The 57,671-nt window shown below is 55.1% G+C and carries 46 protein-coding genes (1 of these 46 running past the window's edge); 16 read left to right on the top strand and 30 right to left on the bottom strand.

Going from position 1 to position 57,671, the window contains the following annotated elements; all coding sequences use genetic code 11:
• Together sulA and ompA are read left to right on the top strand one after the other, a co-directional pair.
• Positions 1-476: the 3' portion of an SOS-induced cell division inhibitor SulA gene (gene sulA, locus ACNQ0W_RS14715; protein WP_032104231.1), read on the top strand. 34 nt of this gene lie to the left of the window's left edge; the window shows 476 of its 510 coding nt (coding positions 35-510); its start codon lies beyond the left edge, outside the window; it ends in the stop codon at positions 474-476.
• A 356-nt stretch (positions 477-832) separates the two neighbouring features.
• Entirely contained in the window at positions 833-1,885 is a 1,053-nt protein-coding gene (ompA, locus tag ACNQ0W_RS14710) for a porin OmpA (protein WP_003858156.1), read from the top strand.
• Between the two features lie 65 nt (positions 1,886-1,950).
• Here ompA and matP read toward each other — a convergent pair whose 3' ends face one another.
• Entirely contained in the window at positions 1,951-2,403 is a 453-nt protein-coding gene (gene matP / locus ACNQ0W_RS14705) for a macrodomain Ter protein MatP (RefSeq protein ID WP_116329903.1), read from the bottom strand.
• Positions 2,404-2,589: 186 nt separating this feature from the next.
• On the opposite strand from matP, the gene ACNQ0W_RS14700 reads away from it, so the two are divergent.
• On the top strand, positions 2,590-4,350 hold the full coding sequence (locus tag ACNQ0W_RS14700) for an AAA family ATPase (RefSeq protein WP_062932082.1): 1,761 nt from the start codon (positions 2,590-2,592) through the stop codon (positions 4,348-4,350).
• Between the two features lie 68 nt (positions 4,351-4,418).
• Positions 4,419-4,937 carry a bifunctional 3-hydroxydecanoyl-ACP dehydratase/trans-2-decenoyl-ACP isomerase gene (gene fabA, locus ACNQ0W_RS14695; protein WP_000227926.1) on the top strand — a complete coding sequence of 173 codons (519 nt, stop codon included), beginning with the start codon at positions 4,419-4,421 and terminating at the stop codon, positions 4,935-4,937.
• 71 nt (positions 4,938-5,008) lie between these two features.
• Here fabA and rmf read toward each other — a convergent pair whose 3' ends face one another.
• From rmf to rlmKL, 6 genes are all read right to left on the bottom strand, one after another.
• Positions 5,009-5,176 carry a ribosome modulation factor gene (gene rmf, locus ACNQ0W_RS14690; RefSeq protein WP_003858162.1) on the bottom strand — a complete coding sequence of 56 codons (168 nt, stop codon included), beginning with the start codon at positions 5,174-5,176 and terminating at the stop codon, positions 5,009-5,011.
• A 254-nt stretch (positions 5,177-5,430) separates the two neighbouring features.
• Positions 5,431-5,997: a membrane integrity-associated transporter subunit PqiC gene (gene pqiC / locus ACNQ0W_RS14685; protein WP_015570900.1), complete on the bottom strand. Its 567-nt coding sequence runs from the start codon at positions 5,995-5,997 to the stop codon at positions 5,431-5,433.
• Positions 5,994-7,634, bottom strand: coding sequence for an intermembrane transport protein PqiB (gene pqiB / locus ACNQ0W_RS14680; protein ID WP_015570901.1), 1,641 nt, complete (start codon positions 7,632-7,634; stop codon positions 5,994-5,996). The genes pqiC and pqiB overlap by 4 nt, the downstream gene beginning before the upstream one ends.
• A gap of 4 nt (positions 7,635-7,638) precedes the next feature.
• Positions 7,639-8,892, bottom strand: coding sequence for a membrane integrity-associated transporter subunit PqiA (pqiA, locus tag ACNQ0W_RS14675; RefSeq protein WP_017693685.1), 1,254 nt, complete (start codon positions 8,890-8,892; stop codon positions 7,639-7,641).
• 13 nt (positions 8,893-8,905) lie between these two features.
• Positions 8,906-10,813 (bottom strand): ABC transporter ATP-binding protein, encoded by a 1,908-nt coding sequence (locus ACNQ0W_RS14670; protein WP_062932083.1) that lies wholly within the window; start codon positions 10,811-10,813, stop codon positions 8,906-8,908.
• A 12-nt stretch (positions 10,814-10,825) separates the two neighbouring features.
• Positions 10,826-12,934 carry a bifunctional 23S rRNA (guanine(2069)-N(7))-methyltransferase RlmK/23S rRNA (guanine(2445)-N(2))-methyltransferase RlmL gene (gene rlmKL / locus ACNQ0W_RS14665; protein ID WP_045897374.1) on the bottom strand — a complete coding sequence of 703 codons (2,109 nt, stop codon included), beginning with the start codon at positions 12,932-12,934 and terminating at the stop codon, positions 10,826-10,828.
• A gap of 98 nt (positions 12,935-13,032) precedes the next feature.
• Between rlmKL and ACNQ0W_RS14660 the strand changes: the two genes are divergently transcribed.
• Positions 13,033-14,142 (top strand): YcbX family protein, encoded by a 1,110-nt coding sequence (locus tag ACNQ0W_RS14660; protein WP_062932084.1) that lies wholly within the window; start codon positions 13,033-13,035, stop codon positions 14,140-14,142.
• On the opposite strand, the gene zapC is transcribed toward ACNQ0W_RS14660, so the two are convergent.
• Positions 14,139-14,681, bottom strand: coding sequence for a cell division protein ZapC (gene zapC / locus ACNQ0W_RS14655; RefSeq protein WP_022650736.1), 543 nt, complete (start codon positions 14,679-14,681; stop codon positions 14,139-14,141). The two genes, ACNQ0W_RS14660 and zapC, sit on opposite strands and share 4 nt — an antisense overlap.
• A 166-nt stretch (positions 14,682-14,847) precedes the next feature.
• Positions 14,848-15,858, bottom strand: coding sequence for a quinone-dependent dihydroorotate dehydrogenase (pyrD, locus tag ACNQ0W_RS14650; protein WP_062932085.1), 1,011 nt, complete (start codon positions 15,856-15,858; stop codon positions 14,848-14,850).
• A 249-nt stretch (positions 15,859-16,107) separates the two neighbouring features.
• On the opposite strand from pyrD, the gene ssuE reads away from it, so the two are divergent.
• From ssuE to ssuB, 5 genes are read left to right on the top strand one after another with little or no spacing between them, the layout of a single operon-like run.
• Positions 16,108-16,683 carry an NADPH-dependent FMN reductase gene (gene ssuE, locus ACNQ0W_RS14645; RefSeq protein ID WP_062932086.1) on the top strand — a complete coding sequence of 192 codons (576 nt, stop codon included), beginning with the start codon at positions 16,108-16,110 and terminating at the stop codon, positions 16,681-16,683.
• Complete coding sequence (locus tag ACNQ0W_RS14640) at positions 16,676-17,638, top strand: sulfonate ABC transporter substrate-binding protein (protein WP_062932087.1); 963 nt, start codon at positions 16,676-16,678, stop codon at positions 17,636-17,638. The genes ssuE and ACNQ0W_RS14640 overlap by 8 nt, the downstream gene beginning before the upstream one ends.
• Positions 17,635-18,780, top strand: a complete 1,146-nt coding sequence (gene ssuD, locus ACNQ0W_RS14635) for an FMNH2-dependent alkanesulfonate monooxygenase (RefSeq protein ID WP_017384817.1) — start codon at positions 17,635-17,637, stop codon at positions 18,778-18,780. The genes ACNQ0W_RS14640 and ssuD overlap by 4 nt, the downstream gene beginning before the upstream one ends.
• Positions 18,781-18,789: 9 nt before the next feature.
• Entirely contained in the window at positions 18,790-19,581 is a 792-nt protein-coding gene (gene ssuC, locus ACNQ0W_RS14630; RefSeq protein WP_003858185.1) for an aliphatic sulfonate ABC transporter permease SsuC, read from the top strand.
• Complete coding sequence (ssuB, locus tag ACNQ0W_RS14625) at positions 19,578-20,348, top strand: aliphatic sulfonates ABC transporter ATP-binding protein (RefSeq protein ID WP_032670196.1); 771 nt, start codon at positions 19,578-19,580, stop codon at positions 20,346-20,348. The genes ssuC and ssuB overlap by 4 nt, the downstream gene beginning before the upstream one ends.
• 100 nt (positions 20,349-20,448) lie before the next feature.
• On the opposite strand, the gene pepN is transcribed toward ssuB, so the two are convergent.
• Positions 20,449-23,061 (bottom strand): aminopeptidase N, encoded by a 2,613-nt coding sequence (gene pepN, locus ACNQ0W_RS14620; protein WP_032671214.1) that lies wholly within the window; start codon positions 23,059-23,061, stop codon positions 20,449-20,451.
• A 254-nt stretch (positions 23,062-23,315) separates the two neighbouring features.
• Between pepN and pncB the strand changes: the two genes are divergently transcribed.
• The 4 genes from pncB to ACNQ0W_RS14600 all read left to right on the top strand — a co-directional run bounded on the left by pncB (position 23,316) and on the right by ACNQ0W_RS14600 (position 29,126).
• Positions 23,316-24,518 (top strand): nicotinate phosphoribosyltransferase, encoded by a 1,203-nt coding sequence (pncB, locus tag ACNQ0W_RS14615; protein WP_015570954.1) that lies wholly within the window; start codon positions 23,316-23,318, stop codon positions 24,516-24,518.
• 168 nt (positions 24,519-24,686) lie between these two features.
• On the top strand, positions 24,687-26,087 hold the full coding sequence (gene asnS / locus ACNQ0W_RS14610) for an asparagine--tRNA ligase (RefSeq protein ID WP_015570955.1): 1,401 nt from the start codon (positions 24,687-24,689) through the stop codon (positions 26,085-26,087).
• A 605-nt stretch (positions 26,088-26,692) separates the two neighbouring features.
• A complete protein-coding gene (ompF, locus tag ACNQ0W_RS14605; RefSeq protein ID WP_015570956.1) occupies positions 26,693-27,751 on the top strand; it encodes a porin OmpF in 1,059 nt (352 codons plus the stop codon).
• A gap of 184 nt (positions 27,752-27,935) precedes the next feature.
• Complete coding sequence (locus ACNQ0W_RS14600) at positions 27,936-29,126, top strand: amino acid aminotransferase (RefSeq protein ID WP_023299734.1); 1,191 nt, start codon at positions 27,936-27,938, stop codon at positions 29,124-29,126.
• A 53-nt stretch (positions 29,127-29,179) separates the two neighbouring features.
• On the opposite strand, the gene ACNQ0W_RS14595 is transcribed toward ACNQ0W_RS14600, so the two are convergent.
• The 7 genes from ACNQ0W_RS14595 to cmoM form a co-directional block, all read right to left on the bottom strand.
• A complete protein-coding gene (locus ACNQ0W_RS14595; RefSeq protein ID WP_062932088.1) occupies positions 29,180-29,827 on the bottom strand; it encodes an MBL fold metallo-hydrolase in 648 nt (215 codons plus the stop codon).
• Between the two features lie 20 nt (positions 29,828-29,847).
• Positions 29,848-30,399, bottom strand: a complete 552-nt coding sequence (locus ACNQ0W_RS14590; protein ID WP_003858202.1) for a YcbK family protein — start codon at positions 30,397-30,399, stop codon at positions 29,848-29,850.
• Positions 30,400-30,574: 175 nt separating this feature from the next.
• On the bottom strand, positions 30,575-32,398 hold the full coding sequence (gene ldtD, locus ACNQ0W_RS14585; protein WP_062932089.1) for a L,D-transpeptidase: 1,824 nt from the start codon (positions 32,396-32,398) through the stop codon (positions 30,575-30,577).
• Positions 32,399-32,577: 179 nt separating this feature from the next.
• Positions 32,578-37,026, bottom strand: a complete 4,449-nt coding sequence (gene mukB, locus ACNQ0W_RS14580) for a chromosome partition protein MukB (protein WP_116329904.1) — start codon at positions 37,024-37,026, stop codon at positions 32,578-32,580.
• Positions 37,026-37,730, bottom strand: a complete 705-nt coding sequence (gene mukE, locus ACNQ0W_RS14575) for a chromosome partition protein MukE (protein ID WP_017384823.1) — start codon at positions 37,728-37,730, stop codon at positions 37,026-37,028. The genes mukB and mukE overlap by 1 nt, the downstream gene beginning before the upstream one ends.
• Positions 37,711-39,033 (bottom strand): chromosome partition protein MukF, encoded by a 1,323-nt coding sequence (mukF, locus tag ACNQ0W_RS14570; protein WP_015570962.1) that lies wholly within the window; start codon positions 39,031-39,033, stop codon positions 37,711-37,713. Before mukF ends, mukE begins: the two co-directional genes overlap by 20 nt.
• Before the next feature lie 3 nt (positions 39,034-39,036).
• Positions 39,037-39,816 carry a tRNA uridine 5-oxyacetic acid(34) methyltransferase CmoM gene (gene cmoM, locus ACNQ0W_RS14565; RefSeq protein ID WP_003858212.1) on the bottom strand — a complete coding sequence of 260 codons (780 nt, stop codon included), beginning with the start codon at positions 39,814-39,816 and terminating at the stop codon, positions 39,037-39,039.
• Positions 39,817-39,936: 120 nt separating this feature from the next.
• Here cmoM and elyC point away from each other — a divergent pair, with 120 nt between their 5' ends.
• Positions 39,937-40,716, top strand: a complete 780-nt coding sequence (elyC, locus tag ACNQ0W_RS14560) for an envelope biogenesis factor ElyC (protein ID WP_015570963.1) — start codon at positions 39,937-39,939, stop codon at positions 40,714-40,716.
• On the opposite strand, the gene ACNQ0W_RS14555 is transcribed toward elyC, so the two are convergent.
• The 13 genes from ACNQ0W_RS14555 to ACNQ0W_RS14495 all read right to left on the bottom strand — a co-directional run bounded on the left by ACNQ0W_RS14555 (position 40,693) and on the right by ACNQ0W_RS14495 (position 55,615).
• A complete protein-coding gene (locus tag ACNQ0W_RS14555; RefSeq protein ID WP_003858216.1) occupies positions 40,693-41,586 on the bottom strand; it encodes a YcbJ family phosphotransferase in 894 nt (297 codons plus the stop codon). The two genes, elyC and ACNQ0W_RS14555, sit on opposite strands and share 24 nt — an antisense overlap.
• A 142-nt stretch (positions 41,587-41,728) precedes the next feature.
• On the bottom strand, positions 41,729-42,475 hold the full coding sequence (gene kdsB, locus ACNQ0W_RS14550) for a 3-deoxy-manno-octulosonate cytidylyltransferase (protein ID WP_023303394.1): 747 nt from the start codon (positions 42,473-42,475) through the stop codon (positions 41,729-41,731).
• Positions 42,472-42,654, bottom strand: a complete 183-nt coding sequence (gene ycaR, locus ACNQ0W_RS14545; RefSeq protein WP_003858220.1) for a protein YcaR — start codon at positions 42,652-42,654, stop codon at positions 42,472-42,474. Before ycaR ends, kdsB begins: the two co-directional genes overlap by 4 nt.
• A 45-nt stretch (positions 42,655-42,699) precedes the next feature.
• Complete coding sequence (locus tag ACNQ0W_RS14540) at positions 42,700-43,929, bottom strand: winged helix-turn-helix domain-containing protein (RefSeq protein WP_062932091.1); 1,230 nt, start codon at positions 43,927-43,929, stop codon at positions 42,700-42,702.
• Positions 43,930-43,972: 43 nt separating this feature from the next.
• Positions 43,973-44,950: a tetraacyldisaccharide 4'-kinase gene (lpxK, locus tag ACNQ0W_RS14535; RefSeq protein ID WP_116329905.1), complete on the bottom strand. Its 978-nt coding sequence runs from the start codon at positions 44,948-44,950 to the stop codon at positions 43,973-43,975.
• On the bottom strand, positions 44,947-46,695 hold the full coding sequence (gene msbA / locus ACNQ0W_RS14530; RefSeq protein ID WP_003858227.1) for a lipid A ABC transporter ATP-binding protein/permease MsbA: 1,749 nt from the start codon (positions 46,693-46,695) through the stop codon (positions 44,947-44,949). Before msbA ends, lpxK begins: the two co-directional genes overlap by 4 nt.
• Before the next feature lie 36 nt (positions 46,696-46,731).
• Positions 46,732-48,996, bottom strand: a complete 2,265-nt coding sequence (locus ACNQ0W_RS14525; RefSeq protein ID WP_062932093.1) for a ComEC family protein — start codon at positions 48,994-48,996, stop codon at positions 46,732-46,734.
• Between the two features lie 212 nt (positions 48,997-49,208).
• Positions 49,209-49,496 carry an integration host factor subunit beta gene (ihfB, locus tag ACNQ0W_RS14520; protein WP_003858233.1) on the bottom strand — a complete coding sequence of 96 codons (288 nt, stop codon included), beginning with the start codon at positions 49,494-49,496 and terminating at the stop codon, positions 49,209-49,211.
• A gap of 169 nt (positions 49,497-49,665) precedes the next feature.
• Positions 49,666-51,339 (bottom strand): 30S ribosomal protein S1, encoded by a 1,674-nt coding sequence (rpsA, locus tag ACNQ0W_RS14515; protein ID WP_003858235.1) that lies wholly within the window; start codon positions 51,337-51,339, stop codon positions 49,666-49,668.
• Between the two features lie 111 nt (positions 51,340-51,450).
• A complete protein-coding gene (cmk, locus tag ACNQ0W_RS14510; RefSeq protein ID WP_015570968.1) occupies positions 51,451-52,134 on the bottom strand; it encodes a (d)CMP kinase in 684 nt (227 codons plus the stop codon).
• 185 nt (positions 52,135-52,319) lie between these two features.
• Positions 52,320-53,603, bottom strand: coding sequence for a 3-phosphoshikimate 1-carboxyvinyltransferase (aroA, locus tag ACNQ0W_RS14505; RefSeq protein ID WP_015570969.1), 1,284 nt, complete (start codon positions 53,601-53,603; stop codon positions 52,320-52,322).
• Positions 53,604-53,671: 68 nt separating this feature from the next.
• Positions 53,672-54,760, bottom strand: coding sequence for a 3-phosphoserine/phosphohydroxythreonine transaminase (serC, locus tag ACNQ0W_RS14500; protein ID WP_017384829.1), 1,089 nt, complete (start codon positions 54,758-54,760; stop codon positions 53,672-53,674).
• A gap of 162 nt (positions 54,761-54,922) precedes the next feature.
• Complete coding sequence (locus ACNQ0W_RS14495) at positions 54,923-55,615, bottom strand: DUF421 domain-containing protein (RefSeq protein ID WP_047051718.1); 693 nt, start codon at positions 55,613-55,615, stop codon at positions 54,923-54,925.
• 127 nt (positions 55,616-55,742) lie between these two features.
• Here ACNQ0W_RS14495 and ycaO point away from each other — a divergent pair, with 127 nt between their 5' ends.
• Positions 55,743-57,503 (top strand): 30S ribosomal protein S12 methylthiotransferase accessory factor YcaO, encoded by a 1,761-nt coding sequence (ycaO, locus tag ACNQ0W_RS14490; protein WP_162268476.1) that lies wholly within the window; start codon positions 55,743-55,745, stop codon positions 57,501-57,503.
• The last annotated feature ends 168 nt before the right edge of the window (positions 57,504-57,671 follow it).

Genomic DNA, 57,671 nt, shown 5'->3' with positions numbered 1-57,671 from the left:
CTTCCACTTCTGCCGCAGGCAATGCTGCGCAGAATTCTATCGGGCGTGTATCGACAGGGCTTATCAGTGAAGTGGTTTACCGTGAAGACCAGCCGCTGTTAACACAACTCTTACTCCTGCCGCTTTTGCAGCAGCTCGGGCAACAGTCTCGCTGGCAGCTCTGGCTGACGCCACAGCAAAAATTAAGTCGTGAATGGGTTCAGTCGGCTGGCCTGCCGTTAGCGAAGGTGATGCAGATTAATCAACTCTCCCCTTGCGATACGGTCGAGTCGATGGTCCGGGCATTACGTACCGGGAACTATAGCGTCGTGATTGGGTGGTTGCCTGAGGATCTGTCGCAAGAGGAACATTTGCGTCTGTCTGAAGCGGCTGAAGAAGGTAACGCGATGGGTTTCATCATGCGGCCAGTTCGTGGAGATTCCTATCGCAGAGGACAACATCCCGGGCTAAAAATTCACTCAAATGTGTACCATTGAGTAATTTTAAGAGTTTTCCTGGAATTTTTTTCGACCGCAGTATGCAAAAAAAGTTCAACGCGCCAAAACTGCGGCAAGGCTTGTCTGACGCGGTTCTCGTTAATTTTACTGCACAAAATTCGTTCAAAAATTGTTAAATATTAGGTATACGGAACTTTTTTTTTCATATGCCTGACGGACTTCACACTTGTAAGTTTTCAGCTACGTTGTAGACTTTACATCGCCAGGGGTGCTCGGCCTAAGCCGAAGATATCGGTAGGTTTATATTTGACCACGCCCCCCGGTGAAGGATTTAACCGTGATTCCTCCGATGGAGATATTCATGGCAAATTTTGGATGATAACGAGGCGCAAAAAATGAAAAAGACAGCTATCGCGATTGCAGTGGCACTGGCTGGCTTCGCTACCGTAGCGCAGGCCGCTCCGAAAGATAATACCTGGTATGCAGGTGGTAAACTGGGTTGGTCTCAGTTCCATGACACCGGTTGGTACGACAGCGCAAACAACAATGATGGCCCAACTCATGAGAGCCAGCTTGGTGCAGGTGCGTTCGGTGGCTATCAGGTTAACCCGTATGTTGGCTTCGAAATGGGTTACGACTGGTTAGGTCGTATGCCTTACAAAGGCAACGAAACCAATGGCGCTTTCAAAGCTCAGGGCGTACAGCTGACCGCTAAACTGGGTTACCCAGTAACTGACGATCTGGACGTGTACACCCGTCTGGGCGGCATGGTATGGCGTGCAGACTCCAGCAACAGCCGTGCTGGTGACGACCACGACACGGGTGTTTCCCCAGTATTCGCTGGTGGCGTTGAGTGGGCAATGACCCGTGACATCGCTACCCGTCTGGAATACCAGTGGGTTAACAACATCGGTGACGGTGCTACCGTTGGCGTTCGTCCAGACAACGGCATGCTGAGCGTTGGTGTTTCTTACCGTTTCGGTCAGCAGGAAGATGCGCCAGTCGTAGCTCCAGCTCCGGCTCCAGCTCCAGAAGTACAGACCAAGCACTTCACTCTGAAGTCTGACGTTCTGTTCAACTTCAACAAAGCTACCCTGAAACCAGAAGGTCAGCAGGCACTGGATCAGCTGTACACCCAGCTGAGCAACCTGGATCCTAAAGACGGTTCTGTAGTGGTTCTGGGCTTCACCGACCGTATCGGTTCTGACGCTTACAACCAGGGTCTGTCTGAGAAACGTGCTCAGTCTGTAGTTGATTACCTGGTATCTAAAGGTATCCCAGCTAACAAGATCTCCCCACGTGGTATGGGCGAATCTAACCCAGTTACCGGTTCTACCTGTGACAACGTGAAACCACGCGCTGCACTGATCGACTGCCTGGCACCAGATCGTCGCGTAGAGATCGAAGTTAAAGGTATCAAAGACGTTGTAACTCAGCCTGCGGCATAAGTTATCGTCTTATAAAAAAACCCCGCGATGCGGGGTTTTTTATTATCTGAAGAAAAGTAAAAAGCTTATTTTTTACCTAACAGTGCCTGTAGATCGTTCTTCAGCGTCGACATCTGGCTGGCATACTTCTCTTTGTGCTCGGCATCTTCAATCAGCTGCACCACCGTTTCCGACAGGGTTTTCCCGCGCCGTTGCGCAAACCCGGCCAGACGCTGCCAGACCATGAACTCCAGGTCGATGGATTTCTTACGGGTGTGCTGATGCTCGGCATTGAAATGCCGTTTACGACGAGCACGGATAGTTTGCTTCATCCGGTTTAACAAGGCCGGATTAATGTGTTTCTCAATCCAGCCGTTGACCAGTACCGGTTCGTTTTCGAGGGTCAGCAACATATCCACAGCTTCTTGTGCCGCGCTGGCTTCGATGTAGCAGGTGATCAGCTCCCCTTCACGGTGCTTTTTGACCAGGTACTTCCATTTCCAGCCGCTTTCGAGGTTTTCCAGTTGTTGATATTTCATTGCGATCTCAGTGTTACCGTGTAACTCTGTTCAGAATATCAGTTTTTTGGCAATCTGCTGAAAAGAAATCATATCCTGTGAAACGTCGCAGGCGATCCGCATGACGAAAACCCGAATCCTGATTGGGCAGAGTGCGCCGCTTACGGTATACTCCACGGTTTTACTTCTGACTAAAAAACATCAACTTTGACCATTACGAAACTTGCATGGCGTGACCTGGTTCCGGATACCGAGAGCTATCAGGAGCTGTTTGCACAGCCAGACCTCACAAAAGAACACGAATTCATACTTAGCGATACACAACCGCGTTTGCATTACGCGCTGGAGCAGATGTCATCCCCATGGGCTACATCTCCTTTCATGCTGCTCAAAGCCCCGGAAGAAGCCGAGTATCTGACGCTTCTCGGTGATGCCATGCGCCAGTTGCAGCCAAAAACGAATGCCGTTTTTGGTGGTCAGTATCATATTGCCGGACGTGAAGTGACGTACGAACCTGCCACGCAGGCAGACGGACAGTTCGCTGCAAAAGGCGAGGTGATTACCGCCAACTGGGTGGAAGCAGAACAGCTGTTCGGCTGCCTTCGTCAGTTCAATGGCGATGTGTCACTGCAACCCGGTCTGGTACACCGCGCGAACGGCGGCGTGTTGCTCATCTCCCTTCGCACCCTGCTTGCACAGCCTCTGCTGTGGATGCGCCTGAAAACAGTAGTGACGCAGCAACGTTTTGACTGGATAGGCTACGACGATTCACGTCCGCTGCCTGTTTCCATTCCGTCTATGCCGCTGTCGCTGACCGTCGTGCTGACGGGTGACCGTGAATCTCTGGCTGATTTCCAGGAAATGGAGCCAGAACTCGCGGAGCAGGCGGTTTACAGCGAATTTGAAGACAATATTCAGATCGCCGATGCCGATGACATGGCGCAGTGGTGTCAGTGGGTTATGGCCGTGGCGGAACGTTTCGCGCTGCCCTCGCCTGCCGAGGATGCGTGGCCGGGCTTAATCCGCGAGGCCGTACGCTACACCGGCGATCAGGAAACCCTGCCGCTCTGCCCGCTCTGGATCGGTAAACAGCTGCGTGAAGTGGGCGTTATCAGCGGCAACGGTCCGTTTACCGGCGAGCAGCTTAGTCAGATGCTGGCCCAGCGTGAATGGCGTGAAGGTTATCTTGCTGACCGTATGCAGGATGAAATTCTGCTGGAACAGATTCTGGTGGAGACCGAAGGCGAACGTATCGGGCAAATCAACGCCTTGTCCGTCATCGAGTTCCCCGGACACCCGCGCGCCTTTGGCGAGCCTTCCCGTATCAGCTGTGTCGTGCACATTGGTGACGGCGAATTTACCGATATCGAACGCAAGGCCGAACTGGGCGGAAACATTCATGCCAAAGGCATGATGATCATGCAGGCATTCCTGATGTCTGAACTTCAGCTGGAGCAGCAGATCCCCTTCTCTGCCTCGTTGACCTTTGAGCAGTCCTACAGTGAAGTCGACGGCGACAGCGCCTCGATGGCAGAGCTGTGCGCCGTGATCAGCGCGCTTGCAGACGTACCGATTAATCAGAATATTGCGATTACCGGTTCCGTAGATCAGTTTGGTCGTGCTCAACCGGTGGGTGGACTGAATGAGAAAATCGAAGGCTTCTTTGCTATCTGCCAGCAGCGCGGTTTAAACGGCAAACAGGGCGTGATTATTCCGGCGCCTAACGCTCGCCATTTGAGCCTGAGCCAGGCGATTCTGGATGCGGTAGAGCAGGAACAATTCGCCGTCTGGGCCATCGAAGGGGTTGAGGATGCTCTACCCTTACTGACAAACCTGGTCTGGGACGGCGAAGGCCAGACAACCCTGATGCAGACCATTCAGGAACGTATAGCTCAGGCGACACAGCAGGATGCTCGTCATCGTTATCCGTGGCCGTTACGCTGGTTAAGTTGGTTTAGTGCTAACTGATCGGACTTGTTCAGCGTACACGTGTTAGCTATCCTGCGTCCTTCACTAAAATAAGGCTTACTGAGAACATGGTAGATAAACGCGAATCCTATACTAAAGAAGACCTTCTTGCCTCTGGTCGCGGTGAACTGTTTGGTGCGAAAGGCCCGCAGTTACCGGCCCCAAATATGCTGATGATGGACCGTGTCGTGAAAATGACCGAAACCGGCGGCAACTTTGATAAGGGTTACGTAGAAGCAGAACTCGATATCAACCCGGACCTGTGGTTCTTCGGTTGCCACTTTATTGGCGATCCGGTAATGCCTGGCTGCCTGGGCCTCGATGCCATGTGGCAGCTGGTTGGCTTCTATCTGGGCTGGCTTGGCGGTGAAGGTAAAGGCCGTGCGCTGGGCGTAGGCGAAGTGAAATTCACCGGTCAGGTTCTGCCTACCGCGAAGAAAGTCACCTACCGTATCCATTTCAAACGCATCGTTAACCGCCGCCTGATTATGGGCCTGGCAGACGGTGAAGTGCTGGTAGATGGTCGTCTTATCTATACTGCGAACGACCTGAAAGTGGGTCTGTTCCAGGATACCTCCGCTTTCTGATAACGGCATTTAGCCCCTTCCAGAAAGGCGAAACCTCCGCATTGCGGAGGTTTCTTTTTAAAGAGACGGTATCAAGCAAGTACTGCCCTGTCTCCGATGGCTTCTCGCCAGCCCCCTAGCCATTGGGACCTTTGATTCAGGGCCTGATAGGGACACATTTCTTTTGAACGTCCGGCGATGCCAGCCTGATAACCACGTTGATGAGCCCTTTCCAGGCGATCTCGTTTCTGTCTCTTCATGCCTCGTTTCCCTCATTCTTTTGTCTGGTGGAAAGAAAACAGTGATTGCAATATGTGCAAGCACAGTTAACGAATACCCCGAATCGGCGTCAGCGTCAACGTTCAAAATTCATACGGGTGTCATATTTGTGAGCTACATGGAAGATCGTTTGTACAAAAAATGTGACGCGGGACAAGTAACAAACTGAACATAAAACGAAAAAAAAGCCGCAATCAGCAAGAAGCTGAGTGCGGCTTTCGTCGATGAATTTTACTTATGGCAGCCGGGAAATCTCTCTTGCGATAGCAGCCGACTCCTGTGCCCACCCCTGCGCAAGCACTTTCACCATTTCGTCATAGCCATCTTTCTGCTGCTTCAGTTCCAGATGGAAAGGACGCTTAATCAGCTGGCCCTGATGATTCAAGAGCCACTCCCCGCTGATAACAACCGCACCATCATAGCGGCCATGGAATCCCGTCACGTTAACATTCAGGGTATCCTGATCGCTTCCCAGAGGCTGCGAGGCGACTACCCAACCAGGGAGCTGGCTGCTCAGATTCGCCACCAGCGTATTGCGTAGCTGCTGATCCAGCGGGCTGGCCCACAGGTTATTGTTGGCGATAACGTACTGCACATCGCTGGTCTGGTAGACCACCCCGTTGCCCGCCAGATAATCTGGCACGGCAACCTGTTCAACCCACAGCAGACGGCTGCCCTGCGAGCTGCTACTCTGCGCACCGGATTGCGCGCTTAACGGCAACTGGTAGTAGCTTTTGTTATCGCTTCCAGAGCTACAGGCCGTTAATACCAGTGCGCCTGCGATGATTAGCCATTTTTTCATTGTTTCGCCCTCTTAGGCTCAGGATCCTTTTTGTCTTTCGCTTCAAACACCAGCGCGTTGCTCTTTTCATTGAGCGTTTTCAGAACGGGCTGTAGCTCGCGTAAAACCTGATCAAGACGTTGCATATCCGCCACCATCTTGTTGTAAGCCGCTGAGCCCGGCTGGAAGCCCTGCATACTGCGATTCAGTTCGCGCAACGTTTTCTGCATATCCTGCGGCAGCTGCTGCATGGACTGGTTGGCGGTGATCTTGTTGATATTATCCAGCGTGGTTTGCAGACGTTGCATCGTCGCCTGGCTCTGATGCAGTGATCCCGTCGCGGCCTCAAGCATTGGATTCAGCGGCAGATTGTTGATCTTATCCAGTGTTTCCATCAGGCGCTGTTGGATCTGCGCCAGGCCACTGCTGACCGTAGGAATGATTTTGTAGCCGCCAAATTCACGGATCCCCGTCATTGGTGGCGCTTTTGGATAGAAGTCCATATCGACATATAACGCCCCTGTGACCAGGTTGCCAGTTTTCAGCGAGCCACGCAGACCGCGATTCATCAGATCGCTGATATGCTCCCCAATATCCTGGTCCTCGCCTATCTGGTTAATCAAACGCTCAGGCTCAATGCGGATCAGCACCGGAATACGATAATCATCATCAAGCATCTGCTTGAGTCCCGGAACAAAGTAAGGCACTTGTCCCACGGTCCCCAGACGGATACCGCGGAACTCAACTGGCGCCCCAGGCTGCAAGCCGCGTACAGAGTCCTTAAAGAACATCAGGTAGTCGATGTGATCGGTATAGAGCGCATCCTGAATGCTTTTTTGATCGTCAAACAGCCTGAAGGCGGTTTTCTCCGCCACCGGTTGTCCCAGATCTATACCTTCCGGCACATCAAAACTGACGCCCCCACCAAACAGCGTGGTGAGTGAACCCATCTCAACGCGCATCCCCGCAGAGGTCAGATCCACCGCGATCCCGCTGTCTTTCCAGAAGCGAACGTTGCTGGTCACCAGGCGGTCATTAGGCGCATTGATAAAAAGCTGATAGCTGATGGTCCGTTTTTGCGGATCGAAGGTGCTTGTTTCAACCGAACCGACGCGATACCCACGGAACAGCACCGGATCGCCCGGCGAGAGCTGGCCCGCTTTTTTGCTGTCCAGAATAACGCGGATCCCTTTTGCATCCGGTGGCGCAAGCGGCGGTGAATCCAGCAGCTGATAGTTTGCTGGCTGGGCGCCTTTGTTGCCGGGCTGGAGTTCGATGTAGGCCCCTGACAATAGCGTCCCTAAGCCGCTGATCCCTTCTCTTCCGACCTGCGGTTTCACTACCCAAAAAACAGAATCTTCATGGAGCAGTTTTTCCATGCCGGCATTCAGGCGGGCCTTGATTTCAACATGGGTTAAATCATCCGTCAGGGTAGCGCTTTCCACGACACCCACATCCACGCTGCGGCTCTTGATGGTGGTTTTTCCGCCCTCAATCCCCTCTGCATTGGTGGTAATTAGCGTGACTTCCGGTCCCTGATGGCTGTAATGATAAAACAGGATCCATGCACCGATCAGCGCGGTCACGATGGGGAAAATCCACACCGGCGACCAGTTTCTGACCTTCTGCACTTTAGCCTCTCCACTCTTATTTTCCATGCTCTTACTCTTCCTCATGGCTTGAATCGGGCTCACGATCCCACGATAAACGAGGGTCGAAGGTCATGGCCGCAAACATGGTCATAATGACGACCAACGCAAACATCAGCGCCCCCATAGCGGGATAAATACTCATCAGCCCCCCCATACGCACCAGCGCTGAGAGAACCGCAATCACGAACACGTCAATCATCGACCAGCGGCCAACAAATTCCACGACCTCATAAATCAGATGCATACGCTCGCTGTCTCGCTTACCGTGCCCTTTTGCATCCCAGCAAAGCCAGGCAATGGCAATCATCTTTAAGGTCGGAACCATAATACTGGCGAGGAATATGACGCCTGCTACAGGGTAAGACCCCTCGCTCCACAGCAAAATCACCCCGGCCAGTATGGTCGAGGGCATTCTGTCGCCGAGCAGATCGGTGATCATGATCGGCAAGATATTGGCGGGCAGATAGAGCATGACAGAGGTCACCAGCAGCGCCATGGTCCATTGCAGGCTATTTTTACGCCGGACGTGACCTTTTGTTTCACAGCGTGGACACACCTCGACATCCGCGGGCAGCACGGCGGTGCAGCACGAGCAGGAGCGAAGCCCCTGACGGATACCCGGTACGCCCACCTTTACCGTCTGCGAAAGCGTCGGCGCCGGGGCAATATCGTCCCAGGCCCAGCGTCGGTCCACGCACTGGAACGCGCGCAGTTGTAGCACGCAGTACAGACACCACGGAATAAAGCTGCTGCCAATCCCCACATCGCCGTAGGCCATCAGCTTCACGAAGCTGACCAGAATACCCGCGAGAAAAATTTCCGCCATCCCCCAGCTTTTTAGCTGGAACAGGATCCGCGCGAGTTTGATTTTAAGGACAGTGGGCATCCTGACGCGGTTGACCAGCAGCAGAATGACGACCAGGCAAAAAGCCGGGACGATCTGCACGAAAAGAAGAAAGAAGGTGCCAAGGCTGGCGTAATCTTCCGAGAACATCACGCCTGGAATTTCCAGTAAATCCACCTGGCTGGTCATCCCGCCCACTTTCATATAGATGAAAGGGAAGAGATTGGAGAGCAGTAACATGAATAAGGCTGCCAGCGCATACGCCGTAGGACGCTGCCTTGGCGCGTCCCACTCGGTCGTCAGCGTAGCGCCACAGCGCGGGCAGGCAGCCTTATGTCCGTGACCGAGCTCTGGCAACGCCACGAGCATATCGCATTGCGAGCATAATATATGCCGATCGGCATGGTGCTGGTCACACATAGATTATCCCTGTTTATGCGCCGTTTTTCAGAGACTCAAGGTACTCCCAGCGCTCAAATGCCTCTTCCAGCGCCTGTTCAGCCTGGGTGAGTTCAGCCAATACTTTCTGAGTATAGTCGTGAGGCTGCGTAAAGAATGACGCATCAGCGACCTGAATTTGCAGTGCTTCCAGCGCAGCTTCCAGCTCTTCCAGACGCTGCGGCAGCCCCTCCAGCTCGCGCTGCAAGTTATAACTCATTTTAGCAGGAGACTTTTTGACAGTTTCTGCCTTTGCAACAACAGGTTCAGCGACATTTTTGGTCTTCTCCTGTTTTTGCGCCAGCGACTGCGATTGCTGTCCACGCGCGTCATGATAGCCGCCCACATATTGCCCGATGCGTCCTTCGCCTTCGAAGATCCAGCACTCGGTCACGGTGTTATCGACAAACTGACGATCGTGGCTGACCAGCATCACAGTGCCCTGGTAACCATCAATCAACTCTTCCAGCAGTTCCAGCGTTTCGACATCCAGATCGTTAGTCGGTTCATCGAGAATCAATAAGTTACTGGGTTTCAGGAACAGACGCGCCAGCAAAAGACGGTTACGTTCTCCGCCGGACAGCGCGCGCACCGGCGTCATGGCGCGTTTCGGGTGGAACAGGAAGTCCTGAAGGTAGCCCAGCACGTGACGCGGCTTGCCGTTAACCATGACCTCCTGTTTACCCTCGGCGAGGTTATCCATCACCGTACGGTCTGGATCCAGCTCGGCGCGGTGCTGGTCGAAGTACGCCACTTCCAGTTTGGTCCCGCAGTGGATACGACCGCTGTCGGCCTGGAGCTGGCCGAGCATCAGTTTCAGCAGCGTGGTTTTACCGCACCCGTTCGGGCCGATCAGCGCGATTTTGTCGCCGCGCTGAACCTGAGCGGAGAAATCGTTCACCAGCACTTTGCCGTCAACCGAATAATTCACGTTCTCCATTTCGAAGACAATCTTGCCCGAGCGGGACGCCTCTTCCACCTGCATTTTGGCGCTACCCATGACTTCACGGCGTTCGCTACGTTCGCGGCGCATCGCCTTCAGGGCGCGAACGCGGCCTTCGTTACGGGTACGACGCGCTTTAATGCCCTGACGGATCCAGACCTCTTCCTGCGCCAGCTTGCGGTCGAACTCGGCATTTTGCAGCTCTTCGACGCGCAGGTTCTCTTCTTTCTCCAGCAGATAGGTATCGTAATCGCCCGGATAGGTCACCAGCTTGCCGCGGTCGAGGTCGACAATGCGCGTGGCCATGTTGCGGATGAACGAACGGTCGTGGGAGATGAAGATAATGGTGCCGTTAAAGGTTTTCAGGAACCCTTCCAGCCAGTCAATCGCTTCGATATCCAGGTGGTTCGTCGGTTCGTCCAGCAGCAGCACCTTAGGCCCGCTCACAAGGGCACGGCCCAGCGCCGCTTTACGCAGCCAGCCGCCGGAGAGCGCCGACAGCTCCATATCCGCTTCCAGGCCAAGCTGGGCCAGCACTTCGTTAATGCGGTTTTCCAGCTGCCACAGACCGTGGTGATCGAGCATCTCCTGCACTTTTGCCAGCTCGTTGAGATTCTTGTCGCTCGGGTCCGTCATCACCAGATGCGAAATCTCGTGGTAACGCTTGAGGTATTCCGCCTGCTCTGAAATCCCTTCCGCCACAAAATCGTACACGCTGCCGGTGACGTTACGCGGCGGATCCTGTTGCAGACGAGAGACGATCAGATCCTGCTCGTAAACAATACGGCCGTCGTCCAGCCCCTGCTCACGGTTGAGGATCTTCATCAGCGTCGATTTACCTGCGCCGTTACGGCCGACCAGACAGACGCGCTCGTTATCTTCGATATGCAGCTCTGCATTATCGAGAAGCGGTGAGTCGCTGAAAGAGAGCCACGCGCCGTGCATACTAATTAAAGACATTTATTTTTCCTTTCAGACCGCGGAGATCAGCCAGCAGTTGTGGATTTGACGGTTACGGGCAAAGTCCTGGGACAGCGTTTTTTGGCTGATTTCTTGTGCTTTCAGTCCCAGTTCGGCCAGGCCGTCGTGATCCATGCGGAATCCGCGCTTGTTATTCGAGAACATAATGGTGCCGCCTTTACGCAGCAGACGCTTCAGGTCGGTCATCAGGCGCAGGTGATCGCGTTGAACATCAAAGCTATCCTCCATACGCTTGGAGTTAGAGAAGGTCGGCGGATCGATAAAGATCAGGTCAAACTGCTCGTCGGTATCGCGCAGCCAGCCCAGCACGTCGGCCTGTAACAGGCGATGCTGACGACCGGTTAAGCCGTTAAGACGCAGGTTGCGCTCAGCCCACTCCAGATAAGTCCGGGACATATCTACCGTGGTGGTGCTACGCGCGCCGCCAAGTCCCGCATGAACGCTGGCGCTGCCGGTATAGGAGAACAGGTTCAGGAAGTCTTTACCCTTGCTCATCTGGCCCAGCATGCGGCGGGCGATACGGTGATCGAGGAACAGGCCGGTATCAAGGTAGTCGGTCAGGTTAACCCACAGGCGCGCGTTATATTCGCCCACTTCGAGGAAGTCGCCCTTCTCGCCCATCTTCTGATACTGGTTTTTGCCTTTCTGACGCTCACGGGTTTTCAGCACCAGCTTGTTTGGCGAAATGCCGAGTACGGCGATGGTGGCCGCAATCACATCCAGCATACGCTGACGTGCTTTTTGCGCATCGATAGTTTTCGGCGGGGCGTACTCCTGAACCACCACCCAGTCCGCATAGCGGTCAACCGCCACGTTGTATTCCGGCAGGTCAGCGTCGTACAGGCGATAACATTCGATACCTTCCTGCTTCGCCCACTTCTCAAATTTCTTCAGGTTTTTGCGCAGGCGGTTGGCGTAATCTTCCGCCACGCCTGACGGTTTGCTGTCCGCCGCTATCTCTGCCAGATGGTAGTTTTTCTGCACGCAGTCCAGCGGGCCGTTTTTCGCCTTGAACTGGCGATCGGCACGCAATTGCAGGCAGCTCAGCAGCTCCGGCGAGGCGCTAAACAGGGAGAGGTTCCAGCCGCCGAAATGCGCTTTCATGTTGCGGCCCAGCAGGCTGTGCAGCGCAATCAGCGCCGGCTCGCTGTCCAGACGCTCACCATACGGCGGGTTGCTGATCACCGTACCGTACGGGCCTTTTGGCAGAGGATTGGTCAGATTCGCCACGTCCTTCACCTCGAAGGTCACCAGCTCGCCGATACCGGCACGACGGGCGTTGCTGCGCGCGCGTTCAATCACCCGTGCGTCGCTGTCCGAACCGTAAAAGTGAGAGGTGTACTCCGCCAGCCCTTTACGGGCGCGGGTCTGCGCATCGTCTTTGACCTCTTTCCAGATGGCTTCATCGTGCTGCGCCCAGCCTTTGAAGCCCCAGTGGCCGCGGTGCAGCCCTGGCGCACGGTCGGTGGCCAGCATCGCGGCTTCAATCAGCAGCGTACCGGAACCACACATCGGATCGAGCAGCGGCGTACCTGGCTGCCATCCGGAGCGCATCACGATAGCGGCAGCCAGCGTTTCTTTGATCGGTGCCATCCCGGTGCGATCGCGATAACCGCGCAGATGCAGGCCTGCGCCGCTCAGATCCAGGGAAATACTGGCCGTATCGCCGTTCAGCCAGACGTTGATACGCAGATCCGGGTTTTCACGGTCAACGTTCGGACGTTCTTTATTACGACGCGTGAAGCAGTCCACAATGGCATCCTTAACGCGCAGGGCACCGTACTGGCTGTTGCGGATCTCATCGTTGACGCCGTTGAAATGCACCGCAAAGGTGGCGTCCGGGGTGAAGATCTCTGTCCAGTCGATCATCTGTACGCCGGTGTAGAGATCAAGATCGCTGTAGACCTTGCACTCTTTCATCGGCAGCATGATGCGCGACGCCAGACGGCTCCACATCAGGCTCTGGTAAATAAGCCGCGTGTCGCCCTCAAAATGGACACCACCCTGAACCACCCGGCACTCTTTCGCGCCCAGGGCTTCCAGTTCAGTTTTTAACAGCTCTTCCAGCCCACGGGCCGTACTGGCAAACAGAGAATTCATATCGTCACTTTTACTCATAGAAAATTGTCGCGCATTATAGCTAATATGGCGTGTATGTCATAAAGTTGAAGGCTTATTTTCTTTAGCGGGAGTGTGCAGTGGCGACGTTATCCAGGCTTTTTATTCATCCGGTGAAATCGATGCGCGGTATCGGCGTGACTCACGCGCTGGCCGATATGAGCGGATTCGCCTTCGATCGTATTTTTATGGTCACCGAGCCTGACGGTACGTTTATCACCGCACGTCAGTTCCCGCAGATGGTTCGCTTTACCCCTTCCCCGCTTCATGACGGGCTGCATTTGACCGCGCCAGACGGTTCAAGCGTCGTGATCCGCTTTGCTGATTTTGCGCCGGTTGATGCGCCAACGGAAGTGTGGGGCAACCATTTTACCGCGCGTATCGCGCCGGACAATATTAACCAGTGGCTGAGCGGCTTTTTCTCCCGTGACGTTCAGCTGCGCTGGGTCGGGCCTGCGCTGACCCGTCGCGTGAAGCGCCACGATGCGGTTCCCCTCTCCTTCGCCGATGGTTTTCCCTTCCTGCTGACCAGCGAGGCCTCGCTGCGTGATTTACAAAATCGTTGCAAAGCCAGCGTGCAGATGGAGCAGTTTCGCCCGAATCTGGTGGTGACCGGAGCGGATGCCTGGGATGAAGATACCTGGAAAGTGATCCGCATCGGCAGCGTTATTTTTGATGTCGTGAAGCCGTGCAGCCGCTGTATTTTTACCACCGTCAGCCCGGAGAAAGGCCAGAAACACCCTTCCGGCGAACCGCTGAAAACCTTGCAGTCATTTCGTACCGCGCAGGATAACGGCGATGTCGACTTCGGCCAGAACCTGATCCCCCGCTCCAGCGGCGTGATCCGCGTGGGCGACGAGGTCGAAATTCTCACCCGCGGGCCTGCCAGGGTGTACGGCGCAGGTCAGGAAGAAGAGATGGTTGACGTTGTCACCAACGTCGCTTCCGCGGTGGATATTCACTGGGAAGGCAAAGTCATCCGAGGTAATAATCAGCAGGTGCTACTGGAACAGCTGGAGCAGGCGGGTATCCGCGTACCGTATTCCTGTCGCGCGGGGATATGCGGATGCTGTCGCATTAAACTGATCGATGGTGAAGTGAGTGCCCTGAAGAAATCTGCGATTGGCAGTGACGGCACGATCCTGTGCTGTAGCTGTGTACCGAAAACATCCGTGCAGCTGGAAGCTTAAACCGCCTGTTCGAGGCTGAAGGAATCGACGCGCAGCTGTGGCTTCAGCCTGTCATTCATCACTTTGATGGCATCACCTAACTGCATGACTCGCCCGGCAATGGTCACGCCGGGTTGGGCCAGCAAACAGAGCGCAGCGTTTTCACCGGGTTCAACCACCAGCAAATTCACCTCTTCTTCGGTATCGCTCAGATTGACGCTCGCCGCATCGCCGATAGCCGGGGTCCAGCTCATGCCATGCGCGAGGAAATGCCAGCTTTTCGGCATTTGTGGTTTCAGGAAACGGATCGCCACCAGCGCATTTAATACGAGTTCAGCGCGCTGTTCTTTGGAGAGATCGAACTCGCGGCATTTTTCTTCGAAAGAGAAATAGAGTGCAGCATCGTCAACGCAAAAGCCAGAGGGCGCAAACGCGTCCGGCGTTAACATTCGGCGCGCAAAACGAGAGCGAAACAACATGCCATTGGCTAAGTCGAGCATCATACGGTCATGCTCTTCACAAAAATACCAGCGCCAGTTATCGTCAGGTTTAATTCGCATGTTTCTCTCCCGTCCCCTAAACGTCCTGTACTAAAAATGTCCTGTTTGCCGCTTCGCTTATAACACTAGTAATAAAAGACTATAATGTCTAAATAAGCAACAATGACGGAATATAAAACAACCAGGGCTGGAAATAAAGCCCTGGTTGTCTGATTAAGAGAAAAGATTAGATATGCGTGACGATTTCTTTAATCAGCGGCGGCCCTTTAAAAATAAAGCCGGAATAAATTTGCACCAGCGATGCGCCTGCCGCCATCTTCTCACGTGCTGCGATGACGGAGTCAATGCCACCCACGCCAATAATCGGCAGCTGGCCTTTTAATTCCTCGGAGAGTGCGCGAATAATTTCGGTGCTTTTTAATTGTACCGGACGGCCACTTAATCCCCCCGCTTCGTCACAGTTTTTCATTCCCTGAACGAGAGAGCGATCGAGTGTCGTATTGGTCGCAATCACACCATCAATATTATGGCGAACTAAACTGTCGGCAACCTGGATCAATTCTTCTGCCGAAAGATCCGGGGCGATCTTAACCGCGACCGGAACATATTTATGGTGGATCGCCTGTAGCGCCGTTTGTTTATTTTTAATGGCGCTAAGAAGATCGTCGAGCGCTTCGCCATATTGTAATGAACGCAGCCCTGGGGTGTTAGGCGAGGATATATTCACCGCGATATAACCGGCATAGGCATAGACTTTTTCCATACAAATCAGATAGTCATCTTTACCCTGCTCGACCGGCGTGTCTTTATTTTTGCCAATATTAATACCCAGCACGCCATCAAAATGGGCTTTCTTAACGTTCTCAACCAGATGATCGACGCCAAGGTTATTAAAGCCCATGCGGTTGATCAGCCCCTCGGCTTCAACCAGGCGAAACAGACGTGGCTTGTCATTTCCCGGCTGCGGACGCGGCGTCACCGTCCCGATTTCGATCGAGCCAAAGCCCATCGCACCGAGTGCATCGATGCATTCGCCATTTTTGTCCAGACCGGCCGCCAGGCCCAGTGGATTTTTGAAAGTCAGGCCCATGCACTGAACTGGTTTTTCCGGCACGTTTTGACGCACCAGCGCGGCCAGAGGCGTTCCTGTAATACGGCGTAACTGCTGAAATGTAAATTCATGAGCGCGCTCAGGATCGAGCTGGAAAAGGGCTTTACGAACGAAGGGGTAGTACATGAACTCTCCTGGATTCCCGGTGTGCAAACCGGGAGGGGATTATGTGCGATCCCGCCCGGAAAGGGAATTGACCTGTGGCAAAAAAAGCCACGTAAAACGCAATCGTTTACTTATCGGTTCGCTTCTTATGCATTTTTCTGCATTCATCCTGAGGATAAATCATTTAGTGGAATAACCACGCAATGTCACACTCCTGAAAATTGTTATGAATGTTAGATAAAAGCAAACAATTAGTTATAAGGAGCAACCATGCGCGTCATTACCCTGGCCGGAAGCCCCCGCTTCCCCTCTCGCTCCAGCGCACTGCTGGAATACGCTCGCGAAAAGCTTAATGCTCTGGATGTCGAAGTGTGTCACTGGAATTTGCACAATTTCGCGCCTGAAGATTTGCTCTACGCCCGTTTCGACAGCCCGGCGCTGAAAACCCTGATCGAACAACTTAAGAGTGCTGACGGGCTGGTCGTCGCGACACCGATTTACAAAGCCTCTTTTTCCGGCGCACTGAAAACGCTGCTCGATCTGCTGCCCGAACGCGCGCTGGACGGTAAGGTCGTCCTGCCGCTGGCCACAGGCGGTACGGTAGCCCATTTACTGGCGGTGGATTATGCCCTCAAGCCGGTTCTGAACGCGCTGAAGGCGCAGGAGATCCTGCATGGCGTCTTCGCTGACGACTCACAGGTAATCGACTACCAGCATAAACCCCATTTCACCCCGAATCTGCAAACCCGCCTCGACAGTGCGCTCGACACCTTCTGGCACGCCCTGAAGCGTCGGGATCGCCACGCGGCGGCATTTCATCAATCACAAGGAGTGGCGCATGTTTAAAACAGTTACCCGTATCGGGCTCGCAGGTCTGCTGGCCGTGGCGTCGCTGGCTCAGGCGGCGGAGAAAGCGCCGGATAGCCTGCGTATCGGCTATCAGAAGGGCAGCGTCAGCATGGTGCTGGCGAAAAGCCATGCGTTGCTGGAGAAGCGTTTCCCGGAGACCAAATTCTCATGGGTCGAGTTCCCTGCCGGGCCACAGATGCTGGAGGCGCTGAACGTCGGAAGTATTGATTTAGGCAGCACCGGCGATATCCCGCCGATCTTTGCGCAGGCTGCCGGGGCGGATCTGGTTTACGTTGGCGTTGAGCCCGCCAAGCCGAAGGCAGAGGTGATCCTGGTGCCGGAAAACAGCGAGATTAAAAGCGTGGCCGATCTTAAAGGCCATAAGGTTGCTTTCCAGAAAGGTTCAAGCTCGCACAACCTGCTGCTGCGCGCGTTGCAGGAGGCCGGCCTTAAATTCACCGATATCCAGCCCGTTTACCTGACGCCTGCCGATGCGCGCGCGGCGTTTCAGCAAAAAAATGTTGATGCCTGGGCTATCTGGGACCCGTACTACTCCGCCGCACTGTTGCAGGGCGGTGTGCGGGTGCTGAAAGACGGCACCACCCTGAAGCAGACCGGTTCGTTCTACCTGGCGGCACGTCCTTACGCTGAGAAAAATGGCGCATTTATTCAGCAGGTGCTGAATACCTTCTCTCAGGCCGATGCGCTGACCCAAAGCCAGCGTCAGCAGAGCATCACGCTGCTGGCAAAAACCATGGGCCTGCCTGAACCGGTGATCGCCACCTATCTTGACCACCGTCCTCCTACCACCATAGCGCCTGTTGACGCCCACGTTGCCGCTCTCCAGCAGCAAACGGCAGACCTCTTTTATCAAAACCGCCTGGTTCCAAAGCAGGTGAATATTCGCGAACGCATCTGGCAACCCGCTGGCATTGAAGGAAAAAAATCATGAGTCTGAATCTTTTCTGGTTTTTACCCACCCACGGTGATGGACACTATCTTGGCACAGAAGAAGGCGCCCGCCCGGTCGATCACGGCTATCTACAGCAGATCGCCCAGGCGGCAGACCGCATCGGTTTTACCGGGGTGCTGATCCCGACGGGCCGCTCATGCGAGGATGCGTGGCTGGTTGCCGCGTCGATGATCCCCGTCACCCAGCGCCTGAAATTCCTGGTCGCCCTGCGCCCGAGCGTGGTGTCGCCCACCGTCGCGGCGCGTCAGGCAGCAACGCTGGACAGGCTCTCCAACGGCCGCGCGCTGTTCAACCTGGTGACGGGCAGCGATCCGCAGGAGCTGGCGGGCGATGGCGTCTTCCTCGATCATACCGAGCGCTATGAAGCCTCCGCAGAGTTCACCCGCGTCTGGCGACGTCTGCTGGAAGGGGAAACCGTCACCTTCGAAGGGAAACATATCCACGTTCGCGATGCGCAGCTCTACTTCCCGCCGGTACAGCAGCCGCGCCCTCCTCTCTATTTCGGCGGATCGTCGGACGTGGCGCAGGAGCTGGCGGCTGAGCAGGTCGATCTCTATCTGACCTGGGGCGAGCCACCGGAGCTGGTGAAAGAGAAAATTGCTCAGGTACGCGCTAAAGCCGCAGAACATGGCCGTACGGTACGCTTCGGCATTCGCCTGCATGTGATCGTACGCGAAACCAACGACGAGGCCTGGCAAGCCGCCGACCGTCTGATCGCTCATCTGGACGACGACACTATCGCCAAAGCACAGGCGGCGTTTGCCAAAACCGACTCCGTGGGCCAGCACCGGATGGCTTCCCTGCACAACGGCAAGCGTGAAAATCTTGAGATCAGCCCGAACCTGTGGGCCGGGGTAGGTCTGGTGCGCGGCGGCGCCGGCACGGCACTGGTCGGCGACGGTCCAACCGTAGCGGCACGCATTAATGAATACGCGGCGCTGGGGATCGACAGCTTTATCCTGTCTGGCTACCCACATCTGGAGGAGGCGTACAAGGTGGGTGAACTGCTGTTCCCGCATCTGGATGTCGCTATCCCGGAAATTCCGCAGCCACGTCAGCTTCAGTTGCAGGGCGAAGCCGTGGCGAACGCGTTTATCCCGAGAAAAGTCGCGCAAAGCTAAGGAGCCACCATGTCTGCAACCGCACAAAAATGGCTGCTGCGCGCCGCGCCGTGGTTTCTGCCCGTCGGCATTGTCCTCGTCTGGCAACTGGCGTCTTCAACTGGCTGGCTGTCGAGCCGCATTTTGCCCTCTCCGGAGGGCGTTGTGGAAGCGTTCTGGTCGCTAAGCGCCAGCGGTGAGCTGTGGCAACATCTTGCCATCAGCTCCTGGCGCGCGGTAATTGGCTTTTCGATAGGCGGAAGCATCGGCCTGACGCTGGGGCTGATCAGCGGCCTGTCACGCTGGGGTGAGCGGCTGCTGGATACCTCCGTTCAGATGCTGCGCAACGTGCCGCATCTGGCGCTTATTCCGCTGGTTATCCTGTGGTTTGGCATTGATGAGAGCGCCAAAATTTTCCTCGTGGCGCTGGGAACGTTATTCCCGATTTATATCAATACCTGGCATGGGATCCGTAATATCGATCGCGGTCTGGTGGAGATGGCCCGCAGCTATGGCCTGTCAGGTTTTGCCCTGTTTACCCATGTGATCCTGCCGGGCGCCCTGCCCTCCATTATGGTTGGGGTGCGTTTTGCGCTCGGCCTGATGTGGCTAACCCTGATCGTGGCGGAAACCATTTCGGCTAACTCCGGCATTGGTTATCTGGCGATGAACGCCCGCGAGTTCCTGCAAACGGACGTGGTGGTGGTTGCCATTATCCTTTATGCCCTGCTCGGCAAACTTGCGGACGTCAGCGCCCAGTGGCTGGAACGTAGCTGGCTGCGCTGGAACCCGGCCTACACCGCTCAGGAGGCGAAAGCATGAATACTGCACGACTGAACCAGGGAACACCGTTACTGCTGAACGGCGTGACCAAACGCTACGGCGACAACACCATTCTGAATGCACTGGATCTGCATATTCCTGCCGGACAGTTCGTGGCCGTTGTCGGCCGCAGCGGTGGCGGCAAGAGTACCCTGCTGCGTCTTTTAGCCGGGCTGGAAGCGCCAAACTGCGGTGACATTCTGGCAGGCACTACGCCGCTGGCCACGATTCAGGATGATACGCGCATGATGTTTCAGGACGCGCGTCTGCTGCCGTGGAAAACGGTGATGGATAACGTCGGGCTGGGCCTGAAGGGCAGCTGGCGGGAGGACGCCCGGCAGGCACTCGCTGCGGTAGGGCTGGAGAATCGCGCGGGAGAGTGGCCTGCGGCCCTGTCGGGTGGACAAAAGCAGCGCGTAGCGCTGGCTCGCGCGCTGATTCACCGTCCCGGCCTGTTGCTGCTTGATGAACCGCTCGGCGCGCTTGATGCCCTGACGCGGATCGAGATGCAGGATCTGATTGAAACCCTCTGGCAGACGCACGGCTTTACGGTACTGCTGGTGACGCATGATGTCAGTGAAGCCGTGGCAATGGCAGACAGGGTGCTGTTAATAGAAGAGGGCAAAATTGGTCTGGATCTGACGGTAGATATTCCACGTCCTCGCCGCGTGGGATCGGCCAGACTGGCGGAGCTGGAAGCCGAAGTACTGGATCGGGTGATGAAACGTGGGGAAGCGGAGATTCAGCGGATAAAGGCTAATGCCTGATGCCCTAACCCCGGCCCTCTCCCTGTGGGAGAGGGAGAAAACCGATGCCCCGCGACCCCACGTAGGCCCGGTAAGCGTAGCGCCACCGGGCTTTTTTACATCAGGCCAGCGCCTTAGCAATCTTCTCGTACAGATCGCCAGACAGATTTTCCAGCCCTTTCAGCTGCTCAAGCGCGGCGCGCATTTTCGCCTGACGCTGCGCATCGTAACGTTTCAGGCGGATCAGCGGCTCAATCAGACGAGACGCCACCTGCGGGTTACGGCTGTTCAGCTCGGTCAGCATTTCAACCATGAACTGATAACCGCTGCCGTCTTCGGCATGGAACGCGGCCGGGTTGCTGCTGGCGAAGGCACCAATCAGAGAGCGGACGCGGTTCGGGTTGCTCATGGTGAACGAACGGTGCTTCAGCAGGCTGCGTACTTTGCTGAGTACATCGGCTGCCGGGCTGGTGGCCTGAAGGATGAACCACTTGTCCATCACCAGACCATCCTGATGCCACTTGTCGTCGTACTCCTGCATCAGCGCATCGCGGCACGGCAGCTCGGCGGCAACGCTTGCGGCCAGCGCGGCCAGGGCATCCGTCATGTTATCGGCTTCGTGGTACTGCTTGCTGACCAGCGTGTTCGCCAGCTCTGCCTCACCAAACGCCAGATAGCGCAGGCAGGTATTGCGCAGGGAACGTTTACCGATATCCGCATGTTCCACCCGATACCCGTCCAGCTTGTTGGCGTTGTAAATGGCGAGGAACTCATCTGCCAGTTCGGTCGCCAGCGTGCGGGTCAGCGCTTCACGCACGGCGACGATGGCAATCGGGTCGATGATGTCAAATAGCTCGGCGATTTCAGTCGCAGACGGCAGCGTTAAAATTTCAGCCGCCAGCGCCGGGTCAATGTTCTCATCCAGCAGGATGGCACGGAACGCGTCTGCCACATGAACCGGCAGCGTCAGCGGCTGGCCCTGCTGGTAACGGTTGACGTTCAGCTTGATGTAGGTCGCCAGCAGACTTTGTGCGGCATCCCAGCGCGAGAAATCGTTGCGCGCGTGACGCATCAGGAACGTCAGCTGCTGATCGCTCCACTTGTATTCGAGTTTCACCGGCGCGGAGAACTCGCACAGCAGGGCAGGAACGGGCTGGAAATAGACGTTATCGAAGATAAAGGTCTGCTCTGCCTGGGTCACGTTCAGCACGTTATGCACCGGGTGGCCGCCCTTCTGTAACGGGATCACGTTGCCTTCGTTGTCGTATAGCTCAACGCTGAACGGAATGTGCAGCGGGTGTTTCTCTTCCTGCTCGGCCGTTGGCGGCGTACGCTGGCTGATGGTCAGCGTGTACTGCTCGGTTTCCGGGTTGTAGTCGTCTTTGACCGTCACAATCGGCGTACCGGCCTGGCTGTACCAGCGGCGGAAATGAGACAGATCGACGTTAGAGGCGTCTTCCATCGCCTGAACAAAATCGTCGCAGGTGGCCGCACTGCCGTCGTGACGCTCAAAGTAAAGCTGCATCCCTTTCTGGAAATTCTCTTCACCCAGCAGGGTGTGGATCATACGGATAATTTCAGCGCCTTTTTCATACACCGTCAGGGTGTAGAAGTTATTCATCTCAATGACTTTATCCGGGCGGATCGGGTGCGCCATTGGGCTGGCATCTTCTGCAAATTGCAGACCACGCATGGTGCGCACGTTGTTGATGCGGTTCACCGCCCGCGATCCCAGATCGGAGCTGAACTCCTGATCGCGGAAGACGGTTAAGCCCTCTTTCAGGCTCAGCTGGAACCAGTCGCGACAGGTGACGCGGTTCCCGGTCCAGTTATGGAAATATTCGTGGCCGATAACGCGTTCGATATCGAGGTAATCTTTATCCGTGGCGGTATCGGTACGCGCCAGCACGTATTTAGAGTTAAAGATGTTAAGACCTTTATTCTCCATCGCGCCCATGTTGAAGAAATCGACCGCAACGATCATATAGATGTCGAGGTCATATTCGAGGCCAAAGCGCGTTTCATCCCACTTCATGGAGTTGATGAGGGAGGTCATTGCCCACGGTGCGCGGTCAAGGTTGCCACGGTCCACGAACAGCTCCAGCGCGACTTCACGGCCAGAGCGCGTTTTAAAGGTGTCGCGCAGGACATCGAAATCTCCCGCCACCAGCGCAAACAGATAGCAGGGTTTCGGGAACGGATCCTGCCACTGTACCCAGTGACGGCCATTCTCCAGTTCCCCTTCACCAATCCGGTTGCCGTTGGAAAGCAGGTACGGGTACAGCGTTTTGTCGGCAATAATTTTGGTGGTAAAGCGCGCCAGGACGTCCGGGCGATCCAGATACCAGGTAATGTGGCGGAAACCTTCGGCTTCACACTGGGTACACAGGGCTACGCCTGACTGGTAAAGTCCTTCCAGCGCGGTATTGGCGGCAGGGCTAATTTCATTCACGATGCGCAGGGTAAAGCGTTCCGGCAGGTTGTCGATGACCAGCTGGTTGCCTTCTTCTTTATAGTCTGACCAGGCTTCATCGTTAATATGCAGGGAAACCAGCGTCAGGTCTTCACCATCCAGACGCAGCGGCACGGCTGTCGCGCTCTGGCGCGTCACCTGGCTTACCGCCGTCACCACGGTTTTTGTGGCATCCAGGTCGAAAGTCAGATCGATATCGCTTATCAGGTATTCCGGCGCACGATAGTCGTGGCGGTATTTAGCTTGTGGCTGTTGTGTCATAGAAAACCTTATGCATCGTTTGTCGAGTAACGATTCAATATATTCCTGTTGTGTAAAACGCGCTATGCAGAATGTTCATCTTTTCAGGCACAACGCCCTTTTTAGCTACATTTTTATAACACGGGGCACGAAATGCTCTCGACCATAAAGTGTGCTTATGTTGTGATCGGGGTTCAATAAATCACTAAACAGGGTATACTCCGGAGTTGTTTATTGTACTAAACGCTCCCGTGAGAGGATGCTACAGCGCACCTATGACTCAATTCGCTTCTCCGGTTCTGCATACGTTGCTGGATACCGACGCGTACAAGCTGCATATGCAGCAAGCCGTGTTTCACCACTATCATGATGTCCATGTTGCGGCGGAATTTCGCTGCCGGGGTGACGACTTGCTGGGTATCTACGCAGATTCCATTCGTGAACAGGTCGAGGCCATGCAGCATCTGGCGCTCACCGATGACGAATATCAGTGGCTTTCAGGCCTGCCTTTCTTTAAAGCGGATTATCTGAACTGGCTGCGTGAGTTCCGCTATAACCCGGAACAGGTCACCGTCACCAATGATAACGGCAAGCTGGACATTCGTCTGACCGGCCCGTGGCGTGAGGTGATCATGTGGGAAGTGCCGCTTCTGGCCGTGATCAGCGAGCTGGCCCACCGCTATCGCTCCCCTGAAACCGGTGTGACGCAGGCGGTTGCCGCTCTGGAGAATAAACTCGTTGAGTTTTCCAGACTGACCGAAGGGCTGGATATGTCCCGATTCCGTCTGATGGACTTTGGCACGCGCCGCCGCTTCTCTCGCGAGGTTCAGGAAGCCATTGTCAGACGTCTGCAACAGGAGCCGTGGTTCGTTGGCACCAGTAACTACGATCTGGCACGTCGCCTTGATTTAACGCCTATGGGCACCCAGGCGCACGAATGGTTCCAGGCGCACCAGCAGATCAGCCCTGACCTTGCCAACAGCCAGCGCGCCGCCCTCGCCGCGTGGCTAGAGGAATACCCGGATCGGCTGGGTATTGCCCTTACCGACTGCATTACCATGGACGCGTTCCTGCGCGACTTTGGCCCTGAGTTTGCCGAACGCTACCAGGGTTTGCGCCATGATTCCGGGGACCCGGTTGAATGGGGTGAGAAAGCCATCGCCCATTACGAAAAACTGGGCATCGACCCCATGAGTAAGGTGCTGGTCTTCTCCGATAACCTTGACCTGGCGAAAGCCGTCGACCTTTATCGCCATTTCTCATCGCGGGTGAACCTGAGTTTCGGGATTGGTACGCGGTTAACCTGTGATATTCCTCAGGTGAAACCGCTGAACATCGTCATAAAACTGGTGGAATGTAACGGTAAGCCGGTCGCGAAGCTCTCCGACAGTCCGGGCAAAACCATCTGCCATGACAAAGCGTTTGTCCGCGCATTACGTAAAGCCTTCGATCTGCCTCAGGTTAAAAAAGCCAGCTAACGGCTTCGGGGGAGCCTTCATGGCTCCCCTTCTCTTATTAATTTCTTATTTCTTCTCTTAAGACGGTGAAATTTACTTGTCTGATAGCGGATGGCAGGTAACATAGATATCCCCCCTATAAGGGCGGACAAGTGTTTATTTTTTCCGACTATTAACAGAGAGAATATTATGAGCGTTGTGCCTGTAGCCGACGTACTCCAGGGCCGTGTCGCCGTTGACCAGGAGGTCACCGTGCGCGGATGGGTGCGTACTCGCCGAGATTCTAAAGCTGGCATCTCCTTCCTCGCCGTCTATGACGGTTCCTGCTTTGATCCTGTACAGGCCGTCATTAATAATTCTCTGCCCAATTACAATGATGACGTTCTGCACCTGACAACCGGCTGTTCCGTGATCGTCACCGGTGTTGTGGTGGCCTCTCCGGGCCAGGGTCAGAGCTACGAAATTCAGGCGACCTCGGTGGAAGTGACCGGCTGGGTTGAAGATCCGGACACCTACCCGATGGCTGCGAAGCGTCACAGCATCGAATATCTGCGTGAAGTCGCGCACCTGCGTCCGCGCACCAACCTGATTGGTGCGGTTGCCCGCGTGCGTCATACGCTGGCGCAGGCGCTGCATCGCTTCTTTGACGAGCAAGGTTACTTCTGGGTTTCTACTCCGCTGATCACGGCTTCCGATACCGAAGGCGCAGGTGAAATGTTCCGCGTTTCAACGCTGGATATGGAAAACCTGCCGCGTACGCCGGAAGGTAAAGTCGATTACGACAAAGACTTCTTTGGTAAAGAAGCCTTCCTGACGGTTTCCGGCCAGCTCAACGGTGAAACCTACGCCTGTGCGCTGTCTAAGATCTATACCTTCGGCCCAACCTTCCGTGCGGAAAACTCCAACACCAGCCGTCACCTGGCGGAATTCTGGATGCTGGAGCCGGAAGTGGCCTTTGCCGATCTGAATGACGCGGCAGCCCTGGCAGAAGCGATGCTGAAATACGTGTTTAAAGCCGTTCTCGAAGAGCGCGCAGACGACATGAAATTCTTCGCTGAGCGTGTCGATAACGACGCCATCGCCCGTCTTGAGCGCTTCGTCTCCGCAGACTTCGCGCAGGTCGATTACACCGACGCGGTCGCTATCCTGGAAAAATGCGGCGAGAAATTCGAAAACCCGGTTTACTGGGGCGTGGATCTCTCCTCCGAGCACGAACGTTATCTGGCAGAGAAGCACTTTAAAGCACCGGTTGTGGTAAAAAACTATCCGAAAGACATTAAGGCGTTCTATATGCGCCTTAACGAAGACGGTAAAACCGTTGCCGCGATGGATGTCCTCGCGCCGGGCATCGGTGAGATCATCGGTGGCTCCCAGCGTGAAGAGCGCCTGGATGTGCTGGACGCGCGTATGCAGGAGATGGGCCTTAACCCGGCGGACTACAGCTGGTATCGCGATCTCCGTCGCTACGGCACCGTTCCACACTCCGGCTTTGGCCTGGGCTTCGAACGTCTGATTGCTTACGTAACAGGTGTTCAGAACGTACGTGATGTGATTCCGTTCCCACGCACACCGCGTAACGCAAGTTTCTAACCGACCAAATCATTAATGGCCAGCAAATGCTGGCCATTATTTTATCCTGCAATGTCAGTTTTCGTCAGTCAGAAGTAAGCGTCTTTAAACCACAACCCCGCTATTACCTCTACCTGTTACGTTTTGTTTCCACGAAATATCCTGAGACAAAAAAATAACCACACTCTTATTGCGCTTAAAACAATTCTTACGCAATAGCATAAAAAACAACCAATTTCACAGCCATCTGGATGGCTTTTGTCGATCATAAGAAAAATGAGCCGTTTAACTTCTGTTTATACGAAAGGCCTTTAGCTAAATTAAACATAAGGAAATCATATATATAAGAATAAAACGGATGTTTAATTCGCCAGGCGGCACTGAAATTTGAGGTGCTTCACAAAGTTCCCAAAAATACATATTTAGTTACACATATTTTCTTTTGGTAACTGAATCTTGAAGATTGTAGCACTTTCAGTGTAGCGAAACGGTTCTATGAATGGAAAGATGCCTGTCAGACACATAAAGACACCTAACTCTCATCAATAGTTCCGGAAATATTTATTGACAGAATTTATTGGCGGCAGTGGCGAGTGTCATAAAAAAACCAATGAGGGTAATAAATAATGATGAAGCGCAATATCCTGGCAGTGGTAGTCCCTGCCCTGCTGGTAGCCGGTGCAGCAAACGCTGCTGAAATCTATAACAAAGACGGCAACAAATTAGATCTTTACGGGAAAGCAGTTGGCCTGCATTACTTCTCTGATTACGCGGGCAACGATGGCGACAACACTTACGCGCGTCTGGGCTTCAAAGGTGAAACTCAGATCAACGATCAGCTGACTGGTTACGGTCAGTGGGAATACAACTTCCAGGGTAACAACTCTGAAGGTGGCGATGCACAGAACGGCAACAAAACCCGTCTGGCATTCGCAGGTCTGAAATTTGGTGACGCAGGCTCCTTCGACTACGGTCGTAACTACGGTCTGGTCTATGACGCAATCGGCATCACCGATATGCTGCCTGAGTTCGGCGGCGACACCGGCGCGAGCGATAACTTCTTCGCAGGCCGTACGGGTGGTCTGGCGACTTACCGTAACAGCAACTTCTTCGGCCTGGTTGACGGTCTGAACTTTGGTGTTCAGTACCTGGGCAAAAATGAACGTGATGACGCAGTACGTTCCAACGGTGACGGCTGGGCAACTTCTCTGAGCTATGATTTCGACGGTTTCGGCATTGTGGGTGCTTATGGTGCAGCTGACCGTACCAACAACCAGCAGACGCTGGATTGGGGTAAAGGCGACAAAGCTGAGCAGTGGGCAACCGGCCTGAAATATGACGCGAACAACATCTACCTGGCAGCTATTTATGGCGAGATGCGTAACGCAGCGCGTCTGGGCAGCCGTGGTTTCGCTAACAAGTCTCAGGACTTCTCTGTCGTCGCTCAGTACCAGTTCGACTTCGGTCTGCGTCCATCCATCGCTTACTACAAATCTAAAGCGAAAGACGTAGAAGGTATCGGTGACGAAGACTACATCAACTACATCGACGTTGGTGCGACATACTACTTCAACAAAAACATGTCTACCTATGTTGACTATCAGATCAACCAGCTGAAAGACGACAACAAGCTGGGCATCAACAACGACGATATCGTGGCTCTGGGTCTGGTTTACCAGTTCTAATCAGCACACCTCGTTGTTATATGCTTAATGAACAGGGCTTCGGCCCTGTTTTTTTATTCCTGAGAGAAAATAATAGCGACTTTTGAAAAGCCGCACGCTTTTCGTCGCAAACGGTTGGCATTTTGTAAATCTACCGTTAACCTGATAGCGGATTTCACTTCTGTAATCACAATGGAACTTCGTCATGTTTGAGAACATTACTGCCGCTCCTGCCGACCCAATTCTGGGCCTGGCCGATCTGTTTCGTGCCGACGACCGCCCTGGCAAAATCAACCTGGGTATTGGTGTATATAAAGATGAAACCGGCAAAACTCCGGTACTGACCAGCGTGAAAAAAGCTGAGCAGTATCTGCTGGAAAACGAAACCACCAAAAACTACCTCGGTATTGATGGTATCCCTGAATTTGGTCGCTGCACCCAGGAGCTGCTGTTCGGCAAAGGCAGCACCATTGTGAGCGAAAAACGCGCCCGCACGGCGCAGACCCCAGGCGGTACCGGCGCACTGCGCGTGGCGGCAGATTTCCTGGCGAAAAACACCTCTGTGAAGCGTGTGTGGGTAAGCAATCCAAGCTGGCCGAACCACAAGAGTGTGTTCAATTCTGCGGGTCTGGAAGTGCGTGAATACGCGTACTACGACGCGGCAAACCACGCGCTGGATTTCGACGGCCTGCTGGCCAGCCTGAGCGAAGCCCAGGCGGGCGATGTGGTGCTGTTCCACGGCTGCTGCCATAACCCAACCGGTATCGATCCTACTCTTGAGCAGTGGGAACAGCTGGCTAAGCTGTCCGTTGAAAAAGGCTGGCTGCCGCTGTTCGACTTCGCTTACCAGGGCTTTGCCCGTGGTCTGGAAGAAGATGCTGAAGGTCTGCGCGCATTCGCCGCCGTGCATCAGGAGCTGATTGTCGCAAGCTCCTATTCCAAGAACTTTGGTCTGTATAACGAGCGTGTCGGCGCCTGTACGCTGGTGGCCGCTGACGATCAAACCGTCGATCGCGCATTCAGCCAGATGAAGTCCGTGATCCGCGCTAACTACTCTAACCCACCGGCACACGGTGCGTCTGTGGTCGCGACGATCCTGAGCAACGATGCGCTGCGCGCAATCTGGGAGCAAGAGCTGAACGATATGCGTCAGCGCATTCAGCGCATGCGTCTGCTGTTTGTGAACACGCTGGCTGAGAAAGGCGCTGACCGTGACTTCAGCTTCATCATCAAGCAGAACGGCATGTTCTCCTTCAGCGGCCTGACCAAAGAGCAGGTGCTGCGCCTGCGTGAAGAGTTTGGCGTGTATGCCGTTGCCTCTGGCCGCGTGAACGTTGCAGGTATGACGCCTGACAACATGGCGCCGCTGTGCGAAGCCATTGTCGCGGTGCTGTAACCAGCCCCCATAAAAAAAGCCTGCATCGCGCAGGCTTTTTTATTTAATCGGCTTTACCAGACAGGCATTTCATCCTGAAGGAACGGGTTATGCAACCGCTCATCGCCCAGCGTTGACATTGGTCCGTGTCCAGGGATAAACGTCACATCATCACCTAACGGCAATAACTTCTGCTTAATCGACTGAATCAGCTGACCGTGATCGCCGCGTGGGAAATCGCTGCGTCCTACGCCCCCTTTGAAAATCACGTCACCGGAAATCAGCAGGCGCGACACGTCATCAAAGAAGACGATATGGCCGGGCGTATGCCCTGGGCAATGCAACACCTGTAAAGTTACATTCCCTACGTTAACGCGATCGCCTTCGTTCAGCCAGCGGTCCGGTGTCAGTGGCTGACACTCATCCAGACCAAACATGCGGCTTTGGGCAGGCAGCCCCTGAAGCCAGAACTCATCTTCTTTTTCCGGGCCGATAATCGGCACATCGTAGTGTTCAGCCAGTTCTGCCGCTGCACCCACATGGTCGAGATGACCATGGGTGAGTAAAATCTGCATCAGCGTTACACCGCTGGCAGCGACTTCCTGCTTGATTGTCTCAGCGTCGCCACCGGGATCAACAAGCGCGGCCAGTTTAGTTTGTTCACACCAGATCAATGAACAGTTCTGTGAGAACGCGGTAACCGGAATAATACGATAGTTCATACTGCTCCTGTGTTTCGTTATTACCAGTGCCGAACCGGCCCGGTATCAATATGCACAAAGTTGCTACGTGGGTAGTATCCTACACCACCTGCGCGCATAGATAACGCCGCTTTGCGAATATTGGCTAACGAAACGCCTTCAATATGGAAATCCATCGCCTGCCCTTTAGTGTGATAGCTTTTTTTCGCTACCCCACGGCTGTGGGCGCGCAGTTCATTGTTGGTATCCAGAGAGCGATAGCCAGAAATGAGTTGCACCGGCCTTTTGGTCCCCAGCAGTCCCTGCAAGCGGTAAAGCTGATCGAATAATCCAGGGTCGATGGCTTTGATTTTATTCGCGCGGAAATCACGGAAAAAATGGTTGAGTCTTGCTAATTCATCCTGAATATAGCCTCTGCCATCGAAAAATTCCGCTTTAAGCGTCTCACCAGTATGCAGATTGTTGAGCGTTAAAATACGCGGACGAGGTGTCGAGAGGGTGGCAAATGCTGGCGTCGGAAGGATGGCTGCTGCGCCCAGCGCAACGCCACCTAACGCCAGCAATTTGCGGCGATTAGCGTCAAATTTGTCCATGATAATCAGGTCTACAGGTAAAAGAAATTGTCAATATGCTTAGCGCACGAAGGGCACCATAACTGGCAAAGCCTGCTACGTCAAGGCGCCCAACCCCAGTGAATACGCGGCTTGCAGCCAGATCGCCTCATATTCACCATAACTTACGACAATCATTTTTACCGAACTACTTCATTTACCTGATTAATTGTTCCGCTTTTGGCAAAATTTGTGCGCCGGATCGCGCTGTCAGATCATAATTGTAAATATCTGTACGATACTGGGTGCGTCCGTCCGCGCCTACAAACGCCGTCAGATAGTAAAGATTGACCGGAATATTGTGGCGGATATTGACGTAACGCGTATCCCCCTGCTTCAGGGCATCTGATATCCGCGTATCGTTCCAGCCTGCATCCTGCAACAGCATATTCGCCAGCTCCGAGGCCTTGTTCACGCGAACACAGCCCGAGCTAAGCGCGCGTGCATCTTTCTGAAACAGATTATGGTTCGGGGTATCATGCAGGTAGATAGCGTCCGAACTTGGCATATTGAATTTGTAACGTCCCAGCGAGTTATGTGCGCCCGGTGCCTGCTGGAAACGGAACGGCAGGTTCGAAGGCGTAATCGTTGACCAGTCGACCATCCAGGGGTCAATCGCTTCTTTGCTGTTCCAGCCCCGCATCACCGTATAGTTGTGTCGCTCCAGATAACCCGGGTCATTCCAGACCTTAGGCAGGATATCTTTGCGCGCCAGCGTCGGCGGCACGTTCCACGGCGGGTTAACCACCACGTTATTCAGCGCGCTGCTCATCATCGGCGTTTTGCGGTCAGGTCGACCGACAATCACGCGGGACGCCAGCACTTCACTACCGTCCTGATAGTAGACCAGGGAGTACGCCGGAATGTTGACCATGATGCCGGTGGATAACGTGCCCGGTAGCAAGCGCAAGCGCTGGATATTCAACGCCAGCACCCCTGCCCGCTGGGCCGGAGAGACGTTCAGCCAGTCGCGAGTCGATGGACCAATCACGCCGTCAGGGCCAAGCCCCTGCGCGGCCTGGAACTGCTTCACTGCGGCGACCAGCTCGCGATCGTAAGCGGCGGGCTTATTGCTCAGCGCAACGGCGGTTTTCTCTTTTACCGGCGCCGACGGGCTGACAACCGCGCTTTGCGTCTCGTCGCCGGGCAGCGCAATTTTAGGACCGCTGTCGAGAATGCCGGAGCGTTTCATAATTTCGCGGATCGCAGGCACATCGCTGCTCCACTGCCCCGGACGCAGCGTTGTGGTGCCGCGCAGCTGAGGCCACGGGCGGGAATCCGCAACCAGCTCAAGAAGCGACTGATGCATCGTGGCATATTGCGGATGGGCAGGCGCAAGGCTTGCGATAAAGCGCGGCAGTTCGCCGTTATCCAGCGACAGCTGCCACTGGTTAATGACGGACAGCGCAGGCGTCGCCAGCTTGTACGGTTTACTGCTGTATAACCAGCGGTTGCCGTTCACCGAAATCCCCGCCACAAACTGTAAGTAGCCCATCATGGCATCAGACAGCACCACGTCACGCGCCTGTCCGGTAACGGCAGGGTCGGTCAGGAGTTCAACCCAGGTCGTGAACTGCGGTTGAAAACCTGCAATCGCCACTTCAGCCAGCTGCTGCTGGAAGGCTCGTACCGCCTCGCGATTTTCCCACATCGGTTTCATATCGCGCGCAGCGTAAAGCAGCGTGAGCTGGTTAATATAAGCGGGAGTATAGCCCGAGGGCAGCCCGGTCATAAGCTGCTGGCGTAATGATTCAGTATCGATGCCTTCCGGCAGCGGTTTAATGCCGGCCATGATGGCCGTCGCCGGAGACTGATCCAGCGGTTGTGACAGCGACGTCGGCTGCGCGCCCATCGTCGCGGAGCTGTCAGTCGGTACAATTTCAGGCTCATCGGCCTGAGCGGTAAACAGTGGAGCAAACATCACTGTCAGGCACAAACTCAGCGCAGACAGCTGACGACCACGATTTTTCTTAAGCAACATCCCTTGCCCCCTGTTTTTCACGACATGCCCATTATTCTGGAGCTTTCCTTCAGTATAGAAAGGCATACTCGCTGCTGCCTTACCTTATGTAAAGAAGTTTAAAGATAACGCAGCCCTGAACACAAGTTAAGTGAATAAAAAAAGCGGCGCATGAGCGCCGCTATTTGTCGCACCCCGGGTTAAGAGGCGTCAGCCGTGCCCGGTAATGACTCCGGTGGCTGCGGGGCGAAACCACGCAGGCCCACGACGTGCACGTGTTCACTATTCTGGAACACCTTACGCACCAGCTTATAGGTTGTCCCTTTTTCCGGACTGATGTTTTCCGGCGCCGCGATGATGAGCTGCATATCGAGCCGCTCGCAAAGCTCAAACAGCGTGGCGATGGAGCGGGCGTCGAGACGCGCGGCTTCATCGAGGAACAGCAGACGGCATGGAGAGATGTCTTTGCCGCGCAGACGACGCGCTTCATCTTCCCAGCTCTGCACCACCATCACCAGAATCGACATACCGGTACCGATGGCTTCACCAGTAGAGAGCGCACCGGATTCCGCGCGCAGCCAGCCGTCTGAGCCACGGTTAACCTCAACTTCCATTTCCAGATAGTTACGGTAGTCCAGCAGCTCCTCGCCGATGGTTTGCGGCGTACGCTGGCCCATGTCAATCTGCGGATTCAGACGCTGATACAGCTTCGCCAGCGCTTCGGAGAAGGTCAGGCGGTTACTGTTGAACAGATCCTGGTGCTGTTCGTGCTGTTCAGACAGCACGTCCAGCAGCGTGGAGTGCGCTTCACGCACGTTCACGTTCAGCCGCACGCTGTTGACCTGGCCAAACGACACGCTTTGCAGGCCCTGGTTCAGCTGACGGATACGGTTCTGCTCGCGCTGAATGGTTTTACGAATAATATTCGCCACGCTGCGGGAGCCGATTGCCAGCTTCTGCTCGCGGGAGGTCAGCTCCTCCGTCAGACGGCCCAGCTCGATCTCCATCTGTTCGATCGCTTCCACCGGATCGTCGGTACGGATGATGTCCTGACGAATACGCTCGCGTAAGTGCTGATAAACCGCCACGAAGAACTGAATTTTGCGCTCAGGACGCTTCGGATCTTCGGACATACGCAGCACGTCGCGCAGGTGTTCGTTATCCGCCACCGCCAGACGCAGCGCACCCAGCGCCTTATCCGACATAGAGCGCAGTTCATCGGCTGACAGGTACGCCAGCTCGCGACGGTGCAGACGACGCTCCACGTTGTTATCTTTCACCATGCGCATCACCGCGCACCAGCCCGCCTTCGCGGTCACAACCTGTTCACGCATCTCGTGATAGTCACGTTCCAGCTTGCGCAGGCGCCGCGTCAGGTTGTCCATCTCCGCTTCACAGAAGGTCAGCGCTTTTTCGAGCTGATTACGACGCGCGCGGTTGTTACTGAGCTGAGCATGCAGCTCATCGCGGCGAATACGCGCCCGCTCTTCTGCACCGCTGTCGGCGCGCACGCCGATGTCCTGCAACTCTTTGTGCAGATCGTTTAACAGCTCTTTCTTGGTGTCGAAGGAGCTTTTCAGCGATGCCATCACCTGGCTGTACTGGCTCAGCTGTGCGGCGTGAGTACGCATCGCTTCACGGGCGCGCGTACGCTCTGCTTCGGCCTGCTCAAGACGCTGGCGCAGCTTTTCATTAAGATCGCTGTTCCCGCTCAGCATTTCTGCTGAATCGGAGTAGCCGAAGTGCGCGCGACGTTGCACCACTTCCGTCAGGGCAAACGCCTGCTGACGCGCTTCGCGCTGCACCTGCTGTGACCAGGCGTAATCCTCTTTTAACTGCTCAAACTGTTCCGGGTCGCTCTGGAGAACGGAAACCATCGGCTCCAGTTTTGCCAGCTGATTACCGTGCTGCTGCACAAAGCGCGCGGCTTCCTGCGCTTCGTCCAGACGTTCCTGAATTTCGTCTACGCGGTCGGCGAGCGTATCGTCCGCCAGCAGGTTCAGGCGCGGCAGGATGCGGTTAAGGGCCGCAACGCCCTCTTTCGCCTGCTCGAACTGCACGCGGCTTTGCTGGTTGTCATTTTCATGGCTGGCAAGCGCACGCTCCAGCTCACCACGGCGGGTGTTGAGCTTGCGGATTTCAGCTTCCGGATCGGGCTCAAAGGCAACGCCCAGGTGGCTGCCGATAAAGCGGCTGAACGCCTGATGCAGACGCTGCGTTTTTTGAACATCAAACGACAGGGTTGCAAAACGTTCAGAAAGCGTTTCGCGCTCAGCGTGCAGGCTTTCAATACGGTTTTCACGCGCGGCGCGGCCAAACAGCGGCAGTTCCGGGAAGCGCGAATAGCGCCACTGGCGATCGGCGATTTTCACCACCACCGCTTTTTCCAGCTCGTCGACGCTGAATACGCTGTCATCAAACGACTGCGGATCCCCTTCGATGAGGTAGAGATCTTCCGGGCAGTCTTCCAGCCCTGCAAGCTGGTCCGAAATCAGCGACAGATCCGGCACCACAATCGCGTTACGGGATGGACCATACAGCGCGGAGAAGTACGGCGCATCGTCCAGGCCGACATCGTCGTAAATTTCAGACAGCAGCACGCCGCCGAAACGCTCGGCTAAGGCATTCAGGCGCGGATCTTCTGAGCCGCCAGGCTGGCTTAAACGCTCGATCTCTTCATCGACGTCACGCTTGCGCGCGCCCACTTCGTCACGCTCAACAATCGCTTCACGCTCACGCTCCAGCAGCTGTTGCATGTATTCGGTGACGTCCTGGCTGGAGGCAAACTCCTGGCCACACTGTTCGCTGAGCTGGTTCAGGCTGCTTTGTGCAGCCAGCCAGATCGGCGCACGCTGCAAGAGCGTCTTCGAACGGGACTGAAGCTGTTCCAGCTCCTGACGCAGCGTCATGCGCTGTTCGCTGGCATTCGATACGGTATCGGACAGGGCCGCAATGCGCGCTTCCAGCTCCTGGTGCAGGGCCTCAAGCTCGTCGAAATCGTAATTTTTACCCTGACGCTTGCAGAATTCCGCCAGCAGACGCTCGGCTTCCTGCTGTTCACGCAGACGCTGTTCCAGCTCGTTCAGGCGCATGCGCAGCGGCTGCACCTGTTCGGCCAGATGGCGTTGATTGACGCCGTCGCGCAGCAGCTCACGGGCCACGTCCCACGCTTCGTTACGCGCCAGCGGACCGTTAATCGCCACCACCAGCTGGTACGCCTGCTCAAACTGGCTATGCGCCGTTTGCGCCACGCTCATTTTCTGATCGAGAGAAAGCAGTTTCTCAGTGGCTTCCTGCTCTTTGGCCTGGAAAGTATCCAGCCATTCGTCAGCGCTTTCCGGGGTCAGGTCCGGCAGATGGCACAGCTCTTTGGCACGCTGCAACGCCTGCAACGCCTGGTTGTACTGAATCGCACGCGTCTGCTGCACATCCAGCGCCTGCTGGTAATCAGCAAGCTGGCTTTTCAGCTCATCCACTTCCAGCTCCGCGGCTTCCGCGCGGGCTTCGTTCTCTTCCTGCAATTCGGCAGCTTCGGCCACCACTTCATTTTGCTCTTCAAGACGAATTTGCAGCTCATCCAGATCGGCTTCATAGCGCTCGATTTTTTCCTGCTGACGCAGCGCGGTCTGCACCAGGTTCAGGTGATCGCTGGCCGCCTGGTAATCGGCTTCCAGATCCCCTTCCGCACCGTTGTGCTCGCCCAGTTCGCGCGCCATTTCGACATGCTTATACTGCTCAGCCACCAGCTGTTTGCGGGAGGTAAACAGCTCGCGGCGGTATTCCAGCGCCTGATCGAGATGAATACGGCGCTCGTTGGCGTGGCGCATATAGTCCGCCGCCACGTAGTTGGTGGCTTCGCTGATCAGGTGCTTAAACAGGTCGCGGTCAGACTGTGTGACGCGAATCGCTTCCAGCGTCATGCGGTTTTCACGCAGCGCGGCTTCCATATCCTGGAAGGCCTTACGCACGCCGCTGTTTTCCGGCAGCAGGTAGTCGCGCAGGGAGCGAGTAATGGCGCTGGAGATACCGCCGTACAGGGAGGCTTCAATCAGACGGTAGTATTTACTACGATCTGACGCGCTGCGCAGACGACGGGCTACCACGCCGAGATCGAACATCAGAGAGTGGTAGTCGGTAATGGAGTTAAACTGCTTAAACTGCACGCCTTCGATAGCTTCCAGCTTGTCTTTCAGCTCCTGAAGCGTGAGGACGCGCGCCTGACGTTCATTCAGGGTTTCCGTCAGCAGCGCGGTCGGCTGTACGGAGGTTGGTAGTCCCTGGATCGCAAACGGTTTGATATCTACTTTACGGTCGCGGCCAGCAACCTGTTGCAGACGCACGCCTACAACCACGCGCTGATGGCGGGAGTTGATCACGTCCAGCACTGAATAACAGACGCCCGCTTTCAGCTTACCGTGCAGACCTTTATCACGAGAGCCGCTCGTGGCGCCCGCTTCAGTGGTGTTACGGAAGTGCAGCAGGGTCAGGTCAGGGATCAGCGCCGTCACGAAGGCCGCCATGGTGGTGGATTTACCCGCCCCGTTACCGCCGGAGAGCGTTGTCACCAGCTCATCCAGATCGAATGTTCGGGCAAAGAAGCCGTTCCAGTTGATCAGCGTTAGTGAGCGAAATTTACCGCGTTCAATCATTACTCTTCCTCCCCGCTATCCGGCTGATTCTCTTCGTGCTCGTCATTGAGCTGCAAATGGTTTTCCACCGGCATCGCTTCACCGTCACGGATCATGCGCAGCTGCGCTTCACGCGCATCGTCACCCGCACGCACGTCGGCGCCAAAACGGAAGACCGATTCGGTAATACGGAACTTGCTGCTGTCGTGACCCATGAACCAGACCATTCCCAGACGGCGCAGACGGTTCAGGGAAGAGCGAACTTTTTCCTGTAATTTCTGACGGTCCAGATCGGACCCCGTTGAGCGGTTATTCACCAGCTTGAGCAGCTTGCTTTCATCCGCCAGCGACAGCAGCTCATCGTAAAGCTCCTGCTGGGTGAAGATCCCTTCATTCGCCAGACGTTCCGGGCTGAGATAGAGGTAGCAGAGAATTTTGCCGACCATCATATCCAGTTCGGAAAGCACCGAGCGCGGAATAAGCGTGGTAGAGCGCGGACGCAGGTAGAAAAAACCTTCCGGCGCGCGGATCAGCTCAACGTTATAGCGAGCGTAAAACTCTTCCAGGTACTCCTGAAAGTCCATCAAAAAGGCGTGATTATCCAGCTCGTCAAGGCCAATGTGACGACCGGCACGCAGCTGGCTATCCAGCGCCGGAAACAACGGATTCGCCAGCGCCTGTGCCAGCTTAACTGGCATCACGTGTTCAATATTTGTCAATGACATGCGCCTGTACCTTGGCTCCGTAATCGTTAATCGGCTGCCACTTCGGCGGCAGTCCGGTGAAATCGGCTTGTGCGATGCCCAGGCGCACCGCCTGGTCTACAACAATGCGGGCAACATCGAAGTGGCGCGCGCGCGGATACTGCGCCAGATAGTCGCGTACCACGAGGCCAAGATCCAGCGGTGCTTGTCTGGTTTTGTAGACAGCGAGCTGTTCTTCGATCATCGCCGCAAGCTGCTCGCGAATTTCGTTAAATTCTTCGTATTCCAGATCCGGCGGCAGTTCACCGGTGACCTCTTCATCACGCAGCGCCATCTCTTCGTCGCGCATATCCAGCAGACGATCGGCGTTGGCGTAGGTCAGCGCCCACGGCGCATCGAAATAGGTCTGTACCGACTGGCGCAGACGCTGAGCAAAGACGCGATTCTTATCCATATCGATGGCGGTACGGATAAATTTATGCACGTGGCGGTCGTAACCGATCCACAGATCGATTGACTGCTGGCCCCAGCTGATAATGCGGTCAAGCTTGCTCTGCAAATCAAACACCAGACGGTCGATAAAATGCAGATCGTCGTGCGCCATTGTCGCGTCCTGGATGCGCAGCAGATTGGCCTGTAGCTTATCCCCCGCCGCCTCCAGCGTATCCTGCAACTCACGCAGCGTACCGGACGTTTCTGACAGCAAGAGTTCACAGCTGGAGATGGCCGCACGCCAGTCTTTATTAAGCAGTTGAGCGATATCGTCTTTCACCTGCTGCTGCTGTTCGTCCATCAGACGTTGAGTCAGATCGATACTGTCGAAAATCTCTGCAACCGAATATTTCAGCGGCGCGTAAACGTTGCGATGCCAGTGGAATTCGTCACCGTTTTCATCAGCCGCGTCGGCGGCACGCTTCAGCTCGCCTGCAACAATAGAGAGCTGCATGGAGAGACGCAGCGTGGAAAATTCGCGCTGGCGGATGTAATAGTCGGTAATGCCAATACCCAGTGGCGTAAGACGATAGATGGCGTTTCCTTCCGCCTGCTCGCTGGTAAAGCGGTTCAGCAGACGTTGACGCACCATATCATTGATTGCGTTGTTGGCACGCACGCTAATGGTTTCGCTGGTTTGCTCAAACGCATCACTGACGTGGCGGAACGCATCCACCAGTTCGCCTTCACTCATTTCGCCATCCAGGCGTTCGCCGTTTAGCGTCGCAACCGCCAGCAGGAATGAGAGTCTGTCTACCGGCAGCGAGATGGAGAAATCGTTTTTCCTGGCCCAGGCAACCAGTTCGGGGACTGTCTGGGAAAATTCACTCATAGATTATCCTTGCATCTGCGGCTTGCGCGCGGTGACGTGTATATAGCGGCCAAGGCTCAGATAAGGCTCCTGGCGGCAGTACCGCGTCTCTATTTCTGTTAAGGCGTCTAAACAGTCATCCTGTTTTTGTTTATCACGCAGATAATCATGAAACACCCTCACGCCGGTTTTGCCGGTAATTTCCCAACCGATCTCCTCCAGCCAGCCATAGACCTGCTGCGGTTCACGGGGGAAATCCGGTGAAAGCGTGCGTCGTTTCTTTTTATACATGCCCTGCTGTACGTAGCCAAAATTGCCGACCAGCACGTTTCGCATTAGCAGGCCGTTGGCATTGTAAAACATCAGCGATAATGCACCGCCCGGGCGCAACATCGACCACAGCGTTTTTAACATCGCCTGGGGTTCGGCGATCCATTCGAGCACAGCATGAAACAATATCAGATCAACCTGCGTTTCCAAATGCTGCGGAATGTCCTGAGCGGCGCAATGTATAAAATGCATGTTGTCGCTCACACCTTTCTCTTCTGCCGCTCGCCCGGCGCGCGCAACCATCTCGGCAGAAAGATCGCAAAGCGTGACGTGATGTCCCCGCTGCGCCATCAGAATTGCAGTCTGACCTTCCCCACCGCCGGCATCCAGCACGCGCAACGGTCGGTCACCGAATTCAGCCAGCAGCTTGTCCAGATCCTGCCAGAGGATCGTCTGACGAAGCTGACCTTTGGTGGTGCCATAAATGTTGCGCGAAAACTTTTCCGCGATGTCATCAAAATTGCGATCCCGCATTGGGAGGGTTCCACTCACTGCAAAACCGCTATTTTGTCACACCCGCGCGGAGAATGAACCACTCTGGTGTAATATCACCGACAATCGCCTGCTGTATGGTTAAAAAAGGAACCAAAAAGGATGCTTTTTACCCTAAAAAAATATATCGGAGGCATGATGCTTCCCCTTCCCCTGCTGTTGCTTCTCATCGCGCTGGGGCTGGCATTGATATGGTTTAGCCGCTTTCAGAAAAGCGGTAAATCCCTCGTTACCGTGGGCTGGCTGGCGCTGCTGTTACTCAGCCTGCAACCGGTCGCTGACGGTTTATTACGTCCGATTGAAAACACCTACCCGACGTGGCAGGGAAATCAGAAGGTGGGCTATATCGTGGTGCTGGGCGGCGGGTATACCTGGGATCCGAACTGGGCGCCCAGCTCGAACCTGATCAACAACAGCCTGCCTCGCCTGAACGAGGGGATCCGCCTGTGGCTGGCCAATCCGGGATCGAAGATGATCTTCACGGGCGCTGCGGCAAAAACCAACCCGGTCAGTACTGCTGAAGCTGGAGCAAGAGTGGCTGAATCGCTTGGCGTACCACGTTCCGCCATCATCACGCTGGACAGCCCAAAAGATACTGAAGAAGAGGCGGCGGCAGTGAAACAGGCCATCGGTGATGTACCGTTCCTGCTGGTGACCTCTGCTTCACACCTGCCGCGCGCAATGATTTTCTTTGAGAAGCAGGGTCTGCATCCGCTCCCTGCTCCGGCAAACCAGATGGCTATTGACGCCCCGCTCAATCCGTGGGAACGGATAATTCCGTCCCCTGTATGGCTGATGCACAGCGACCGCGTCGGCTACGAGACGCTTGGCCGCCTCTGGCAGTGGCTCAAAGGTTCGTCAGGCAAGCCAGGGCAGGAGTGATTTTGCGGCCAGATCGAAACTGGCGCGATTAAAGCGCCCGGTGTTGACCAGCTGCGCCACCTCATCCCAGAGAAGATAGAGCCAGCGTCGCCAGAGAAAGGCCTCCGCAACGGGGGCGCGCTGAAGATAGTGCCAGAGCAAATCTTCCGCCGCCCCGCCCTCGCTCAGCCTGAACAGTTCGTACTCGCGCGGCGCCCAGAGCATGATCCCCGGCCCGACCATCGCCAGCAGCTGGTCGCTGCGCGAGTCTTTAAGCATACTGCGCAGCGTGAAATTGCCGTGAACCAGTACGCAGTTGTCGTTAAAACCCTCAAACAGCGTCGGCAGACACTCCCGGGTGCGGAACAGAATACGTTTGTCCTGCATCGTTAAACCGGTGTTGTTGAACTGGTTCAGCGTGCCCCACAGCACTTCAACACGCTGGCGATACCACAGCGGCCACAGGTTTTCCTGGGTGCTGTCTACTGCGCCAACAAGACCCCGGCTGTCCTGCCGATGCCAGGCAAGCAGAGCCTCGACAATCTGATCTTTCAGCTGTTCCCAGCGCTCCGGTGTACGCGTCGGGGCTTCAACAGAAACCCCGCGTAAACGCTCGATAAGCAGAACATCCGGGCCGGGATGCTCCTCATGGGTCATCACGCCGTAGACCGTCGGCATGCGGACTGTCCCTTCCCGCGCCAGCATCGACATTTTCCAGGCCAGCTGTCTGGCGACGCCCGGCGAGGTAAAACTTCTGGCCATCAGCGGCATGGGGTTTCCCTGACTGTCGTACAACGACCAGAGTGCGGTATCGGCCTTTTCATTCACGCATTCCACCCGGCTTAGCTTTTCGCCAAGGAGATGGCTGAGTTCAGCACGCAGCTGTTCCATATGAGATTACCCCCATTAAGACTACTGCTTTTATAATGAGCGCGCGAAACCCGGATGTCACCCGGTAGAGATCAATAATGAAAAAGAAAAGGAAAATAGCCAGGCGGGAGAGCATCCCCCCAGACGAGGGGATGCCAGCGAATCAACGCATTTCGACGCGTACGCGCTCGAGATCTTCAGGGGTATCCACGCCGGTGCCAGGGATTTCCTGGGCAACCGCAACGTGAATTTTCTCGCCGTACCACAGCACGCGAAGCTGTTCGAGCATTTCAATATGCTCCAGCGGGCTTGGTGCCCAGGCGACGTAGCGACGAATAAAGCCGGCGCGGTAGCCGTAAATACCGATGTGGCGCAGGAAGGTTTCGCCGATCGTCTCTTTCGATTGCGCGAAACGATCGCGATCCCACGGAATGGTGGCGCGGGAGAAATAGAGCGCGTAGCCCTCTGCGTCCATGACCACTTTCACCGCATTCGGATTGAACGCCTCTTCAGCGTGGTGAATCGGCACCGCGAGGGTCGCCATCCCGACCTGACGCTGAGCCAGGTTGTCGGCCACCTGACGGATAATCGCCGCCGGGATCATCGGCTCATCGCCCTGCACGTTCACAATCACCGTCTCGTCGCTGAAACCGCATTTTTCGACGACTTCCGCAAGGCGCTCGGTGCCTGACTGATGATCGGCACGGGTCATGCACACTTCCCCACCCGCGGCCTCAACCGCGCGCGCAACATCCGGGTGATCGGTGGCGACGATGACGCGTCCGGCGCCCGATTCGTGTGCCCGTTCAAGGACATGCACAATCATCGGTTTGCCATTGATATCCACCAGCGGTTTACCTGGCAGGCGCGTTGAAGCATAACGCGCAGGGATAATGACAACAAAACTCATGGTTTGATCTCTTCTGCCACCAGGGAACGGGCTTCATTTTCCAGCAGGACCGGAATACCGTCACGCAGCGGGAACGCCAGGCTGTCCAGTTTGCAAATCAGCTCTTGTTTATCCTGGCTGTAATACAGTTTGCCGTTGCACACCGGGCAGGCAATAATTTCTAGTAAACGGTGATCCATAGTTCCTCCGTATGGGTAATCGCTAAAGCTTATCACATTCCCTTTTCAGGGAGTGCCTGTTTCCCAGCCACCTCGACAGGTCGTAAACAGCCCCGCAGGCACGCGACCGAGTACAATTTCATGCGCCCCCTGCCAGCGGGCAAATTCACTGAGCGCAGTCGTTAACCCTTTTTCCAGGCCAGCCGTCACCTTTATGCCCTCTTCAAGCCAGAGCGCGATAATTTCAAGCATGCCGGTTTTACGGTGCATTTTAGCGTCCATGCGCCCGACTAGCTGGCCTTTGTGCAGCAGCGGCAAAACAAAATAACCATACTGCCGCCTGGGCGCCGGAGTGTAGCATTCCAGACGGTAGCTGAAATTAAACAACTGCCCGGCCCGCTTTCTGTCCCAGACAACGGGGTCGAACGGCGACAGCACGGCACTGTGGGTCGCCTGGAGTTTGCCCTCCTGCGCCTGCGCCAGCAGAGGAAACAAATCCGCATGCAACCACATTTCACCTAACGACTCTACCGAGACCGGCATGACGCGCTGTTCGCGCTGCCACAATTCCAGCAGTGGTTTTAGCTGCGGCTGACGCAGACGATAATAATCCGCCAGCCACTGTGGACGGAAGATGCCAAGGCTGCGGGCGCTATTCCCGAGCATGATGGCTTCGGCAGCGTCCTGAGACAGCAGGTCACGCGTATCGTCCCAGTGAGGCATAACGCGGTGTGTGAGGTCATAGACGCGCTGAAAGTTGCGACGCTCGACCACCATCACTTTGCCCGACGTAAACAGCCCTTCAAGATGGCGTTTGTGCGGTTTCCACTCCCACCATCCGCTTGCGCCTTTTCGCGGGTGTTCAAAATCCGCGGAGCGTACCGGCCCGTTTTCCTGAATATGGGCAATCAGTTGCTCTATTTCATCCGCGTGTTCCACCATCCACTCCTGACGGTATTTCCAGCCCATTTTGTCCGGGGCGAGCATGCGGTGACGCACCAGGGCAAAATCGCTTCGTGGGAGAAAACAGGCTTCATGCGCCCAGTATTCCATCAGTTCGCCCTGACTTAGCGCATTATCCAGCCACTGCGGAGGATAGTTTCCCAGGCGGCTAAACAGGACCAGATACGGGCTACGCGCCACGATGTTAATGGTGTCGATTTGCAGCAACGACATGCGTTGCACGGTAGAGAGGATATCAGCTGGCTGCGCGCGGCGGCGGGGCTTTTTCAGAAGCCCCTGGGCGGCAAGATGCAAGTTTCGTGCGGCTGCAAGTGAGAGTTGCGATAGAGACATGCGTTTTCCTGTCAGTCAAAGCGCCACCGGAACCGCGTAGAAGTTACTGCACTAACGCGAGCAGTTCCTTGAGCAAATGTTCCGGCTGTTCGCCGCTGAGTTCAGCGTCAACCGGCAAATACCACCAGTTTTCTTTCGCAAAGGCCCGGCATTTTACCGCGTCTTTTTCCGTCATGATCAGCGTCTGTCCCGGCGCTGCCAGCCTTTCAACCTCTTCGGCAACTAACGCCTGGTGATCGGCGAGCGGCACCCGTTTATCAAGCTTTGCGCCGCACTGCTCCAGCGTTGCGAAGAAACGCGGCGGATGACCTATACCGGCCATCGCAACCAGATGTTCCAGTTGCGCGACGTCTTTACGCACGCCGGTCAACATATTCACGGCCTGTCCGGGACGAAGATGCATCGGGATTTCGCCCGCTCTGGCTTCACCACCGTTTACAATCACAGCATCGACGCTCTTCAGGCGCGACGCACGCTCACGCAATGGACCGGCTGGCAGCCACCAGCCGTTGCCAAAACGCCGCACGCCGTCAATGACCACGATCTCTTTGTCACGCGCCAGCGCGTAATGCTGCAAACCATCATCGGTAATAATGATTTGTACGTCATGCTCCGCAAGCAGTGCCTTTACGGCATCACTGCGCACCGGCGATACCGCAACCGGCGCGCCGGTACGCTGGTAAATCAGTACCGGCTCATCACCGGCTTCAGCGGTTGTTGTATCAGGGCTCAGCACCAGTGGATACTGCGCCGCTTTACCACCGTAACCGCGTGAGACAACTCCCGGGCGGATACCGCGTTTATGGAGCTGTTCTACCAGCCAGATCACCACCGGGGTTTTGCCGTTTCCACCCGCCGTCAGGTTGCCGACCACCACCACCGGTACCGGTGCGCGCCAGGCGCGCTTGATCCCGAGGCGGTAAAGCAGACGAATAGCACCGCTCACCAGGCCATACAGCCAGGAGAGCGGGAGAAGCAGCACCCACAGAGGGGATTCCCCCGACCAGATGCGTGCAATCATTGACCGAACTGCATTTTATGAAGCTGGGCGTAAACACCACGCTGTTCCAGCAGGTCCGCATGGCTGCCGCGTTCAACGATCACGCCATCTTCCACCACCACGATTTCGTCAGCCTGTTCGATGGTCGACAGACGGTGCGCGATAACCAGCGAGGTACGGTTTTTCTGTAATTCATCCAGAGCCGACTGGATAGCGCGTTCAGATTCCGTATCCAGTGCGGACGTTGCTTCATCGAGGATCAGAATCGGGCTGTTGCGCAGCAGCGCACGGGCAATCGCGATACGCTGACGCTGACCACCGGAGAGCAGCACCCCGTTTTCGCCAATGATCGTATCCAGACCGTTATCCATTTTGTTAATAAAGTCCATCGCATAGGCCATACGTGCCGCATTCTCAATCTCTTCACGGCTGTACTCTTCGGTACGGGCATACGCAATGTTGTTCGCCACCGTATCGTTGAACAGATGCACGTTCTGCGAGACCAGCGCGACCTGGTTACGCAGCGACTGGAGGGTATATTCCCGCAGGTCGTGACCATCAAGCAGGATCTCGCCCTGGTCGATATCGTAGAAACGGGTAATCAGGCTGGCAATGGTCGACTTGCCCGAACCGGAACGACCGACCAGCGCAACGGTTTTACCCGCCGGGATGGACAGGCTGATATCACGCAGCGCCGGCACTTCACGGCCTGGATAGGTAAAGGTGACGTTACGGAATTCCAGGTCGCCTTTAGCGCGCTCGATCACGCGTGTACCTTCATCCTTTTCCTGTTCGGAATCGAGGATGCTGAACAGCGTCTGACAGGCTGCCATCCCGCGCTGGAACTGGGCGTTGACGTTAGTCAGCGATTTCAGCGGACGCATCAGCGCAATCATGGATGAGAACACCACGGTAATGGTACCCGCAGTCAGGGTTTCCATGACGCTCGGGAAACTGGCGGCATACAGGACGAAGGCCAGGGCCAGAGAGGCAATCAGCTGAATGATCGGATCGGAAATCGACGAGGCCGATACCATTTTCATCCCTTGCAGGCGCATTCTGTTGCTGACCTTGTCAAAGCGTTTGGTTTCGACTTCCTGACCGCCGAAAATCAACACTTCCTTATGGCCTTTCAGCATCTGCTCGGCGCTGGTCGTCACCTGCCCCATCGTATTCTGCATATTTTTACTGATGTTGCGAAAACGCTTTGATACCACGCGGATCGCGATGGAGACAATCGGCGCCAGCACAATAAGGATCAGCGACAGTTGCCAGCTGTAATAGAACATCATCGCGAACAGGCCGATGATGGATGCGCCTTCACGCACAACGGTAATAAGTGCGCTGGAAGAGGACGAGGCCACCTGCTCTGAATCGTAGGTAATACGCGACAGCAGGGTACCGGTTGACTGTTTGTCAAAGAATGAGACTGGCATCCCCATCATATGGCTGAATAACCGACGGCGCATGGTCATCACTACTTTACCGGATACCCAGGAGATGCAGTAGCTGGATACATAGCTGGAGATTCCGCGTAAGATCATCAGCCCAATAACCACCAGCGGCATCCATAGCAGCACTGAACGATCCGTTTTACCGAAACCGTCATCCAGTAACGGTTTGAGAAGCGATAACATAAACGTATCGCTGGCTGCGTTGAGGATTAACGCTACGCCCGCCACGATCAAGCCTGCTTTGAAAGGAGCAATCATCGGCCAGAGCCGGCGGAACGTTTGCCACGTGGAGAGATCTTTGTCGTTATGCATTCAAAAAACCAGCATTTGTTGAAATAGCCGCATATTCTACCCGTTATCTACGGGCGCGCCAAACCACTGATGATACCAACGCGGTAAATAGTGTTCACGTAAGCGGCGAATTTGCCGACTATGGTGCGAAAACGTCACAGATATCTGCCCGGACTGCGGGGTATCAAGCCAGAGATACCCCTCCGTTCGATAGCGCCGGACCACTTTAATGGAAGGGAAACGCCACGCGTTATAGCGGGCCATCGAGGCCAGCGAAACCTGCCCCTCCACGCGCTGTAGCAACGGTGTTGAAGATGACGTGTTACTTCCATGATGCGGCACCTGAATCAGTGTAGACGCAAGCTGACGCCAGCGGTGGCTTAGCATTGCCAGTTCTGCCTGCGCTTCAATGTCTCCGGTCAGTAAAACGCTCTGTTCGCCGTCATCGATTTTTACCACGCAGGAGCGATTGTTACCTTTCGCCGAGGTGTTTTCGGGTGGCCAGTGCACGGAGAACGTTAAACCCTGCCACTGCCATCGCTGTCCTCGAAAGCACGGAAGATGTCCGGACCAGGATAAGGGGCTCCTGATCCACATTGCGGGCCAGGCAGCTTTTAGCGATGCCAGTCCCCCCGCGTGGTCGAGATGTTCATGGCTCAGGATCACCCCTTCCGGTCTCAGATGATGCCAGCGTAGCCAGGGGATAATCAGCTGCTGCGCACTGTCCCCACCGGGCCATGCCAGCCCGGTGTCATACAGAATGGCCTTGCCGTGACGCTCAATGACCATCGCCAGCCCCTGCCCTACATCCAGCATATGCAGGGACCAGCTGTCTGTTTTAACCCTGTGCCAGAGGGGAAAGGCCAGCACCACGCTGCCTGCCAGACAGACTGCGGGCGCTGCGCTGAAGGCCCTGAATCGCCAGCCAATGATCAGCAGCCACGGCAGTAACGTCAGGTATTGCCAGCGTTCATCAACGTCCTGCCAGCCATTCGGTAAATGCTTTAATAGCCAGAAAAGCCCTGCCAGAGATTTATCAGCAGCCAGCCAGACGATACTTTCCAGCGCAGCGACCGGAAACAGATGCAGAAACATGCCGAGCAGGATCAGCGGAACTGAGATAAACGTGACCAGAGGAACGGCAAACAGATTCGCCACCAGCGAGGAGAGACTGAAACCATGGAAAATCAGCACCTGAAGCGGCAACAGAAGCAGCAGCATACCGACCTGCAAATACAACAGCGTAACCAGCGGCCGCAGGCACCGGCCACGTTGCCAGTGCGGGAGAGGCAACCACTGATACCAAAAAATAAGCGCGGCGACCGCAAACGCTGACAACGCCAGGCTTTGTGACAGTATCGCCAGTGGGTCGAAAACCAGGATCGCCGCCACGCAGGTAAGCCATACCTGCCAGGGCGACCACTGGCGACCGCTCATTTTTAATGCAGCCAGTACCACAAGCGCGATAACCGTGCGCAGCGCGGGCGGCTGCAAGCCCGTTAGCCATGCGTAAAACGCGGCAAAAATCAGCCCTGCCAGCAAGGGGATTTGCCAGATAATCCAGCGGCCCGGCAGGAAGAACTGAATGCCCCGCGCCAGAAACCAGATGACAGAAGCGGCCAGCGCAATATGTAATCCCGAGATTGCCATCAGATGCATCGTTCCGGTCTCACGCATCAGGTTTTTTATCTCCCGCGAGACCGACAGCCGCTCCCCCATTCCCAGCCCCAGGATCACAGGTCCCCACTGATATGCGGAAAGCGTATTCTGTAGTGATGTCAGGTATTGCGCACGCAGACTACAGCCTTCATCAACGAGCGCCGCATGGGTAAACCGTCCACTCAGCGTCTGGTGTCGGGCAAAGGCATTTTTCTGTGAATCATAGCCGCCATCGTTGAGTTCTCCGTGTACCGCCCTGAGCCGCAGGGTCATTGCCCAGCGTTGACCCACGCAGACGTTTTGCGGCAGATAGTTGCCATACAGCGCCACGCCCATGGCAGCCCACACGCGTTTTCCATTGAGGCTGACAATCCTTCCCTGATGCATCGTTGCGCCGTCCGTTGCGGTAATGACCACCTCGGCCTGCTGCGGTGCTTGCGTTAAATGGTTCATCGGCCATACGCTTTCCTGAGCGGCCAGGATCCCCCAGCACATAAAAAGCAATGCCAGGCCTGAAAACCTGAGCCATTTTCTCTGCTGTACGGATAACGCAACTCCTGCGGCAATCAGCAACCAGACAATATGCAAATCTGGCAAATCGGGTAACCAATAGAGCGGGATTATGGCCAGAATGGCGCACATACTGATGACGTGGATCCCCATCTTCACCTCCATGTTTCAGGCGATTATGCGGCGGGACTGATGCGTCGTCAGACAGAAAAGGCGTGATTTACAGCGGGCGCTGCAACGTTTTTAAGTGTTTACAGCAAAGAGGAAATGAATATGCGGCGCGTATTCAGAAATGCAGGGGCGGGATACAAAAAAAGCACCCTAAGGTGCTTCCTTTAAACTCAGTTTAACCCTAATGATTAAACTCAGTTACCGTAAATATTGGCGCGATCGCGCAGTTCTTTACCCGGCTTAAAGTGCGGAACATACTTTCCTTCCAGCTCCACTTTATCGCCAGTCTTCGGGTTACGCCCGGTACGTGGTGCACGATAGTGCAGGGAAAAACTACCGAAACCGCGGATTTCAATGCGCTCGCCCTGGGCAAGAGTGGTAGCCATATGCTCCAGCATCTCTTTAACGGCATCTTCCACAGCCTTAGCAGGGATATGCGGTTGCTGACTGGCAAGTCTTTCAATCAATTCTGACTTGGTCATGATTCCTCCGGTTCCTTTCAAACCCATTAGCTGAACAGCTTATTAAACAAGGGCGGCCGTAGCCGCCCTTTGTTATTGATTACAGGACGAATCCTGCAATCTGTCAAGTCTGCTCTCCATCCTCGCGCTGTAAATGCGTTACAGCTCAAATGATGGTGCGAACCTGAACTTACTCGCCTTTAGCTGCTTTGAAAGCTTCAGCCATTGCGTTGTTAGAGAAGTTTGCATCTTCCTGTTTGTTCACAGTTGCGATTGCATCTTTCTCATCAGCTTCGTCTTTAGCACGAACAGACAGGCTGATTGCACGGTTCTTACGGTCAACACCGGTGAACTTAGCTTCAACGTCGTCACCAACGCTCAGAACCAGAGTTGCATCTTCAACGCGGTCACGTGAAGCTTCGGAAGCGCGCAGGTAACCTTCAACGCCGTCAGCCAGTTCTACGGTTGCGCCTTTAGCGTCAACAGCAGTCACTTTACCGTTTACGATTGCGCCTTTCTTGTTCAGTGCAACCCAGTTGTTGAACGGATCTTCTGCGAGCTGTTTAACGCCCAGGGAGATACGCTCACGCTCTGCGTCAACTTGCAGAACAACTGCTGCGATTTCGTCGCCTTTTTTGTATTCACGAACTGCTTCTTCGCCTGCAACGTTCCAGGAGATGTCAGACAGGTGAACCAGGCCATCGATGCCGCCGTCCAGGCCGATGAAGATACCGAAGTCAGTGATAGACTTGATTTTACCTTCAACACGGTCGCCCTTGTTGTGGGTTTCCGCGAACTGCTGCCATGGGTTGTTTTTGCACTGCTTCAGGCCCAGGGAGATACGACGACGTTCTTCGTCGATATCCAGAACCATCACTTCCACTACATCACCAACGTTAACAACTTTGGATGGGTGGATGTTTTTGTTGGTCCAGTCCATTTCGGAAACGTGCACCAGACCTTCAACGCCTTCTTCGATTTCAACGAAGCAGCCGTAGTCAGTCAGGTTGGTAACGCGACCAGTCAGTTTAGTACCTTCTGGGTAACGCTTAGCGATAGCTACCCATGGATCTTCGCCCAGCTGTTTCAGGCCGAGGGATACACGAGTACGCTCGCGGTCGAACTTCAGCACTTTAACAGTGATTTCGTCGCCCACGTTCACGATTTCGCTTGGGTGCTTAACGCGTTTCCACGCCATGTCGGTGATGTGCAGCAGGCCATCAACGCCGCCCAGGTCAACGAATGCGCCGTAGTCAGTGAGGTTCTTAACGATACCTTTGACTTCCATGCCTTCCTGCAGGTTTTCCAGCAGCTGATCGCGTTCTGCGCTGTTTTCGGATTCGATAACGGCACGACGGGAAACAACAACGTTGTTACGCTTCTGGTCCAGCTTGATTACTTTGAACTCAAGCTCTTTGCCTTCGAGGTGCAGGGTGTCACGGACTGGACGAACGTCTACCAGAGAACCTGGCAGGAACGCACGAATACCATTCAGCTCAACAGTGAAGCCACCTTTAACTTTGCCGTTGATAACACCGACCACAGTTTCAGCTTCTTCGTAAGCTTTTTCCAGCGTGATCCATGCTTCGTGACGTTTAGCTTTCTCACGAGACAGCAGGGTTTCGCCGAAGCCGTCTTCTACTGCGTCCAGAGCAACGTCAACTTCGTCACCTACCTGGATTTCCAGCTCGCCCTGGGCGTTTTTGAACTGCTCAGCCGGGATGGCAGACTCAGATTTCAGACCGGCGTCAACCAGTACAACGTCTTTGTCGATAGCAACAACAACGCCACGAACGATGGAACCCGGACGGGTTTCGATTTCTTTTAAGGATTCTTCAAACAGTTGAGCAAAAGATTCAGTCATGTTTAATCTTCAGGTTAATATTAACGTCCACCTGGCTCCGTGCCGGATGGGGTTGTTTCACATACCCGCCGTCAATCCCTTGCAGCGGGGGTACTGCTAAATCGGTCGCGATTACGCGAGTGCCAGTTTTTGGCGCGCATATTGTAGCGCTTTTTCAATCACTTGCTCAATAGTTAAACTGGTTGAATCCAGCACTAATGCGTCTTGCGCGGGAACAAGTGGAGCGACGGCGCGGTTACGATCGCGGTCATCGCGCTCTTTTATCTCAGATAAAAGGCGATCAAAGTTAACACTAAACCCCTTTTCCTGCAACTGAAGCATGCGGCGTTGAGCACGTTCTTCTGAAGAGGCGTCAAGGAAAATTTTCACTGGCGCATCAGGGAATACCACGGTTCCCATGTCGCGGCCGTCGGCGATCAGCCCCGGCGCTTCACGGAAACCGCGCTGGCGGCGTAACAGCGCTTCACGAACGCGTGGGAAAGCCGCCACCTGAGAGGCCGCATTGGCCACTTCCTGGGTACGGATTTCACCGCTGACATCTTCCCCTTCCAGGATCACTTCAAGGTTGCCATCGGTCGAGACAAAACGCACATCCAGATGCGCAGCCAGCGGTACCAGCGCTTCTTCAGACGCCACATCCACATGATGGTGCAGCGCAGCCAGCGCCAGCACGCGATAGATTGCTCCCGAATCTAAAAGATGCCATTGCAATGCTTCCGCCATCGCTTTGCACAGAGTACCTTTCCCTGCGCCACTTGGCCCATCAATGGTGATTACCGGGGCAATTGCCGTCATCTTTTTCTCCTTAATTAAGGCATACCGTTTACATGAACGCCGCGCATTATACGCGCCAACGTGCGCAACTGTTACCTTTGCGTGCAAATTACGGAATGATTGAAGCAGAGTGTAGAAGAAATGAAAGAGGATGAGTGTCAGAAAGCGTAAGGAAATGCCGCATCAGGTGATGCGGCATATGATAATCAGGCCAGGGTGCTAATGCGCGCCAGCTGTTCGAAGTAGTCCGGGAACGTTTTTGCCGTACACTTCGGATCAAGGATAGTAACTGGCGTATCGGACAACGCCACCAGCGAGAAACACATCGCCATGCGGTGATCGTTGTAGGTGCCAATTTCTGCAAATTGCAGTTTTGCCGGCGGCGTGACGCGAATGTAGTCTTCGCCCTCTTCTACCTCCGCCCCTACTTTACGCAGCTCGGTTGCCATCGCGAACAGGCGGTCCGTCTCTTTCACACGCCAGTTGTAAATGTTTCGCAGCGTGGTGGTGCCTTTCGCAAACAGCGCAGCGGTGGCAATGGTCATCGCCGCATCCGGAATATGGTTCATATCCATATCGATGGCGTTCAGCTCACCGTGGGTGCAGGAGATGAAGTCATCGCCCCAGGTCACCACCGCGCCCATTTTTTCCAGCACGTCAGCAAAACGGATATCGCCCTGCACGCTGTTGCGGCCAATGCCCGTCACTTTTACCGTACCGCCTTTAATCGCACCTGCGGCAAGGAAATAGGAGGCGGATGAAGCATCGCCTTCAACCAGGTAGTGGCCTGGGGACTGATACTGCTGCGCTCCGCGCACCACGAAACGCTGGTAAGACTGGTTTTCCACCTCAACGCCAAAGGTGTTCATCAGGTGCAGGGTGATATCAATGTACGGCTTAGAAACCAGGTCGCCTTTAATGCTGATGACGGTGTCCTGTGGTGCCAGCGGTGCGGTCATCAGCAGCGCAGTCAGGAACTGGCTGGAAACGCTACCGTCAACCTCAACATTCCCGCCAGTGAATCCCCCGCGCAGACGCAGGGGCGGGTAATTTTCCTGCTCAAGATAATCAATCTGCGCGCCGCCCTGACGCAGGGCATCCACCAGATGGCCGATCGGACGCTCTTTCATTCGCGGCTCACCGGTCAGCACAATATCGTTACTCCCCAGACACAGCGCAGCGGCCAGAGGACGCATCGCGGTACCGGCGTTACCCAGGAAAAGCTCCAGCGCTTCAGCAGAATGTAACGCGCCGCCGTTACCGGTGACTTCACAACGGGTACGATCGTCAGACAGCGCGTACTGAACGCCCAACGCTTTCAGTGCATTGAGCATATGGCGCACGTCATCGCTGTCCAGCAGATTAGTGAGGACGGTGGTGCCGTTTGCCAGAGCTGCCAGCAGCAGAGCGCGGTTCGAGACACTTTTTGAACCAGGCAGATTAATGGTGCCATCTACCCGCGCGATAGGTTGTAACGTCAGGGATTCCATGAAACTCAACTCTCAACTCAACATAATAAAAACCCCGCAGGAACGCTGCGGGGGTGAAAAACAGCCAATTAACCGTGACGACGTTCGAAGTCGATCATGAAATCAGTCAGGGCTTTAACGCCTTCCAGCGGCATGGCGTTATAGATGGAGGCGCGCATCCCGCCTACCACACGGTGACCTTTCAGCGCATGCAGACCCGCCGCGAAGGACTCTTCCAGGAACACATTATCCAGATTGCTGTCCGCCAGCTGGAACGGCACGTTCATGCGTGAACGGTTAGTTTTGGCGACATCGTTACGGTAGAAATCGCTCTTGTCGATCACGCCGTACAGCAGTTCAGCTTTTTGCTGATTGATCTTATCCATCTGCGCCACGCCGCCTTTTTGCTTCAGCCATTTGAAGACCAGGCCGGAGAGATACCAGGCAAACGTTGGCGGGGTGTTGAACATGGAATCGTTGTCGTTCAGGACGGTGTAATCCAGAATTGACGGGCAAGACTTATGGGCTTTCCCCAGCAGGTCTTCACGCACGATAACAATAGTAAGACCCGCAGGACCGATGTTTTTCTGGGCACCCGCGTAGATGACGCCGTAGCGGCTGACATCCAGCGGGGTGGACAGAATGGTTGAAGAGAGATCCGCCGTCACAATGACATTTTCGCCAAAGTCTGGCTCTTCGTGAATGGCAATACCGTCGATGGTTTCGTTCGGGCAGTAGTGAAGATATGCGGCGTTATCAGAAAGCTGCCACTCGCTCATCGGCTTCACGGCGCGCAGACCGTCAACGGTCACTTTGGCATCGATGACATTCGGCGTGCAATATTTGTGCGCTTCTTTTACCGCACTGGCCGCCCAGTAGCCGGCATCAACGTAATCAGCGGTGGTTTTGTCGCCCAGCAGATTGAGCGGGATACCCGCAAACTGGCCGCGTCCACCGCCGTGACAGAACAATACTTTGTAGTTCGAGGGAATGTTCAGCAGATCGCGAAAATCCTTTTCTGCCTCTTCCGCCACCTGAATAAACGCTTTACCCCGGTGGCTGACTTCCATCACCGACGTACCCAGACCGTTCCAGTCACACAGCTCCTGTTGAGCCTGTTTGAGCACGTCTGCCGGTAACATTGCCGGACCTGAACTGAAATTAAAGACTTGAGCCATTTCCCCTCACCACGCTAAAAGCCATAAGTTATAACTGTGGATATCGGTTTTATCATTCAGTGACACGCGCCGCAATGTCTAAAACTGATGGCCGAAGAAATGTGCCCCTCGTCACACAATACAATCTGCCGTACCGTTGTCACAAAACCGACAAAATCGCTGTCAGGTGATGCGTTTAGCCCGGCTAACCTTCGTCCATTCTGGATTCGTACAGCGGGGGCATAATTGATGATCGCCCGCCTGCATAACCACCACATGACTACATTTTATGCAGGCATACTCGCCCGCTTCAGGTACAGTTTTGTATCGCTCGATGAGCATATCCGGCAGGATGCACAGGCCGGGCTTCACCTCATCGTCGGGATAGTAATAGACGCTGATTTGACCGTTCGTTTCCATAATCGCCAGACGCACCTGCCCCAGCTGTTCAACGCTGCTTATGCGAAGCTCCATAAAGAACTCAAACTCCGTCATATTGGCGCTTTGCACATTCTCCCAGGCCAGCTGTCCGTCTTCAACAATGACCACCGGCTTCCCTTCAAGCAGGTCTTCCAGCTTTTCGCTCTTCGACATCAGCCACATGACCAACCGGTACAGCAGCGCAAGCGTCACGAAGACGATAAAGACCGGCACCATCGGCACATCGTCATAAAAGGCAACGTCCCCTGCCGCCGACCCCAGCGTCAGGATGATCAGCACTTCAAACAGCGACATCTGCCGCACGCCGCGACGTCCGGTGATTTTCAGAAACAGGAAAACCAGTACAAAGGTGTACAGGCTGCGCAGCGCCACTTCGCCTAAAAACTCAGGAGGGACTTTATCAAACGCCATCCGCTGGAGATCAAATGCTTTCATTTTTCTATGCCTTAACAGTAGGTTACTGCTTATAAGCATAGCTCAGCCATTTATTTTCGCCGGAGATAGCACCCGTCACGCAAAACCCGTATCATTGCGCGCTTTACGTACGATAAAAGTGAACGCCATGACTCAAACGTTTATCCCCGGCAAAGACGCCGCTCTGGAAGATTCCATCGCTCGCTTCCAGCAGAAACTGACCGACCTGGGCTTTAATATCGAAGAAGCCTCCTGGCTGAATCCGGTGCCTCACGTCTGGTCCGTGCATATTCGCGACAAAGACTGTGCGCTGTGCTTTACCAACGGTAAAGGCGCGACTAAAAAAGCGGCGCTGGCCTCCGCGCTGGGTGAGTATTTTGAGCGTCTGTCCACCAACTATTTCTTCGCCGACTTCTGGCTGGGCGAAACCATCGCCAACGGTCCGTTCGTTCACTACCCGAACGAAAAATGGTTCCCGCTGACCGAAAACGATGAACTGCCGGAAGGCATTCTCGATGCCCGCCTGCGCGCGTTCTACGATCCGGAAAACGAACTGACTGGCAGCATGTTGATCGACCTGCAATCCGGCAATGAGGATCGTGGGATCTGCGCCCTGCCGTTCACCCGTCAGTCTGACGAGCAGACCGTTTATATTCCGATGAACATCGTCGGCAACCTGTATGTGTCTAACGGCATGTCTGCCGGTAACACCCGCAACGAAGCGCGCGTGCAGGGGCTGTCTGAAGTTTTCGAGCGTCACATCAAAAACCGCATTATTGCTGAATCCATCAGCCTGCCGGAGATCCCGGCTGACGTGCTGGCGCGCTACCCTGGCGTGGTGGAATCCATCGCCAAACTGGAGGCAGAAGGTTTCCCAATCTTTGCTTATGACGGCTCTCTGGGCGGCAAATATCCGGTTATCTGCGTGGTACTGTTCAACCCGGCAAATGGCACCTGCTTCGCCTCCTTCGGCGCGCACCCGGACTTCGGCGTGGCGCTGGAGCGTACCGTGACCGAACTGCTGCAAGGTCGTAGCCTGAAAGATCTCGATGTCTTTACTCCGCCAACTTTTGATGACGAAGAAGTCGCCGAGCACACCAACCTCGAAACACACTTCATCGACTCCAGCGGTTTGATCTCCTGGGATATGTTCAAACAGGACGCGGACTATCCGTTCGTGGACTGGAGCTTTGCCGGTACGACGGAAGAAGAGTTCGCCACCCTGATGGCGATCTTCAAGGCGGAAGATCAGGAAGTTTACATTGCCGACTATGAACACCTCGGCGTTTACGCGTGCCGTATTATTGTGCCAGGTATGTCGGACATTTATCCGGCAGAAGATTTATGGCTGGCGAACAACAGCATGGGCGCACATCTGCGTGAAACCCTGCTGGCCCTGCCAGGCAGCGAGTGGGATAAAGAAGATTATCTGAACCTGATCGCCCAGCTGGACGAAGAAGGACACGATGATTTCACCCGCGTACGCGAACTGCTGGGTCTGGCGACCGGGAAAGATAACGGCTGGTACACCCTGCGCATCGGCGAGCTGAAAGCGATGCTGGCGCTGGCGGGCGGCGATCTGGATCAGGCTTTGGCCTGGACCGAGTGGACGATGGAGTTTAACCAGTCTGTCTTCTCCGCCGAGCGCACTAACTATTACCGTTGCCTGCAAACGCTGCTCCTGCTCTCTCAGGAAGACGACCGCGAGCCATTGCAGTATCTGAACGCCTTTGTACGTATGTACGGTGCGGATGCCGTTGAAGCTGCCAGCGCGGCGCTGAGCGGTGAAGAGCCGTTCTACGGCCTGCAAGCGGTTGACAGCGATCTGAAAGCCTTCCCGGCGCATCAGTCACTGCTCAATGCGTATGAAAAATTGCAGAAGGCAAAAGCCGCTTACTGGTCAAAATAAGCGCATATAACATTAATGGCTGTAGGCGTATTCAATCGCCTGAGCTATATTACGGGGCAATTTCATTGCCCCTTTTTTTTTATTTTTTCGCAATGACGTTTAATTGTAATAATTAAGTTAACCACGGGTAAATATAAAAACGCTTACCTGAGCTTTACTGTTACTAAT

Source organism: Enterobacter cloacae complex sp. 6730903 (assembly GCF_048283985.1).
In the GTDB taxonomy this organism is placed as follows: Bacteria; Pseudomonadota; Gammaproteobacteria; order Enterobacterales; family Enterobacteriaceae; genus Enterobacter; species Enterobacter hormaechei_C.
This window is presented reverse-complemented; position numbering and strand designations above follow the sequence as displayed.

Coding starts and splice junctions, on each gene's coding strand:
- ompA (WP_003858156.1), top strand. CDS start 833: ATGAAAAAGACAGCTATCGCGATTGCAGTGGCACTGGCTGGCTTCGCT.
- matP (WP_116329903.1), bottom strand. CDS start 2,403: ATGAAATATCAACAACTGGAAAACCTCGAAAGCGGCTGGAAATGGAAG.
- fabA (WP_000227926.1), top strand. CDS start 4,419: ATGGTAGATAAACGCGAATCCTATACTAAAGAAGACCTTCTTGCCTCT.
- rmf (WP_003858162.1), bottom strand. CDS start 5,176: ATGAAGAGACAGAAACGAGATCGCCTGGAAAGGGCTCATCAACGTGGT.
- pqiC (WP_015570900.1), bottom strand. CDS start 5,997: ATGAAAAAATGGCTAATCATCGCAGGCGCACTGGTATTAACGGCCTGT.
- pqiB (WP_015570901.1), bottom strand. CDS start 7,634: ATGGAAAATAAGAGTGGAGAGGCTAAAGTGCAGAAGGTCAGAAACTGG.
- pqiA (WP_017693685.1), bottom strand. CDS start 8,892: ATGTGTGACCAGCACCATGCCGATCGGCATATATTATGCTCGCAATGC.
- ACNQ0W_RS14670 (WP_062932083.1), bottom strand. CDS start 10,813: ATGTCTTTAATTAGTATGCACGGCGCGTGGCTCTCTTTCAGCGACTCA.
- rlmKL (WP_045897374.1), bottom strand. CDS start 12,934: ATGAATTCTCTGTTTGCCAGTACGGCCCGTGGGCTGGAAGAGCTGTTA.
- zapC (WP_022650736.1), bottom strand. CDS start 14,681: ATGCGAATTAAACCTGACGATAACTGGCGCTGGTATTTTTGTGAAGAG.
- pyrD (WP_062932085.1), bottom strand. CDS start 15,858: ATGTACTACCCCTTCGTTCGTAAAGCCCTTTTCCAGCTCGATCCTGAG.
- ssuE (WP_062932086.1), top strand. CDS start 16,108: ATGCGCGTCATTACCCTGGCCGGAAGCCCCCGCTTCCCCTCTCGCTCC.
- ACNQ0W_RS14640 (WP_062932087.1), top strand. CDS start 16,676: ATGTTTAAAACAGTTACCCGTATCGGGCTCGCAGGTCTGCTGGCCGTG.
- ssuD (WP_017384817.1), top strand. CDS start 17,635: ATGAGTCTGAATCTTTTCTGGTTTTTACCCACCCACGGTGATGGACAC.
- ssuC (WP_003858185.1), top strand. CDS start 18,790: ATGTCTGCAACCGCACAAAAATGGCTGCTGCGCGCCGCGCCGTGGTTT.
- ssuB (WP_032670196.1), top strand. CDS start 19,578: ATGAATACTGCACGACTGAACCAGGGAACACCGTTACTGCTGAACGGC.
- pepN (WP_032671214.1), bottom strand. CDS start 23,061: ATGACACAACAGCCACAAGCTAAATACCGCCACGACTATCGTGCGCCG.
- pncB (WP_015570954.1), top strand. CDS start 23,316: ATGACTCAATTCGCTTCTCCGGTTCTGCATACGTTGCTGGATACCGAC.
- asnS (WP_015570955.1), top strand. CDS start 24,687: ATGAGCGTTGTGCCTGTAGCCGACGTACTCCAGGGCCGTGTCGCCGTT.
- ompF (WP_015570956.1), top strand. CDS start 26,693: ATGATGAAGCGCAATATCCTGGCAGTGGTAGTCCCTGCCCTGCTGGTA.
- ACNQ0W_RS14600 (WP_023299734.1), top strand. CDS start 27,936: ATGTTTGAGAACATTACTGCCGCTCCTGCCGACCCAATTCTGGGCCTG.
- ACNQ0W_RS14595 (WP_062932088.1), bottom strand. CDS start 29,827: ATGAACTATCGTATTATTCCGGTTACCGCGTTCTCACAGAACTGTTCA.
- ACNQ0W_RS14590 (WP_003858202.1), bottom strand. CDS start 30,399: ATGGACAAATTTGACGCTAATCGCCGCAAATTGCTGGCGTTAGGTGGC.
- ldtD (WP_062932089.1), bottom strand. CDS start 32,398: ATGTTGCTTAAGAAAAATCGTGGTCGTCAGCTGTCTGCGCTGAGTTTG.
- mukB (WP_116329904.1), bottom strand. CDS start 37,026: ATGATTGAACGCGGTAAATTTCGCTCACTAACGCTGATCAACTGGAAC.
- mukE (WP_017384823.1), bottom strand. CDS start 37,730: ATGTCATTGACAAATATTGAACACGTGATGCCAGTTAAGCTGGCACAG.
- mukF (WP_015570962.1), bottom strand. CDS start 39,033: ATGAGTGAATTTTCCCAGACAGTCCCCGAACTGGTTGCCTGGGCCAGG.
- cmoM (WP_003858212.1), bottom strand. CDS start 39,816: ATGCGGGATCGCAATTTTGATGACATCGCGGAAAAGTTTTCGCGCAAC.
- elyC (WP_015570963.1), top strand. CDS start 39,937: ATGCTTTTTACCCTAAAAAAATATATCGGAGGCATGATGCTTCCCCTT.
- ACNQ0W_RS14555 (WP_003858216.1), bottom strand. CDS start 41,586: ATGGAACAGCTGCGTGCTGAACTCAGCCATCTCCTTGGCGAAAAGCTA.
- kdsB (WP_023303394.1), bottom strand. CDS start 42,475: ATGAGTTTTGTTGTCATTATCCCTGCGCGTTATGCTTCAACGCGCCTG.
- ycaR (WP_003858220.1), bottom strand. CDS start 42,654: ATGGATCACCGTTTACTAGAAATTATTGCCTGCCCGGTGTGCAACGGC.
- ACNQ0W_RS14540 (WP_062932091.1), bottom strand. CDS start 43,929: ATGTCTCTATCGCAACTCTCACTTGCAGCCGCACGAAACTTGCATCTT.
- lpxK (WP_116329905.1), bottom strand. CDS start 44,950: ATGATTGCACGCATCTGGTCGGGGGAATCCCCTCTGTGGGTGCTGCTT.
- msbA (WP_003858227.1), bottom strand. CDS start 46,695: ATGCATAACGACAAAGATCTCTCCACGTGGCAAACGTTCCGCCGGCTC.
- ACNQ0W_RS14525 (WP_062932093.1), bottom strand. CDS start 48,996: ATGGGGATCCACGTCATCAGTATGTGCGCCATTCTGGCCATAATCCCG.
- ihfB (WP_003858233.1), bottom strand. CDS start 49,496: ATGACCAAGTCAGAATTGATTGAAAGACTTGCCAGTCAGCAACCGCAT.
- rpsA (WP_003858235.1), bottom strand. CDS start 51,339: ATGACTGAATCTTTTGCTCAACTGTTTGAAGAATCCTTAAAAGAAATC.
- cmk (WP_015570968.1), bottom strand. CDS start 52,134: ATGACGGCAATTGCCCCGGTAATCACCATTGATGGGCCAAGTGGCGCA.
- aroA (WP_015570969.1), bottom strand. CDS start 53,603: ATGGAATCCCTGACGTTACAACCTATCGCGCGGGTAGATGGCACCATT.
- serC (WP_017384829.1), bottom strand. CDS start 54,760: ATGGCTCAAGTCTTTAATTTCAGTTCAGGTCCGGCAATGTTACCGGCA.
- ACNQ0W_RS14495 (WP_047051718.1), bottom strand. CDS start 55,615: ATGAAAGCATTTGATCTCCAGCGGATGGCGTTTGATAAAGTCCCTCCT.
- ycaO (WP_162268476.1), top strand. CDS start 55,743: ATGACTCAAACGTTTATCCCCGGCAAAGACGCCGCTCTGGAAGATTCC.